The organism is Accumulibacter sp., assembly GCF_016789985.1.
In the GTDB taxonomy this organism is placed as follows: domain Bacteria; phylum Pseudomonadota; class Gammaproteobacteria; order Burkholderiales; family Rhodocyclaceae; genus Accumulibacter.
Map to the genome: position 1 here is coordinate 1 of NZ_JAEUOL010000054.1, position 55,406 is coordinate 55,406.

At 62.0% G+C, this 55,406-nt stretch carries 54 protein-coding genes and 1 other RNA gene; 26 read left to right on the forward strand and 29 right to left on the reverse strand.

The window, feature by feature from the left end:
- Positions 1 to 180: 180 nt before the first annotated feature.
- From JNK99_RS03060 to JNK99_RS03075, 4 genes are all read left to right on the forward strand, one after another.
- Positions 181 to 1,515, forward strand: a complete 1,335-nt coding sequence (locus JNK99_RS03060; RefSeq protein ID WP_291848443.1) for an MATE family efflux transporter — start codon at positions 181 to 183, stop codon at positions 1,513 to 1,515.
- 164 nt (positions 1,516 to 1,679) lie between these two features.
- Complete coding sequence (locus JNK99_RS03065) at positions 1,680 to 2,231, forward strand: EAL domain-containing protein (RefSeq protein WP_291848446.1); 552 nt, start codon at positions 1,680 to 1,682, stop codon at positions 2,229 to 2,231.
- Positions 2,228 to 3,313 carry a GGDEF domain-containing protein gene (locus JNK99_RS03070; RefSeq protein ID WP_291848449.1) on the forward strand — a complete coding sequence of 362 codons (1,086 nt, stop codon included), beginning with the start codon at positions 2,228 to 2,230 and terminating at the stop codon, positions 3,311 to 3,313. Before JNK99_RS03065 ends, JNK99_RS03070 begins: the two co-directional genes overlap by 4 nt.
- Positions 3,303 to 4,748: a diguanylate cyclase gene (locus JNK99_RS03075; RefSeq protein ID WP_291848452.1), complete on the forward strand. Its 1,446-nt coding sequence runs from the start codon at positions 3,303 to 3,305 to the stop codon at positions 4,746 to 4,748. The genes JNK99_RS03070 and JNK99_RS03075 overlap by 11 nt, the downstream gene beginning before the upstream one ends.
- Before the next feature lie 86 nt (positions 4,749 to 4,834).
- Here JNK99_RS03075 and JNK99_RS03080 read toward each other — a convergent pair whose 3' ends face one another.
- A complete protein-coding gene (locus tag JNK99_RS03080; RefSeq protein WP_291848455.1) occupies positions 4,835 to 5,152 on the reverse strand; it encodes a hypothetical protein in 318 nt (105 codons plus the stop codon).
- A gap of 268 nt (positions 5,153 to 5,420) precedes the next feature.
- Between JNK99_RS03080 and JNK99_RS03085 the strand changes: the two genes are divergently transcribed.
- A complete protein-coding gene (locus JNK99_RS03085) occupies positions 5,421 to 6,341 on the forward strand; it encodes a fructosamine kinase family protein (RefSeq protein WP_291848457.1) in 921 nt (306 codons plus the stop codon).
- Positions 6,342 to 6,391: 50 nt separating this feature from the next.
- Positions 6,392 to 8,053, forward strand: coding sequence for a CorA family divalent cation transporter (locus tag JNK99_RS03090; protein WP_291848460.1), 1,662 nt, complete (start codon positions 6,392 to 6,394; stop codon positions 8,051 to 8,053).
- 56 nt (positions 8,054 to 8,109) lie between these two features.
- On the opposite strand, the gene JNK99_RS03095 is transcribed toward JNK99_RS03090, so the two are convergent.
- On the reverse strand, positions 8,110 to 9,753 hold the full coding sequence (locus tag JNK99_RS03095) for an NAD-binding protein (RefSeq protein ID WP_291848463.1): 1,644 nt from the start codon (positions 9,751 to 9,753) through the stop codon (positions 8,110 to 8,112).
- A gap of 263 nt (positions 9,754 to 10,016) precedes the next feature.
- Between JNK99_RS03095 and JNK99_RS03100 the strand changes: the two genes are divergently transcribed.
- The 4 genes from JNK99_RS03100 to JNK99_RS03115 all read left to right on the forward strand — a co-directional run bounded on the left by JNK99_RS03100 (position 10,017) and on the right by JNK99_RS03115 (position 16,242).
- Complete coding sequence (locus JNK99_RS03100) at positions 10,017 to 12,698, forward strand: cation-transporting P-type ATPase (RefSeq protein WP_291848466.1); 2,682 nt, start codon at positions 10,017 to 10,019, stop codon at positions 12,696 to 12,698.
- Between the two features lie 4 nt (positions 12,699 to 12,702).
- Positions 12,703 to 14,208 (forward strand): bifunctional aminoglycoside phosphotransferase/ATP-binding protein, encoded by a 1,506-nt coding sequence (locus JNK99_RS03105; protein ID WP_291848469.1) that lies wholly within the window; start codon positions 12,703 to 12,705, stop codon positions 14,206 to 14,208.
- A 544-nt stretch (positions 14,209 to 14,752) separates the two neighbouring features.
- On the forward strand, positions 14,753 to 15,118 hold the full coding sequence (locus tag JNK99_RS03110; protein WP_291848472.1) for a hypothetical protein: 366 nt from the start codon (positions 14,753 to 14,755) through the stop codon (positions 15,116 to 15,118).
- 140 nt (positions 15,119 to 15,258) lie between these two features.
- Positions 15,259 to 16,242: a YafY family protein gene (locus tag JNK99_RS03115; protein ID WP_291848475.1), complete on the forward strand. Its 984-nt coding sequence runs from the start codon at positions 15,259 to 15,261 to the stop codon at positions 16,240 to 16,242.
- Between the two features lie 55 nt (positions 16,243 to 16,297).
- On the opposite strand, the gene ssrA is transcribed toward JNK99_RS03115, so the two are convergent.
- The 4 genes from ssrA to JNK99_RS03135 all read right to left on the reverse strand — a co-directional run bounded on the left by ssrA (position 16,298) and on the right by JNK99_RS03135 (position 19,576).
- Positions 16,298 to 16,602: a transfer-messenger RNA gene (ssrA, locus tag JNK99_RS03120) on the reverse strand.
- A gap of 10 nt (positions 16,603 to 16,612) precedes the next feature.
- Complete coding sequence (gene fliE, locus JNK99_RS03125) at positions 16,613 to 16,939, reverse strand: flagellar hook-basal body complex protein FliE (protein ID WP_291848477.1); 327 nt, start codon at positions 16,937 to 16,939, stop codon at positions 16,613 to 16,615.
- Positions 16,940 to 17,010: 71 nt separating this feature from the next.
- On the reverse strand, positions 17,011 to 18,381 hold the full coding sequence (locus JNK99_RS03130; protein WP_291848480.1) for a sigma-54 dependent transcriptional regulator: 1,371 nt from the start codon (positions 18,379 to 18,381) through the stop codon (positions 17,011 to 17,013).
- A 13-nt stretch (positions 18,382 to 18,394) separates the two neighbouring features.
- Positions 18,395 to 19,576 (reverse strand): ATP-binding protein, encoded by a 1,182-nt coding sequence (locus tag JNK99_RS03135; protein ID WP_291848483.1) that lies wholly within the window; start codon positions 19,574 to 19,576, stop codon positions 18,395 to 18,397.
- 105 nt (positions 19,577 to 19,681) lie between these two features.
- On the opposite strand from JNK99_RS03135, the gene fliF reads away from it, so the two are divergent.
- The 13 genes from fliF to fliR all read left to right on the forward strand — a co-directional run bounded on the left by fliF (position 19,682) and on the right by fliR (position 30,585).
- Positions 19,682 to 21,421, forward strand: a complete 1,740-nt coding sequence (gene fliF / locus JNK99_RS03140; RefSeq protein ID WP_291848486.1) for a flagellar basal-body MS-ring/collar protein FliF — start codon at positions 19,682 to 19,684, stop codon at positions 21,419 to 21,421.
- Positions 21,411 to 22,409, forward strand: a complete 999-nt coding sequence (fliG, locus tag JNK99_RS03145) for a flagellar motor switch protein FliG (RefSeq protein ID WP_291848489.1) — start codon at positions 21,411 to 21,413, stop codon at positions 22,407 to 22,409. The genes fliF and fliG overlap by 11 nt, the downstream gene beginning before the upstream one ends.
- Positions 22,410 to 22,423: 14 nt before the next feature.
- Positions 22,424 to 23,140 carry a flagellar assembly protein FliH gene (locus tag JNK99_RS03150; RefSeq protein ID WP_291848491.1) on the forward strand — a complete coding sequence of 239 codons (717 nt, stop codon included), beginning with the start codon at positions 22,424 to 22,426 and terminating at the stop codon, positions 23,138 to 23,140.
- A 13-nt stretch (positions 23,141 to 23,153) separates the two neighbouring features.
- Complete coding sequence (gene fliI / locus JNK99_RS03155) at positions 23,154 to 24,572, forward strand: flagellar protein export ATPase FliI (RefSeq protein WP_291848494.1); 1,419 nt, start codon at positions 23,154 to 23,156, stop codon at positions 24,570 to 24,572.
- Between the two features lie 56 nt (positions 24,573 to 24,628).
- The gene (fliJ, locus tag JNK99_RS03160; protein ID WP_291848497.1) at positions 24,629 to 25,075 is read left to right on the forward strand and encodes a flagellar export protein FliJ; all 447 of its coding nucleotides are present in this window, start codon (positions 24,629 to 24,631) and stop codon (positions 25,073 to 25,075) included.
- 62 nt (positions 25,076 to 25,137) lie between these two features.
- A complete protein-coding gene (locus tag JNK99_RS03165; RefSeq protein ID WP_291848500.1) occupies positions 25,138 to 26,163 on the forward strand; it encodes a flagellar hook-length control protein FliK in 1,026 nt (341 codons plus the stop codon).
- A gap of 79 nt (positions 26,164 to 26,242) precedes the next feature.
- Complete coding sequence (locus tag JNK99_RS03170; protein WP_291848503.1) at positions 26,243 to 26,794, forward strand: flagellar basal body-associated FliL family protein; 552 nt, start codon at positions 26,243 to 26,245, stop codon at positions 26,792 to 26,794.
- Positions 26,795 to 26,799: 5 nt separating this feature from the next.
- Positions 26,800 to 27,804, forward strand: a complete 1,005-nt coding sequence (gene fliM / locus JNK99_RS03175; protein WP_291848506.1) for a flagellar motor switch protein FliM — start codon at positions 26,800 to 26,802, stop codon at positions 27,802 to 27,804.
- The gene (gene fliN, locus JNK99_RS03180) at positions 27,797 to 28,234 is read left to right on the forward strand and encodes a flagellar motor switch protein FliN (RefSeq protein WP_291848509.1); all 438 of its coding nucleotides are present in this window, start codon (positions 27,797 to 27,799) and stop codon (positions 28,232 to 28,234) included. The genes fliM and fliN overlap by 8 nt, the downstream gene beginning before the upstream one ends.
- 70 nt (positions 28,235 to 28,304) lie before the next feature.
- Positions 28,305 to 28,787, forward strand: coding sequence for a flagellar biosynthetic protein FliO (gene fliO, locus JNK99_RS03185; protein WP_291848512.1), 483 nt, complete (start codon positions 28,305 to 28,307; stop codon positions 28,785 to 28,787).
- On the forward strand, positions 28,774 to 29,526 hold the full coding sequence (gene fliP, locus JNK99_RS03190) for a flagellar type III secretion system pore protein FliP (protein WP_291848515.1): 753 nt from the start codon (positions 28,774 to 28,776) through the stop codon (positions 29,524 to 29,526). The genes fliO and fliP overlap by 14 nt, the downstream gene beginning before the upstream one ends.
- Positions 29,523 to 29,792, forward strand: coding sequence for a flagellar biosynthesis protein FliQ (gene fliQ, locus JNK99_RS03195; RefSeq protein ID WP_291848518.1), 270 nt, complete (start codon positions 29,523 to 29,525; stop codon positions 29,790 to 29,792). Before fliP ends, fliQ begins: the two co-directional genes overlap by 4 nt.
- A gap of 7 nt (positions 29,793 to 29,799) precedes the next feature.
- Positions 29,800 to 30,585 (forward strand): flagellar biosynthetic protein FliR, encoded by a 786-nt coding sequence (gene fliR, locus JNK99_RS03200; protein ID WP_291848521.1) that lies wholly within the window; start codon positions 29,800 to 29,802, stop codon positions 30,583 to 30,585.
- Here the strand turns inward: fliR and JNK99_RS03205 are convergent.
- From JNK99_RS03205 to flgB, 12 genes are all read right to left on the reverse strand, one after another.
- Positions 30,582 to 31,115, reverse strand: a complete 534-nt coding sequence (locus JNK99_RS03205; protein WP_291848524.1) for a hypothetical protein — start codon at positions 31,113 to 31,115, stop codon at positions 30,582 to 30,584. The two genes, fliR and JNK99_RS03205, sit on opposite strands and share 4 nt — an antisense overlap.
- Before the next feature lie 16 nt (positions 31,116 to 31,131).
- A complete protein-coding gene (gene flgL, locus JNK99_RS03210) occupies positions 31,132 to 32,481 on the reverse strand; it encodes a flagellar hook-associated protein FlgL (protein ID WP_291848527.1) in 1,350 nt (449 codons plus the stop codon).
- A 10-nt stretch (positions 32,482 to 32,491) separates the two neighbouring features.
- Entirely contained in the window at positions 32,492 to 34,537 is a 2,046-nt protein-coding gene (gene flgK / locus JNK99_RS03215) for a flagellar hook-associated protein FlgK (protein ID WP_291848530.1), read from the reverse strand.
- An 82-nt stretch (positions 34,538 to 34,619) separates the two neighbouring features.
- The gene (gene flgJ, locus JNK99_RS03220) at positions 34,620 to 35,576 is read right to left on the reverse strand and encodes a flagellar assembly peptidoglycan hydrolase FlgJ (RefSeq protein ID WP_291848533.1); all 957 of its coding nucleotides are present in this window, start codon (positions 35,574 to 35,576) and stop codon (positions 34,620 to 34,622) included.
- 33 nt (positions 35,577 to 35,609) lie between these two features.
- Complete coding sequence (locus tag JNK99_RS03225; protein ID WP_291848536.1) at positions 35,610 to 36,746, reverse strand: flagellar basal body P-ring protein FlgI; 1,137 nt, start codon at positions 36,744 to 36,746, stop codon at positions 35,610 to 35,612.
- 11 nt (positions 36,747 to 36,757) lie between these two features.
- Positions 36,758 to 37,432 carry a flagellar basal body L-ring protein FlgH gene (locus JNK99_RS03230; protein WP_291848539.1) on the reverse strand — a complete coding sequence of 225 codons (675 nt, stop codon included), beginning with the start codon at positions 37,430 to 37,432 and terminating at the stop codon, positions 36,758 to 36,760.
- Between the two features lie 10 nt (positions 37,433 to 37,442).
- Positions 37,443 to 38,225: a flagellar basal-body rod protein FlgG gene (flgG, locus tag JNK99_RS03235; protein ID WP_291848542.1), complete on the reverse strand. Its 783-nt coding sequence runs from the start codon at positions 38,223 to 38,225 to the stop codon at positions 37,443 to 37,445.
- 10 nt (positions 38,226 to 38,235) lie between these two features.
- Complete coding sequence (locus JNK99_RS03240) at positions 38,236 to 38,985, reverse strand: flagellar basal body rod protein FlgF (protein ID WP_291848545.1); 750 nt, start codon at positions 38,983 to 38,985, stop codon at positions 38,236 to 38,238.
- Between the two features lie 29 nt (positions 38,986 to 39,014).
- Entirely contained in the window at positions 39,015 to 40,265 is a 1,251-nt protein-coding gene (flgE, locus tag JNK99_RS03245; RefSeq protein WP_291848548.1) for a flagellar hook protein FlgE, read from the reverse strand.
- A gap of 17 nt (positions 40,266 to 40,282) precedes the next feature.
- Positions 40,283 to 40,966, reverse strand: a complete 684-nt coding sequence (locus tag JNK99_RS03250; protein WP_291848551.1) for a flagellar hook assembly protein FlgD — start codon at positions 40,964 to 40,966, stop codon at positions 40,283 to 40,285.
- Between the two features lie 43 nt (positions 40,967 to 41,009).
- The gene (gene flgC / locus JNK99_RS03255; RefSeq protein ID WP_291848554.1) at positions 41,010 to 41,414 is read right to left on the reverse strand and encodes a flagellar basal body rod protein FlgC; all 405 of its coding nucleotides are present in this window, start codon (positions 41,412 to 41,414) and stop codon (positions 41,010 to 41,012) included.
- 2 nt (positions 41,415 to 41,416) lie between these two features.
- On the reverse strand, positions 41,417 to 41,821 hold the full coding sequence (gene flgB / locus JNK99_RS03260) for a flagellar basal body rod protein FlgB (protein WP_291848557.1): 405 nt from the start codon (positions 41,819 to 41,821) through the stop codon (positions 41,417 to 41,419).
- Positions 41,822 to 42,034: 213 nt separating this feature from the next.
- Between flgB and flgA the strand changes: the two genes are divergently transcribed.
- Genes flgA through JNK99_RS03275 form a run of 3 tightly spaced genes read left to right on the forward strand, consistent with a single transcriptional unit; the run spans position 42,035 to position 43,618 of the window.
- Positions 42,035 to 42,751 (forward strand): flagellar basal body P-ring formation chaperone FlgA, encoded by a 717-nt coding sequence (flgA, locus tag JNK99_RS03265; RefSeq protein WP_291848560.1) that lies wholly within the window; start codon positions 42,035 to 42,037, stop codon positions 42,749 to 42,751.
- Positions 42,752 to 42,794: 43 nt separating this feature from the next.
- On the forward strand, positions 42,795 to 43,127 hold the full coding sequence (flgM, locus tag JNK99_RS03270; protein ID WP_291848562.1) for a flagellar biosynthesis anti-sigma factor FlgM: 333 nt from the start codon (positions 42,795 to 42,797) through the stop codon (positions 43,125 to 43,127).
- A gap of 26 nt (positions 43,128 to 43,153) precedes the next feature.
- Positions 43,154 to 43,618: a flagella synthesis protein FlgN gene (locus tag JNK99_RS03275; RefSeq protein WP_291848565.1), complete on the forward strand. Its 465-nt coding sequence runs from the start codon at positions 43,154 to 43,156 to the stop codon at positions 43,616 to 43,618.
- A 15-nt stretch (positions 43,619 to 43,633) separates the two neighbouring features.
- Here JNK99_RS03275 and motD read toward each other — a convergent pair whose 3' ends face one another.
- The 11 genes from motD to JNK99_RS03330 form a co-directional block, all read right to left on the reverse strand.
- Positions 43,634 to 44,440, reverse strand: a complete 807-nt coding sequence (gene motD / locus JNK99_RS03280; protein WP_291848567.1) for a flagellar motor protein MotD — start codon at positions 44,438 to 44,440, stop codon at positions 43,634 to 43,636.
- A gap of 4 nt (positions 44,441 to 44,444) precedes the next feature.
- A complete protein-coding gene (locus tag JNK99_RS03285) occupies positions 44,445 to 45,185 on the reverse strand; it encodes a flagellar motor protein (RefSeq protein ID WP_291848570.1) in 741 nt (246 codons plus the stop codon).
- The gene (locus JNK99_RS03290; protein WP_291848573.1) at positions 45,178 to 45,924 is read right to left on the reverse strand and encodes an RNA polymerase sigma factor FliA; all 747 of its coding nucleotides are present in this window, start codon (positions 45,922 to 45,924) and stop codon (positions 45,178 to 45,180) included. The genes JNK99_RS03285 and JNK99_RS03290 overlap by 8 nt, the downstream gene beginning before the upstream one ends.
- Positions 45,925 to 45,941: 17 nt before the next feature.
- Complete coding sequence (locus JNK99_RS03295) at positions 45,942 to 46,826, reverse strand: AAA family ATPase (protein WP_291848576.1); 885 nt, start codon at positions 46,824 to 46,826, stop codon at positions 45,942 to 45,944.
- On the reverse strand, positions 46,819 to 48,171 hold the full coding sequence (gene flhF / locus JNK99_RS03300; protein ID WP_291848579.1) for a flagellar biosynthesis protein FlhF: 1,353 nt from the start codon (positions 48,169 to 48,171) through the stop codon (positions 46,819 to 46,821). Before flhF ends, JNK99_RS03295 begins: the two co-directional genes overlap by 8 nt.
- Positions 48,168 to 50,252, reverse strand: a complete 2,085-nt coding sequence (flhA, locus tag JNK99_RS03305) for a flagellar biosynthesis protein FlhA (RefSeq protein ID WP_291848581.1) — start codon at positions 50,250 to 50,252, stop codon at positions 48,168 to 48,170. Before flhA ends, flhF begins: the two co-directional genes overlap by 4 nt.
- Complete coding sequence (gene flhB, locus JNK99_RS03310; protein WP_291848584.1) at positions 50,245 to 51,384, reverse strand: flagellar biosynthesis protein FlhB; 1,140 nt, start codon at positions 51,382 to 51,384, stop codon at positions 50,245 to 50,247. The genes flhA and flhB overlap by 8 nt, the downstream gene beginning before the upstream one ends.
- A gap of 177 nt (positions 51,385 to 51,561) precedes the next feature.
- The gene (locus JNK99_RS03315) at positions 51,562 to 53,487 is read right to left on the reverse strand and encodes a chemotaxis protein CheA (RefSeq protein ID WP_291848587.1); all 1,926 of its coding nucleotides are present in this window, start codon (positions 53,485 to 53,487) and stop codon (positions 51,562 to 51,564) included.
- A gap of 10 nt (positions 53,488 to 53,497) precedes the next feature.
- Positions 53,498 to 54,385, reverse strand: coding sequence for a protein phosphatase CheZ (cheZ, locus tag JNK99_RS03320; RefSeq protein ID WP_291848590.1), 888 nt, complete (start codon positions 54,383 to 54,385; stop codon positions 53,498 to 53,500).
- A 1-nt stretch (position 54,386) separates the two neighbouring features.
- Positions 54,387 to 54,776 (reverse strand): chemotaxis response regulator CheY, encoded by a 390-nt coding sequence (gene cheY, locus JNK99_RS03325; protein WP_291848593.1) that lies wholly within the window; start codon positions 54,774 to 54,776, stop codon positions 54,387 to 54,389.
- Between the two features lie 19 nt (positions 54,777 to 54,795).
- A partial coding sequence (locus JNK99_RS03330; RefSeq protein ID WP_291848595.1) for a chemotaxis protein CheV occupies positions 54,796 to 55,406 on the reverse strand: 611 nt, incomplete at its 5' end.

Sequence of the window (55,406 nt, forward strand, 5' to 3'; positions counted from 1 at the left end):
CCCAGCCACAACCCACCAGCGGCCAGCGCCGCACACTGATTCGCCGCTGAACACCTGGGGTCGGGCCCAGCGGCTGTTCAAACAATGCTGCTTGTCGGCAGGCATGGTCACGTCACTTCAGCGATGGGCTTTCACGGTAAATCGGGTAGGCTGAGCGGTCTTTCCGGATACCCCTACACGATGCTCGCTCAACAGTCCCGCCTGATTCTCGCGCACGCAACGCCGATGCTGCTCGCCCAACTGAGCTCGATGGGCATGATGGTCATCGACACCGCCCTGCTCGGCCACTACGGAACCGACGACCTGGCGGCGGTGGCGATCGGCGGCGGCATCTACATCTCGGTGGTCTTTGCCCTGGCCGGCATTCTGCAGGCGGTTGCGCCGACCGTCGCCCACCTGCGCGGCGCCGGCCGCGACCGGGAAATCGCCGCGGTCTTGCAACAGGCACTATGGCTGGCTCTGCTGCTCGCCGGACCGGGCATGCTCCTGCTCCTCCACCCCGCGCCTCTGCTCGCCCTGTCGCGCATCGATCCGCTGGTCGAGAGCAAGACCCGCGCCTATCTCGCGCTGCTGGCGCTGGGCATGCCGACGATTCTGCTCTACCGGACCTTCCATGCCTTCTGCAACGCACTCGGACAACCGCGCCCGCTGCTGCTGATCAGCCTCGGCAACACCCTGCTGCACGGCCTGCTGGCCTCTCTGCTGGTAACCGGCGCCTGGGGTGGTGAAGCACTCGGCGTGCTCGGCTGCGGGATATCGAACGTGACAGTCAGTTGCTTCTCGCTGCTCGCCGCGACAGCCCACCTGCGCCGCTCGCCGGTGCTGCGACCCTACCGTCTGTTCGCCGCCTGGCAACTGCCGCGGTGCAAGCCGCTGGGCCAGTTGTTGCGCCTCGGCCTGCCGATGGGTTTCTCGCATTTCGTCGAGATTTCCTCGTTCACGCTGATGGCGCTCTTCGTCGCCCAACTCGGTGCGACGACGGTTGCCGGCCACCGCATCGTCGCCAATCTGGCTGCCATCTGCTACATGCTGCCGCTGGCGCTGGGCATCGCCACCCTCTCTCAGGTCGGTCAAGCCGCCGGCGCACGCGACTGGCCGCGTGCCGAACATTCGATCAGCGCCGGACTGCTCCTGGCCGGCGGCCTGTCGGCACTGCTCGGCCTGTTGTTGTGGCTGAGCGCGGCGCCGCTCACCGCCGCTTACACCGACGATCCGGCAGTGCAGGTGGTGGCCCTCGGCCTGCTCGGCTACGTTGCCTTTTATCAACTGTTCGATGCCGTACAGACGATTGCCGCACACGCCTTGCGCGGCTACCGCATCACCCTCGCGCCGATGCTGGTACACATCGCCTGTTTCTGGGGAGTGGGACTGCTCGGAGGCTGGTGGCTAGCCTTCAAGGCTGCGCAGCCGATGGGCGCTTCCGGCTTCTGGCTGGCCTCGCTGCTCAGCCTGGTACTGGCAGCGGTGCTGCTCGCCGCGCTGCTCAAGCGTGCCATGCGGGCAGTGCGGCAGTAGCCGAACGTTCCGTGGCGGGCGCTGCGCTCGCTCGGTACCCGGTGAGCCAGCGGGCCGCCCGGGAGGCAAAGACACCGCAAGCATTGGTGGTCGATGATGACCGGGTGATGCACCTGCTGGAATAGGAAACTCTGAGCCGGTTCAACTTCACCGTGCGCACAGCAATGGGTGGCGAAGAAGCGTTCGAATTGCTCGCCGGGTTCGTCCCCGGACCGGTGTTGCTCGATGTCGGCGCGACGATCATCGATCAGACCGGAATTCGAGCCCACCAGCTCGAGCTGGAGCTGGAGCTGGAGCTGACTACAGGCATCCTGATGGAGCAAGATGCGGGTATATCGGAAACTGTCGCGCTCCTACGTCGAATGCTTCCCGATCACCTGCTGAAGCTCGACCAGAGACTGGCCCGAGGCCTGCCCGGCAGCGCCGCTGATGGCGCCATCACAGCCGCGATCATTACGATGGACCGTAGCTTCAATCTTGAAGTGATTGCCGAAGGAGCGGAAAATCCGGCGCAAGCCGATTACCTGCGACGGGCCAAGTGTGACAAACTGCAGGGGTATCTGTTCAGTCGTCCGCTGCCCGCCGAAAACATCGGGCCCCTGCTGCGCCAGGATCACATCGTCCTGCCGGCACGAGCACCCGTCAACCAGATACTGCCGTATGGGAATGTGCTGCAGCGAAGAACCAACACGAAGCAGGAGGAACAACGCCAATGAGGTATCGCCACAGTGTCGCGCAGAGCGCCGAATATCTGCGCCTTGCCGTGAAGCGCATGACCCAGCAGGAAGCCGGCCTGCACCCGGCAAGCTATGCGCTGTGGTACGAATACGTGGCGGGGCTCAACCCGAATCTGCAGAGCGAGATCGATGCCCTGCTCAGCACCAATGCGCGACTCGACGATGAAACCACTTACGCGCTTTACTCCCGGTACGTCTCCGAATTCGACTCCAACACCGCCTTGCGCATCGGCGACAGCGTCGGCCATCTGGTCGAACAGGTGGCCGAGTCGGCAGCACTGGCGGGCGACCAGGCATCGCGTTTCGGCAGTTCGCTTGAAAACTGGGCAGCGGCAGTACTGCGCCCCGCTGCGACCAGCGAACCCCCGGCCAACAACGGTGTGGCGGACATTCTGCGCGGCACCCGGCAGATGCAGGAAGCGATCAGTACCTTGCAGGCGCGCCTCGAGGACAGCGCTCGTGAAACACAGCAACTGCGGCTCGAAGTGGCGCGCGCCCGCGAGGAAGCACTGATCGACGCACTGACCGGACTGAGCAACCGCAAGGGCTTCGATCTGGCACTGGCGGCCTGTCTGGCGCACGTCAGACCCGAAACGCCCGGGCCTTGCCTGCTGATGATCGACCTGGACCATTTCAAGCGGCTCAACGACTCGCTGGGACACGTTTTCGGCGACCGGGTGCTGGCCAACCTCGGCCAAGTGCTGCGCGCCAATGTCAAGGGCAAGGACACCGCTGCACGCTACGGCGGCGAAGAGTTCGCGGTGATCCTGCCGGAAACGCCGCGGGGCGGGGCGGTTGGCCTGGCCGAAGCGCTGCGGGCAAGGGTTGCCGCCAGCCGCATCAAACGCAGCGGTGACAAGGAAGCACTGATCGGCAACATCACGGTTTCGATCGGAGTCGCCGACTACATCGCCGAGGAGTCGGCCACCGATCTGGTCAGCCGCGCCGACCGTGCGCTCTATGCCGCCAAGATGCAGGGGCGCAATCGAGTCGTCCTGGCCCAGCGTCCAACGGCCGAGTCCCGCGTGAGAGACCAGACGGACCTGCAACGTGGCGTCTGAAACCGAGCAGAGCGACCGGACGGTCGGATGCTTCATGATCCCGATGTCGGGATTGATGTCGCTGCTGATGCCACCCGATGCGAAGCTCGGATTCGCCATCAAGGGACTGGATGGACGGTATCGACTGGCCAATCGGGTCATGGAAGAGCTGCTCTGCCAGGACGGCGAACATCTGGCCGGGAAATCCGAGCAGGAAATCCTTCCACCACCCGCCTGTCGATTGCTCGAACAATGCGATCAGCGCATCGTTGCCGGAGAGCCCTCGGCGGCAGTCGAAATGGAGCTCACGGTCGCTGGCCAGCTCAGCCACTGCCTGTGGCTGAGGCTGCCTATCCTCGGCCCCAAGCGGGAACTGCAGGCGATTGCCTCCCTGCTCCAGGAAGCGGCTTCCCCGCAGCAGGGTTTCGTGGCAGCGCAGGAGGAACTCGCAAGTTTGCAGGAAGCCAACCGACAACTGCAACAGACGGTGGCCGAACTGGAACAGGTGGCCAGCACCGACAAGCTCACCGGCGTCTGGAACCGGCGGCACATGGAAGAGAGTCTCCACCAGGAGATGGAGCGTCAGAGGAGGTACCGGCACCCGCTGAGCCTGCTCATCCTGGACATCGACTTCTTCAAGCAGATCAACGATCAACACGGTCACGCAGTAGGTGATTGCGTCCTTCGCCGGCTCGCGGAAGTGCTTCAGGGACAGTTGCGCAGCGTCGATTCGCTGTGCCGCTGGGGAGGCGAAGAGTTCATCGTGCTGTGCCCGAGCAGCGGACGTTCAACCGCCGCACAGCTTGCCGAACGCTTGCGCCGGAAAGTTGCCGAGACGAATTTCCCCTCCGTGGGACGCGTCACGACCAGCATCGGGGTCGCCGAATGCCAACTAGGAGAAAGCTGGGAGGAATGGTTTGCGCGCACCGACATGGCACTCTACCAGGCCAAGTCCGGCGGCCGGAATGCGGTTCAGGTGGCTCCGGAAACACGGCGTCCTGACGGTGCCGACGATGACCCTTCCAGCAGCCTCGTACACCTCGTCTGGCATCCGGCCTACGAGTCCGGCAATGACCTGATTGATCGCGGTCACCAGCAACTTTTCGCCGACGCCAACGAACTACTCTCGGCAATGCTCGCGGAGCGTCCCATGGAGCAGGTCAACGTAATCGTTGATCGCCTGTTCACCGACATATTGCAACATTTTCGCGACGAGGAAGCGGCCATCGAAGCTGCCGGCTTCCCGGCCGCCACGCAACACGCCAGCCTGCATCGAAATCTGGTCGGCCAGGCCGGAAAACTGGTAGAAGAGTACCGCAACGGCAGGCAGGGAGTCGGCGACGTCTTCCAGTTCCTCGCTTATGACGTGGTAACCAAACACATGCTGGGAGCAGACAGGCTGTTTTTCGACCACCTGGCAGCGCAACCCGTACCGTTTGGCCCGGTGGACGAATAGCCTTCGCACGCCACCCGCCGGGCTCCGTGGAAAACAGTCGGATAGCCTCCGGCGGTCGGCAGTGATTCGACGGCCGGCGGTGACGGCTACTTGCCGACTGCCGCCTTGGCCTTGTCGGCGGCCTCTTTGGTGGCATCGGCGGCCTCTTTGGTGGCATCGGCTGCCTCCTTGGTGGCATCAGCAGCCTTGACGACCATCTCCTTGCCGACCTCCTTGGTGGCATCAACCGCTGCACCGGCCGCAGTTTCGGCTTTCTTGGCAGCTTCTTCGGCTTTCTGCGCCGCTTCCTTGGCGACTTTGGCGGCCTCGGCCTTGGCTGCCTCGGCTTTCTTGGCGGCATCGTCGCCGCAGGCGGAAACGGTCAAGGCAAGCAAGGCAGAAATGGCGAGCAGACGGATTTTCATGACTCTTTGACTCCTGTGGTTGATGGTACGTGCTCTGACGAGGACGAGATTCCACCAAGCTCAGCGCTGCACCCGATCCCTTGTCACACACGCAGGGCGACGGCGTTCTTCCTGGTGGATTGGTGCTATCACAACACAATCGTCAACGCGAGTAAACTTGCTCGCTGGCACTGACGCACGCAGATACGCGATCCATCCGCCAGGCCACGCCGCAAGCCCGCTGACACGGATGACGGCGACAGCCTTCGACAAGACCGAAAGGGTCACCATGAATCCTGCCCAGCATGGCCTGGATGTTATGCTCTGTGAGGTGCTGGGCGCGACGATCAGCGGCGGCACGGCTTCTTCGCCAATCGGCATCGACGCGATCAGCGACATCGGCGGCGGCTCGATCTCGCGCACCCTGCTGGTCGAGAGCGCCCGGCGGCGCTTTTTCGTCAAACTCAATGACGCCAGGCTGGCCGGAATGTTCGCGGCTGAAGCCGACGGCCTGAGTGCCTTGGCCAGATGTCCCGCCGTGCGCGTACCACGCGTCGTCGGATACGGCACCAGTGGCCGGCAAGCCTATCTGGTGCTTGAATACCTGCCGCTGCAAGCCTTGCGTGCGCCCGGCCAGGGGGCTACAGCGGGGCAGGCGCTGGCCGCGCTGCACCGCATCCAGGGATCCGAATTCGGTTGGCCACGCGACAACTTCATCGGCAGCACGGCGCAGTCCAACATCCCGCATCGGACCTGGCCTTTCTTCTTCGCACGCCGCCGCCTGTTACCACAACTTGAACTGGCAAAAAGAGCCAGCCAGCACAGTCAGTTGATCAGCAGCGGCGAGCGCCTGGCCGAAAAACTCGCCGCGCTGTTCGTAGACCATCAGCCGGCGCCCAGCCTGCTGCATGGCGACCTCTGGTACGGCAACGCCGCGGTCGACGAGTCCGGACAGCTCGCACTGTTCGATCCGGCAGTTTACTTTGGCGATCGCGAGGCCGATCTGGCAATGACCGAGCTGTTCGGAGGTTTTCCCGACAGCTTCTATGCAGCCTATCGTGCAGCCTGGCCGCTGGCCGATGGTTTCGAACAGCGCAAGACGCTATACAATCTCTACCATGTGCTCAATCATCTCAACCTGTTCGGCAACGCTTACCTGAACCAGGCCGAGCGGATGATCAACAGGCTGCTTGCCGAAATCGGCCGCTGAAACGTCGGCGGAATGTCCGCCCAGCCGGCAAACTCTTCCGGGAGGAGAAGATGAACGTCACCACCAAGGAGCGCGAACAGCGGGTGTGCCACTTCCGGCAGATCCTTCTCTGGCCTCTGCAATTGATGCCACTGCCGGAGGACTGCACGCTCCAGCATCACTACCAGTTGCTGGTCCAGGAGACTGCCGACAACCCGTGGCGCGAACTGGCCGACGAATTCAGCGGCGACCCCGAGCAATTCCACGAGCGTCATTACAGCGAGTTCGTCACTTTCCTGCCCTACGTGCAACGCTTCCTGTACGGCGAGGGCGGCAGCGAGGAAGGCAACCCGCACTACGGTGAATCACCGATCCGCATCTTCCGCCGTCAGGATGTCGCCAAGGTGCGCATGACCTTCAAGGAAAGCAAGACTCCCCTGCTCTTCGACATCGTCCACCTCGATCTGTATTTCTTCTACGACATCGACGTAGTCATCCTTGCCGTCGAGATCGCCGCCGACAACCTGGAGCTGAAGCAGGTCCAGGACACGCTCTACCGTTTCGGCCGTGCTTATCCGCCGTACTGGGACGAGGATGGCAGCGGCGGCCACTGCCTGAAGCTGGCCGAATGGCTTGCCCCGGACGGCAGGGTACTGGCGGCATCGGATTACGAGAAACGCAGCAAATATCTCTCCTTCGTCAGCCGCTTTCGCGCGCCCTGCATTGCCTCGCACTGGGAATTTCTGCTGCGGCCCCTGGTACTGCACCACTCGGATGCAGATGGTCTGGTCCGTTACCGGCAGATCGAGTATCACCGCATGCCGCTGCTCGCCTACCTGGCCATGGATGATCCGCGCACGCTGAGCCGTGGCGATTTCGCCCGCCTGGTGCTGGTCAGCGGGCCGGGGAAAAGCGGCTCGCTGCCCTATTCCGATCAGCACCTCGAAGGCTTTGAAGCGCACTTCTGCTACGACCGTTACTGGCACCCGGAAACGGAACAGCCGGGCACCCGGCTGCTCTCCTGCGGCCACGCCTTCGTCATGGTCGGCAGCGCCCGCGAGCCCTACTTCACCGGACTGGAGAATGGTCTGCTCGGGCAGTTTCGCCATCAGTTCTTCCTTCTCTCGCTCATCCCGCACTTCCACAAGGCGGCACTGCTGATGCTCTCCGATTGCCTGGTGACGGCGCTCAACCGGCTCGAGATCGGCAACGCCGAATCGGTCAAACGGTTCAAGCGAGCCATTCGCGAGATCCTCGAAGTCTTCCTGCGCTTCACCCATCGCTACTGGTTCTACGAGATCTCGGACCAGGCACAGGCGAGGGCACTGTTCTCCATGACCCGCGAGCATCTTGGCACCGAGCGGGTGTACAACGAGCTGCGCGAGGAGATCCAGGACATGAGCCAATACCTCGACAGCGACAGCCTGCGCCGGCAGGCCAACACGGTGGTGCGGCTGACCGTGGTGACGACAGCCGGCCTGATTGCGACCATCAGCACCGGCTTTCTCGGCATGAACCTGATCGATGCCGCACAGGACCCGCTGTCCGACCGGCTCATCTTCTTCGCACTGGTCTTCGTGCTCTCGGCCCTGCTCACCGGCTTCGCCATCGTCAGATCGAAGCGTTTGTCGGACTTCCTCGAAGCGCTGTCCGACGAGCGCCTGTCGCAGCGCGAAAAGCTCGCCACCCTGGTCGCCGTCTGGCGGAAGAAGCTCCCGACGGGCTTGCGTTGACGGCGGGGACTGTCCGGCGTGGCCGGGCCACCGACGCAGTTGAGGCGAGCGGACCGTCAGCCAGCCAGCATCGTCTCGAATTCGCGCAGGTAACTTTCCAGACTGCCGGGCGTTCCACAAACGAACAAGGTGTCTTCCGGCTGCACCACAAATGAGTTGTCGAACTCGACGATGACGCGCTCGCCGCGCTCGACCGCGACCACCGCCGCGCCGGTCCGCTCGCGCACCCGATCACGCCACGGATGTCCCCACGCCAGCCCGCCGGCGGCCACGCGGATGAACTTGAGGCGATGCTCGACGGCCACTGCTTGTTCGCCGCGCAGATGATAGGCCAGGATCTGCCCGGCCACCTGACCCACCGAGAGGGCAAAATCGGCCCCGGCCTGGTACAGACGAGGAATGTTCTGGGCCCGATTGGCACGCACGATCAGCGGCACCTCGGGCGCATGATCACGCACCACGGCGGTGGCGAACACGCCTTCGCTGTCGTTGCTCAGGGCCAGAACCACGGCGCTCGCCGAACGTACGCTGGCACGCTCCATGGTCTCATGCTCGAGCACGTTGCCAACGATGTCCACCTCGGGGAGGTCTTGCTGATCGATGACGATGGTCCTCTCGCCGCTATCCCTCAGCATCTCGACGAACTTCCTGCCAACCGCACCGTAGCCGGCGAGAATGATCGGTCCGCTGCGGCGGATCGGGATGGCCAAACGCTCCACCTTCGCCAGATTGGCGTGCGCTCCGGCAACGACCAGAATGCCGCCGGCTTCGATTCGTGTATCCGGCCCGCCGGCGGTGGTGAAACGACCGCAAACCCATTGTCCGATCACCGTGACGCCATGCCGAACCCGCAGACGCAGGTCACCGAGTCGCCGTCCGGCGAGTGGACTGCTGGCCCGGACCCGGAACTCGGCCAGTCCAACCAGACCGCCGAGCAGGTGCATGCCCTCGGCCGGCGGGCTGATCCGCTTGCTGGCACGCGCGGCGAGCGCCGCTGCCAGAACATGCGAGGGCGTAAACACTTCAGATGCGCCAACCTGCAGCATCGGAGGCCGGTACAGCGGATCATCCGCCAGCGCGAAGATCGGACCATTGAAGCCCTGTTCCCGGGCGATCAGGATACAGATCGCATTGGCGTGATCGTCGGCATTGGCAACCACGGCACGCGCTGCGTGGATGCCCGACAGTACGCCGGGCTCTTCGTCGAGCTTGCCGAACACCACATCGTAATCACGGTTGCGCAGATTGCGGGCCAGTTCCATGTCCTCCTCGAAAACGACGAAGGCCGTCTGGGTCCGCTGAAACTCGTCGAGCAGCGACTCGATCGCCGGACCGTAGCGATAGAAGAACACGCGTCCATTCATCGGAGGCAACAGGTGCGGCAGGCGCACCTCGAAGCGCTCCTCGATGTAGGGCATGACATAGAAAGGGAAGACGAGCACCAGAAAGAACATCCCGACGAACTGGGTCAGGATGACGAAGACAATCATCACTGGATGGCTCCACGGTGCGTAGGCGCCGTAGCCGGTGGTGGTCAGCGTTTCGGAAGCCCATTCCAGACTGGCCCAGAAACCGATCGGCTTGTCCTCGAAGTATTCTGAGGCCAGCATGAAAACCATGCCGAAGAGAACAACCGCCGCCGGCATGCTGACCAGAAGGCCAAGCAGGCGCCAGGTGGATCGCCGCAGACTTTGGGTCACTCTTCGCATCGCCGGAAACTCGCTAGCCGGATGGATCATTGGCACATGGCCAAGTATCCTCGTCCGCGAAAGGGACGTCAAATCGAGAATGCCAGCTCGCCAATCCGGGGCGAAACACGCCTCGCGAGTGATTTGTCGCCGCCAAGGGTGTAGATTGTCATCTTGGACGACCCCGTGCCAAACCGCCCACGCGCCCCGCCCTTGTTGTTCGACAGACGAGGAATGTACTGCGCTGGACCGTCCCGAACCAGGAAGCTCACCCTTTGCGCATTCATTCTCTGACTGTCGAGCAGGCGCTGGCCAGCCTGAACAGCACGGCGAAGGGCCTCAGTGGGGCCGAAGCGGAACGCCGGCTCGGCGAGTTCGGTCCCAACCTGCTGGAGGAGGTCGAACAGCAGCACCTGCTGCTGCGCTTTGCACGGGAATTCACCCACTTCTTCGCGATCATCCTGTGGATCGGCGCCGCTCTGTCTTTTGTCGCCGAGCACTTCGACCCGGGCCAGGGAATGGCGCGCCTGGGCATGGCCATCATCGGCGTGATCGTCATCAACGGGGTCTTCTCATTCTGGCAGGAGTACAAGGCAGAACGGGCGGTGGCGGCACTGCGCCAGTTGTTGCCGCAAAAGGTCAGGGCCTGGCGTTCCGGCGAGATCGTCGGCATTCTCGTCAGTGAACTGGTCCCGGGCGACATCATCCTGCTCGAAGAAGGAGATTTTGTGCCGGCCGACTGCCGGCTGACCGAAGTCTTCGGCCTGCGCGTCAATCTGTCCACGGTCACCGGTGAATCGCTGGCCAAGGCACGCACCATCGAGCCGAGCAGCGAAGAATCGGTGCTGCAGGCAAGAAACATCGTCCTCGCCGGCACCTCGGTCGTTTCCGGCCAGGCGCGCGCCGTGGTCTACGCGACCGGCATGCGCACCGAGTTCGGCCGCATCGCCCACCTGACGCAAACCGCCGGCGAAACCAGCTCACCGCTGCAGCGCGAAATCGCCCGCCTGTCACGCATCGTCGCCTGCCTGGCAACCGGCATGGGACTGCTGCTCTTCTTCGTCGGTCAGGCGATGGGCCTGCCGACCTGGGAGAATCTGCTGTTCGCCATCGGCATCATCGTCGCCAATGTCCCGGAAGGACTGCTGCCGACGGTCACCCTGTCGCTCGCCATGGCAACCCAGCGCATGGCCAGGCGCAACGCGCTGGTACGCCACCTGCCGGCGGTCGAGGCACTCGGCTCGACGACGGTGATCTGCAGCGACAAGACCGGCACACTGACCCTCAACCGCATGTCGGTACAGCAACTATGGGTCGGCGGCGCGTTCATGCCGCACGCCGAACTGGCTCGACGGCCACAAGTCATCAACGATCACCGTGCACTGTTCGTCAACACCGCGCTCTGCCACAACCTGAAGAAGGTCGATGAACAGGGTCGGCAGGCGCTGCATGGCGATCCGATGGAGATCGCGCTGGCCGAGACCGGCCACCAATTTGCCGGCGATCTCGCAGGCTTCCGGCGGATAGACGAAATTGCGTTCGACACCGATCGCAAACGCATGTCGGTGATCTGCGAAACGCCGGAGGGCCGCATGCTCTACTGCAAAGGAGCGCTCGAGACGGTGCTCGCCGGCTGCCGTTTCATCCAGTTCGACGCCGGCCTGGCACCACTCGACCCGGCCACCCGTACCCGCCTGCTGGCGGCACAGGACGAAATGGCAGGCGCCGGACTGCGTGTCCTTGCCTTTGCCCACCGCGCCATGGACCAGCAGCAGACCAGCCCGGCCGAGGAACAGGAGATGGTCCTGGCCGGACTGATCGGACTCGAGGATCCACCACGCCACGAAGTGCCGGAAGCCATCGCACGCTGTGCCGCCGCCGGTATCCGGATCATCATGGTCACCGGAGACCACCCGCGCACCGGAGTGGCGATCGGCCGCCAGATCGGCTTGCTCGGGAGCAACCATCCGCTAGTGATCAGTGGCGATCAACTGCGCCTGATGTCACCGACGCAGCTGCAACTGGCGCTGGACGCTCCGGAGATTCTGTTCGCCCGCGTCGCCGCCGAGCAGAAGATGCGCATCGTCGAAGCCCTCCGGAACAAGGGGGAAATCGTCGCGGTCACCGGCGACGGGGTCAATGACGCACCGGCCCTGAAGGCCGCCGACATCGGCATCGCCATGGGAATCGGCGGGACCGACGTGGCGAAGGCAGCAGCCGACCTGATCCTGCTCGACGACAACTTCGCCAGCATCGTGGCGGCGATCGAGGAAGGGCGCGCGGTATTCGAAAACATCCGGAAGTTCCTGACCTACATCCTCAGCTCGAACATTCCGGAACTGGTGCCCTATCTGGCCTTCGTCCTGTTCCGCATTCCGCTGCCACTGACCATCATCCAGATCCTCGCCGTCGACCTCGGCACCGACATGCTGCCGGCACTCGCACTGGGTGCCGAGAAACCCGATCCGGCGGTCATGCAACGGCCACCACGCGCGCGCGGCGAGCGGCTCTTGTCGTGGGGCCTGCTGGCGCGAGCCTACCTGTTTCTTGGTGTGCTCGAAGCTGCGGCAGCAATGACCGCCTTCTTCTTCGTCCTCCATGCCGCCGCCTGGCACTATGGTCAGTTGCTCGACCGGATGGACCCCCTGTACCTCCAGGCAACCTCGGCCTGCCTGACAACCATCGTCGTGATGCAGGTGATCAACGTCTATCTCTGCCGCCACCCACGAAGGTCGTCGCTGGAATACGGCCTCGGCGGCAATCCCTACCTGCAACTCGGCATCCTCGCCGAACTGGCGGTCATCCTGTTCATTCTGCACACGACGGCCGGCAACTGGCTATTCGGAACTTCGCCGATCAGCGGCGCCACCTGGTTGCTGGCTTTCGGCTGTGCCCTGCTCATGTGGGCCCTCGAAGAGTTGCGCAAGGCAGCGCTGCGTCGTTTCCACACGGACTGAGGCGATGAACCTCGCCCTTCCCTCCCTGATCCAGACTCTGCTTGACCCGGCACGCTATCCCGACCGAGCGACCCGCGTTGAACTGGTCGAAACGCACGCCTCGTGGCTGCTGCTGGCCGGCGACTTCGTGTACAAGATCAAGAAGCCGATCGTCATGCCATTCCTCGACTACGGCACGCTCGAACAACGGCGCCAGTGCTGCGAGGCGGAACTGCAGCTCAACCGGCGCTTTGCACCGCAACTCTATCTGGCGGTCGTACCCATCACCGGCCCGCCGGACGATCCACAGATCGCCGGCAGCGGCCACCCTGTCGAGTACGCCGTCAAGATGCATCGCTTTGCCGAGAGCGGCAGGCTGGACCGCCTGTTGGCGCGCGGCCAATTGCCACGGCAGGTAGTCTCGGACCTTGCCGCAACGATCGCAGGCTTTCACCAAGAAGCGGCGACGGCACCCTCGGGAAGCATTTTCGGTAAGCCCGCGCAAGTTCTGGCGCCGGCTCTGGAGAACTTCGACGAACTGCCGGCCCTGCTGAACGACGAAGAACTGCACCTGCGTCTTGCCCGACTGGCCGAGTGGACGCGCGCCGAATTCGACCGCCTGACGCCGTGTTTCGCCGCCCGTAAGGCCGGCGGACGCGTACGCGAGTGTCACGGCGATCTGCACCTCGGCAACCTGGTCCTGATCGATGGTCAGGTAACCCTGTTCGATTGCATCGAGTTCAGCGACGAACTGCGCTGGATCGACGTGGCCAGCGAGATCGCCTTTACCTACATCGACCTGCTCGATCAGCAGCAGCCCGGCCTGGCCGCCTGGTTGCTCAACGAATGGCTGAGCTGCAGCGGTGACTATGCGGCGATGCAGGTATTGCGTTTCTACGCGGTCTATCGCGCGCTGGTGCGCGCCAAGATTGCTGCCATCAGGGCCAGGCAGGCCGCCGCCGAACCCGGTCAGGCGCTCGACTACCTGGCCCTCGCCGAGCGCCTGGCGGCGCCACCGGCCATCCGCCTGATCATCACCCACGGCGTCGCCGGCTGCGGCAAGACTCGAGCCGCACGCCGTCTGTTGCTGGCCGATCAGACGGCGACGACCCTGCTCTTGCGCTCGGATGTCGAGCGCAAGCGACTGTTTGGGCTCGCTGCCACCGCCAGCAGTGGCTCACCGGTGGATGGTGGCATCTACTCCAGGCAAGCCAGCGAACGCACCTACCAGCGGCTGCAAGACTTGGCGCGGGAATTGCTTTCTGCCGGCTGGTCGGTGGCGGTCGACGCCGCCTTTCTCGAGCACGGCCGGCGCCAGACCTTCCGGCGCCTGGCCGCGCAGGCCGGCGCCGAGTTCTCCATCGTTGCACCGCAGGCCACACCGGAGCAACTCCGCGCCCGTATCCGAGGTCGCCTGGCCAAAGGCCATGGCGCGTCCGAGGCAACTCTCGATGTCCTAGCGCAGCAACTTGCCCGCAGAGAGACCCTGACGGCGGACGAGCGCCAATACCTGCTGCGGAGCTTGCCCTAGCGGCATTAAGCCGGACCGCTTTGATCGCCGCTAGCGCGGGTCTGGTGAACATCTGGCGCCCCCCAAAGCGACTCACGGGCGGCTGTTTGTCCTGTCGGAAAATCTTACACCGAGTCTGACCAAACCCCGAAATCAAATTCATAACAAACTAATTTAATTTAAAAAATTTTTCACAGAAAACATGGCAAAGTTCTTGCTTGAGGTACCTTGAGGGCCGTAACCGCCACAAGAGGCGGTTCTCGGCAGATATTCAGCAACACGGCAGTCGCCTCCGGCGACGTTTCGTTTTGCCCACAACCTGCTTGCTCCGGTAGTTCCCGGGATGGGCGGTCGATGCACGGAGAAAAACCCGGACTGTGTCATTCGAACGATTATTGCAGGGGCTTGAGAGAACAAACAAGATGACTCCTTTTTCGGTTGGTCGTAAGAACGGACGACGCGGGTGCCCTGCTTCAGCGTACGGCAGGCGCCACAAGTTCGGCTTGTGGCGTATAATGGGTACCTGCTTCGGCACTTCGCGTCTCGCACACAGTGGGGCAGCGCCATGAATATCCTGAACAACTGGAAGATGCTCGACCTCGTCACCCGTGACGGAGAAGCCTTGGTGTGCATCGAAGGGCGGGTTTATGGCAGCAATCCGCGCTTTCCATCCTCATCGCACATCCGGACATCGCCAATTACCGGTTACAGCCTCGACGCCAACTCAATGGTAGTAACGACCAAGCGGGGTTCAGAGTACCTGCTGGGCAAACCCGACCCGTCACAAACCTTCGCCCAGCAACGCCTGATGAGGCGTCTGTCACGCCTCAGTCCAAACGCAGCATCGGGGTTCGACGAACTTGAGTCACAGCTGACCGGTTTCGACGAGAGCGCGCACGACCAGGAACCAGCAGCAGTCAAGTTGGGCTGAGAAGGTAGGCAATAGTCGTTTTGCCCGCCTGCCCATGACCGAGGCCTAGCAGACGAGTGGCCGGTGCCGATTGCACCGGAGCAGTAGCGCATGGGCCGCACGTCGGCTGCGCGCAGACGCTTGGTACACCTGGAGTCTACATGAGCGCTCTGGAGCGGCTATATCAGATTGACCAGATGCTTGCTGGTCGCGCTTTTGTCCCTCGCAGGGAACTCCAGGAACGACTGGGCGTCTCGTGGGCAACGCTCAAAAGGGATCTCAGCTACCTCAGGAACCGCCTCAACGCGCCAATCATCTGCGACCGGAAGCTCGGCGGCTATCGCTTCGCGAGCGCACCCGTGCAGACCGGACCGGCATACGAGCTGCCCGGTCTCTGGTTCTCTGCCGCAGAGATTCATGCCCTGCTGACCATGCAACATCTGCTGTCGGGGCTTGTTGGTACCAGCGGCCTGCTTGGCCCGCACATCGACGCCCTGCAGGCACGCCTGAGCGGCCTTCTGGGCAGTGCAGACAACGCCGCTGACCAGATCGTGCGACGCATCCGGATCGCGACAGTGGGCGCCAGGAAACCAGATCCCGAGCACTTCGAGGTGGTCGGTTCGGCATTGCTCCGGCGCAAGCGATTGCTGATCGGTTACCGCGCGCGGGCAACCGGGGAAACGAGCAAGCGCCAAATATCTCCGCAACGGCTGGTTCATTACCGCGACAACTGGTACCTGGATGCCTGGTGCCACTGGCGCAATGGCCTGCGCTCCTTCTCGGTCGACGCGATAGAGAACGCCGAGATTCTCGACCAGCAGGCCACCGACCTCCCGGACGAGGAACTCGACAAATCGCTCGGCACCGGTTACGGAATCTTCTCCGGCGTGCAGTTACGCTGGGCGAGACTGCGCTTTACGCCGCAACGTGCGCGCTGGATAGCCGCAGAGCGCTGGCATCCCGCCCAGAAAGGATACTTCACCGACGACGGATCCTACGAACTCAGCCTGCCCTACGCCGACGATCGGGAACTGCTGATGGACATAATGCGATACGGCGCCGACTGCCTGGTGCTCGATCCCGACGACCTGCGTGAGCGGGTGCTCGCCGAATTCGACAAGGCAAGGCTGCGCTACCAGCCGTAAGCGAGCCGCCGGAACCGTGGCAAACCGCTTGTTGCGCACCCGCTGCAGGCGGAAATGACGGCGGGGGCCGAGGCCCCCGCCGATAGCCATTCTGTTTATTGGACGGCTACGTCCTCAGCAGGCCTCAAGCGGCCAGTGCGAAACGCTCATCGTTGGCGTTTATGGATTTGCTCGGATTACGTCCGTCGCCTTTCGGGTCGCCTGCGCGCCATCTGTCACCCTGTCGAAACCAGTGCACCCCCGTAGTGGTGGAGGTGGCGGGAATCGAACCCGCGTCCAGAACGCTTCCGGTCTGCCGGAATTACGACCATGTTGCGGATTATGAGTCCGCCGGGCCGCGAATTCAAGCCCTGGGTAACGCAAAGTGGACTCAAACCTGCATGTTCATCACATCGTGGTAAGCGGAAACCAGTTTGTTGCGTACCTGAACCATTTCCTGAAACGAAACATTGGCCTTCTGCAGTTCGATCATCACCTCGTGCAGATTATCGTTGCTGTTGCCGGCGGCAAAATTTGCCGCCATGGTTTCCGCCTGTTGCTGCGTCTGGCTGACCTGGGCGATCGAATTCTCCAATATCTGGGCGAAATCCACTCCCGCAGCAGGACGACCGCCGGGCAACGCGGCGACATGACCGGCAGCCGCGGCCGCACCGGCACGCAAGATGCTCAAAACATGATCAATTCCCTTGCTGTCCATGGCTTTCTCCATCCGTTTGCCGATAACTTCCAGCAAAAAACATGCCTAATCTCGAACGACTGACAAGAGCCTCAGGTTTTCAGGAAGCCTTCCAAACGATACTGTCGCAGTTTGTGGCGCAAGGTCCGCTCCGGCATGCCCAAGCGTTGTCCTGCCAGTTTACGTGACCCGCCGGCGGCGGCCAGGGTTTCCAGGATATGTTCCCGTTCGACCTCCCGCATCTCGTCAGTTTGACGAGGACGGACCAATGTCGTGCCGCCGCCTGCCGGAACAGCACCCGACAAGCCCGGCCCGGCGCAGAGGTCAGGCGGACGTTCCGGCCCCAGGAGCAGGGCATCAACTGCGACGACCATCCCGGGGGCAAGAATCACCGCTCGCTGGATGACGTTATCGAGTTCGCGAACGTTCCCCGGCCAGGAGTGGTTCAGCAAAGCCGCCTCGGCCGCTGCCGACAGGCACAAGCCGGGACGTCCAGACCGGCCGCCATGTGTAGCCAGAAAATGTCGTGCCAGTGGCACGATGTCCAGGCGGCGTTGCCGCAAGGCCGGAATCAACAGCGGAAAAACGTTGAGCCGGTAGAACAGGTCCTCGCGAAACAGCCCTCTCGCCACTGCATCCGCAATATCCCGGTTCGACGTGGCAATGACACGAATATCGAGCAGAACCGATTTTTTCCCTCCCACCCGCTCCACTTCACGTTCCTGCAGAACACGCAACAGCTTGGCCTGCAACGCCAGCGGCATCTCGGTGATCTCGTCGAGCAACAGGGTACCCCCCTGAGCTTGTTCGAACTTTCCGACTTGCGCATTCTGCGCACCGCTGAAGGCGCCCTTTTCATGACCAAAGAGCGTCGCCTCGAGCAGGCTGTCGGGAATGGCGGCACAGTTGATCGCCACGAACGGCCCCGCGCGACGCGCCGAGTACTGATGAATATGGCGCGCCACCACTTCCTTGCCGACCCCGCTCTCGCCGGTCAGCAAAACCGTGGTGTCGGTCTGGGCCACCCGCCTGGCGAGGGCAAAGAGATTCCCGGTCACCGGATCGCAAGCGATCAGCCGCTGCTCGTCGATCGTTTCCGGCAGGCGATAGCGCATCACATGTTCGAGCAAGACCTGTGGTTCGAAGGGTTTCAGCAGAAAGTCGCAGGCGCCTGCCCGCATCGCTTCGACGGCGCGATCGACGTCGGCAAAAGCGGTCATCAGGACAACCGGTAGTTGTGGCAGACGATGGCGAATCTCCTTAAGCAAGGTGATGCCATCGATCGGGAGCATGCGCACGTCGCTGACCACCAGCGACACCGCCTGCCTGGCAAGCACTTGCAGCGCCTCATCACCGCCACTGGCCAACAACACCGACTGCCCGGCCAGTTCGAGCGTGTCACAAACCGCCTCGCGCAGGGCACCATCGTCTTCCACAACGAGAATCGGCAAGCCGCCGGCCATTGTTTGCACCCTCCTAGTCATCTCGCTCCGCCGTTTCTCCGGTGGGCAGCCGCATGATGAATTCAGACCCCTGACCAAGGACCGTGATCACGTCTATGCTCCCGCCGTGGGCGCGAGCGACGCCGAGCGCAATGGCCAGACCAAGCCCGGTACCCTGACCACGCGTCGTAAAGAATGGTTCGAAGACACGCGCCTGCACCTCCGGAGCGATCCCCGGACCCGTATCGCGCACGCTGATCAGCATCTGTCCGGTGGCAACCTCCGCACTGAGCCTTACCTCACCGCCTGCGGTGCAGGCCTGCAGTGCGTTCTCGAGCAGGTTCACCAAAGCGCCGGCCAGGGCTTTACGGCTTCCGATGAGTGGTTCATCACCAACCTCGCAGACAACCCGGAAGGCGACCTTGCGCTCAATGAACAGCGGCTGCACGATCCGTGCAGCATCGGCCAGCAGTTGCCCGGCCGACACGGTATCACGGCCGATGCTCTGGCCACGGGCAAACAGCAGCACTTCCTGGATCAGCCGCTCCAAGCGCTTGAGCTGATCCATCGCCTTGCCGGCAAAACGTACGCGTGCTGCAACCGACAGATCAGACTGGCACAGGTTGGCACTGTAAAGCAATGCAGTCGCCAGAGGAGTCCGCAACTGATGCGCCAGCGAAGCCGCCATCTCACCCATCGCCACCATGCGCTGATTGCGCTCCAGCTCTCCCTTGAGGCGGTGTGCTGTGGTGACATCGTGAATCAGCAGGATTCGCCCGCCGGCCGAATCGAGCGGACTCTCCCCGACCGCCAGACGGCAGGAACCCAGCTGCCACTCGCTCGGCGCATCAGTTGCCGCAAGTCTGGCGCGCACCAGTTCGGGCCAGTTTTCGCCGATGATCGTCTGGCCGAACAGTTGGCAGGCCGCCGGATTGGCCACGCTGACGCAGGCTTCGCCATCGAGCACGATGACCCCGGCTGGCAAGGCATTGAGGAGCAACGTGAGTCGCTCGGACAGCGCCTCCTTCGCCTCGTACTGCCGGCGCAACTCGCCATTGGCGATCGCCAGCTCGGCGGTCAGCGACTCGACACGAACCTGCAGTCCTTCATAGGCGAGGGTCAGTGCCTGCGAAACCTGATTGAAGGCGTCGAAAGCCCGATGCAGTTCCTGCGCCCTGAGGTCAGGGCCGGGCAATGGCGCGCCTTCAATCATCATCGAATGGAAAGTCCCGGGCAAGAAACAGCTACAATAGCAACGCGATTATCAGCCTTTTTTCGCTTTTTGCCTGCCTGATCACAGGCTTTTCACCGTATCGGAAGCATGGCGGCAGCCGGAACCGAGACCACTGACAGCGTGGGTGTTGCGGGCACCCCCCTTGATCGCGTGCGCGAGGCGTTGGCGCGCCTGAGCAACAAGCAGAAGGTGGTGTTGATGGTCGCCATTGCGGCGCTCATCGCCCTGGTCGTCGCGGCAGCGACCCTCCTCCGGCAAAGCGAGTTCCGGATCCTTTTTTCCAACATCGGCGAACGCGACGGCGGCGCGATCATCGCAGTGCTCGAACAGATGAACGTACCGTTCAGGTTCAACGATTCGGGCAGTGCCATCCTCGTTCCCGCCGCCAGGGTCCACGATGTGCGCTTGCGCCTGGCGTCACAGGGATTGCCCAGAGGCGGGGCGGTCGGCTTCGAACTGATGGAGAACCAGAAGTTCGGGATCAGCCAGTTTGCCGAACAGCTCAACTATCAGCGTGGCCTGGAGGGCGAACTGGCGCGCACCATCCAGTCGATTGCTGCGGTCCAGGCGGCGCGCGTACACCTGGCGATACCGAAACCAAGCGTCTTCATGCGCGAAGAGCTGAAGCCTTCCGCCTCGGTCCTGCTCAATCTCTACCCTGGACGCTCGCTCGACCCTGCCCAGATCGCCGGCATTCAGAACCTGGTGGCGGCCAGCGTACCGCAGCTTGCGGCATCAAGCGTCACCCTGCTCGACCAGAGCGGCGCACTGCTATCGCAGATGAAGAGCAAGCTGCTCGATGCTGGCCTGGATCCGACGCAGGTCAAGTACGTGCAGGAGATCGAGGCGAGCATAATCAAACGGGTTGAAGACATCCTGGCACCCATCGTGGGACCCGGCAATGCACGCGTCCAGATTGCCGCCGACATCGACTTCTCACAGAGCGAACAAACTGCCGAAACCCATCGGCCCAATGCGATGCCACCGGAAATCAGCATTCGCAGCCAGCAGACCAACGAAACGGCAAGCACCAGTCCTTCCGCGCAGGGTGTTCCCGGCGCCTTGAGCAACCAGCCACCGCTCCCGGCGACCGCGCCGCTGACCCAACCCGCGGTTCCGGCGAGCACCGGTAACCCAGCGGGCGCACCGCTGCCCGGACAGATCAACGCAGCCGGAGTACAGGCGCCGATTGCCACTGTCGGGCAGCCACTCAATACCAGCAAGAGTTCAACGATCAACTACGAGATCGACAAGACCATCCGACACGTCCGGCAGTCGGTCGGCACGGTCAAGCGCCTGTCGGCGGCGGTGGTGGTCAACCAGCGCAGAGAAATTGCCAAGGACGGCAAAACAGTCAGCAAACCCTTGCCGGATGCCGAATTGAAGCAGATCAGCGATCTGGTGAAGGAGGCGATGGGTTTCAACAAGGAGCGGGGGGACAGCATCTCGGTCGCCAACGCGCCATTCACGGCGCTCGAAAAGGATGAGGGCATCCCACCCTGGCGCGACCCCGAGACGCTCTCGCTCGCCAAGGAGCTGATCAAGTACGGGGCGATCGCCGCAATCATCGCCTACCTGCTGCTCGGCGTCGTGCGGCCACTGCTCAGGACAATGCTCCCGCCACCACCACCGAGCAGCGAAAAAACGATCGGCAGCAAGATCGACCTGCTGGCCGAGGAGGAGAGTGAGGCAGCGGGCGCCGAGCATGTGCCAACGGCCTCGGAGCTACTTGACAGAAAGATCGCCGAGGTGCGCGCCGTCGCGCAGCAGGACCCGCAAGCCGTAGCCAACATCATCAAACAATGGACGGGTGCCAATGCCGGCTGAAGACGGGGTCGAGAAGAGCGCCATTCTGCTGATTGCCCTCGGCGAGGACTACGCCGCCGAAGTGCTCAAACATCTCGGCCCGAAGGAGGTGCAAAAACTGGGTCATGCCATGGCGACGCTGAAATCCGTTCCGCGAGCACGCGTCGACGAGGTCCTGAGCGAGTTCCAGAAAACTGCCGAAGAATCAGCCGCCGTACATGTCGATACCGATGCCTATGTCCGTTCCGTGCTCACCAAGGCCCTCGGTGACGACAAGGCGTCGAACCTCATTGCGCGCATCCTGCAACCCGGCGACACGAATGGGATCGAGGGGCTCAAATGGATGGATGCAGCGACGGTCGCCGACCTGATCAAGAATGAACATCCGCAGATCATCGCCACGATTCTGGTCCACCTGGCGCATGATCATGCGAGCGAGATCCTCAACCAGCTTTCGGAGCGTTTGCGTAACGACGTCGTCTTGCGCGTTGCCACGCTCGAAGGTATCCAGCCGGAAGCCTTGCGGGAACTGAACGACGTCATGCTGCGCCTGCTCTCCGGCTCCGCCAACATGAAAAAGGCGGCGAAGGGTGGCGTGCGGACGGTAGCCGAAATGCTCAATTTCATGGGGAGTGCCAACGAAACGGCGGTCCTCGACTCGATCCGGGAATACGATCCCGACCTCGCACAGAAAATTCTCGACGAAATGTTCGTCTTCGAGAATCTGCTTGACCTTGAAGACCGGGCCATCCAGCTGCTGCTGCGTGAGATTCAGTCCGAGTCGCTCATCCTCGCCATGAAGGGCGCCACCGAACCGCTGCGCGAGAAGATCTTCAGAAACATGTCGCAGCGAGCGTCGGAAATGCTGCGCGAGGATCTTGATTCCCGTGGCCCGGTGCGACTCTCGGAAGTGGAGGCGGAGCAGAAGGAGATCCTCAAGATAGTGCGCCGCCTCGCCGACGAGGGCCAGATCGTGCTCGGCGGTTCCGGTGGCGAGGAAATGGTCTGAGACTGCCAAGAGCGATGAACAACTGGATTCCCCACGAGAAACAGAACACCTACCAGCGCTGGCAGCTCGCCACCTTCGATGGCAAGCAGTCGGACGGAACGACGGCGCCCGCCCCGGTCGGTCCACCGGTGACTGAAGCAAACCCGCAACAACCGCCCCCCGGACCCCTGCTTGCCACGCAGACGCCGGCGGTCGCCCTGCCAAGCTCCGAGGACGTCGAGCGCGTGTACCGCGAGGCGCAGGAGGCAGGCCATGCGGCGGGCTATGCCGCAGGCCATGGCGAAGGCATTGCTGCCGCGCAAGCCGCGGCACAGGCGATGGCCAAGCTGATGGACAACCTGACACAGGCGATGGCGAGCATCGAACAGGGTGTTGCCGATCAGTTGCTCGGCTTGGCCATCGAAATCGCCAATCAGGTATTGCGGCAGAGCCTGCGCCTGCAACCGGAGCTCATCCTGCCGGTGATCAGGGAAGCGGTAAACGCCCTTCATCCACATCACGGTCAGCCACAGCTCTTCGTGCACCCGGACGACGCAGAACTGGTACGCAACCAGCTTGGCGAGCAACTCGCGCATGGTAACTGGCGAATCATCGACGACGGCACACTGACCCCAGGTGGCTGCCGGATTGAACTCGGCGCCAGCCAGGTGGACGCGACACTGGAAACGCGCTGGCGACGCGTCATCGAAGCGATTGGCGTCAGCCAGGAATGGCTCCAGGCACAGCCATGAAATCGATGGCTCGATGACCGACCAAACCGGCAACCCGCAGCTCGCCGCCTGGCGCGCTTTCCTGGACGGCTGCCGCCAAGCGGCGAGCCAGGCCAGCTCGCTGCTGCCGAGCGGCCACCTGACGCGCATCAACGGACTGGTCATGGAAGCTTCGGGACTCAAATTGCCGCTCGGCAGCTCTTGCCGGATCATGCCGCTGGGCGGCTCACCGATCGAGGCCGAGGTGGTCGGTTTCCATGGCGAGCGTCTCTTCCTGATGCCCACCGAAGACGTCTATGGCCTTTCGCCAGGCGCCCGGGTGGTCGCTCTCGAAACACCCAACCAGCCACCGCGTATCGGTCAGCCACCACCCGCCCGGCGCCGTTCCATCGACCGCGCCAAGCTGGTCCCGGTTGGTGACACGCTGCTTGGTCGGGTGCTTGACGGGGCCGGCCGGCCGCTCGACCGATTCGGTCCGGTGCATGCCCGGTCGCTGCGTCCGCTGCACAGCCGGCCGGTCAACCCGATGTCCAGGGCACCGATCGAGCAAGTGCTGGATGTCGGCGTGCGCGCCATCAATGCCCTCCTCTGTGTCGGGCGCGGCCAGCGAATGGGGCTGTTTGCCGGCTCCGGTGTCGGCAAGAGCGTACTGCTCGGCATGATGGCCCGCCACACCGGGGCGGACGTCATTGTCGTCGGCTTGATCGGCGAGCGAGGCCGTGAGGTCAAGGAGTTCATCGACCAGATTCTCGGTGAAGAAGGACTGCGGCGGGCGGTCGTCGTTGCCGCACCGGCCGATGTCAGCCCGCTGATGCGCCTGCAGGGAGCCGCCTACGCCACCTGCATCGCCGAATATTTCCGTGATCGCGGCCGGCACGTCCTCCTGATCATGGACTCGCTCACCCGTTATGCCATGGCGCAACGCGAGATCGCGCTGGCCATCGGCGAACCACCGGTCACCCGCGGCTACCCACCCTCGGTTTTCGCCCGTCTGCCACAACTCGTCGAACGTGCAGGCAACGGCCGCGACGGTGGAGGGTCGATCACCGGCTTCTACACCGTGCTGGCCGAGGGTGACGACCAGCAGGACCCGATTGCCGATGCTGCCCGGGCAATCCTCGACGGCCACATCGTTCTGTCGCGCACACTTGCCGACGCCGGCCATTACCCCGCGATCGATATCGAACAGTCGATCTCACGCGCCATGGTCAACCTCGTCAGCCCGCCCCATCTGGAGCACATTCGACGATTCAAAAGCCTCTTCTCACGCTATCAGCGCTCGCGTGATCTGATCAGCGTCGGCGCCTATGCAGTCGGCTCCGACCCGCAACTGGACCAGGCGATCGCCGCCTATCCGCGGTTCGAAGGTCTCTTGCAGCAGAGCTTGGCACAGCATGCCGACTTCGCCGACAGCCTGGCACACCTGCAGGGCCTGTTCGGCGCCGCAGCCTGACCGGGGTAGCAAACTGGAATGCCGTCACCTTTACGGAACCGGTCGGCTGAGGCATCGTGACCAGGCCCTTCCCACTGCAGACAGTGCTCGAACTGATGCGCAGTCGCAACGATCAGGCGACACAACGCCTCGCCACCCTGATCGCCACGGAACAGAGCGCGCAGAGGAAGCTCGCCATGCTGCTGCAGTATCGGGATGAGTACTCGGCGCGCTTTCGGCTGGCACTGCAAGAAGGCCTGGGACAACCCGAATGGCGCAACTACCAGGACTTCCTCGGCCGACTGGATGAAGCCATCCGGCAGCAGCAACAGACCGTCGCGTTACAGGCCGCGCATACCGCCGCCGGCCAAGCCGAGTGGCAGCAGCAACGGTCCCGCCGGAAAGCCTTCGACACGCTTTCCGAGCGGCACCGCGCGCGGGAAACCCGCCACGACCTGAAACAGGAGCAAAAGCTGCAGGACGAGTTTGCGGCACGCATCAAGGACGACGAACAGACGCCCTGAAATCTGGTGGCACGCGGCTTGCTTCTATGTTGATTGACAGGAACTCGCACAAAGGACCAGCCATGACCATCGCCATTGTTACGGCGTTCATCGCGCCACCCAGCCGGGCAACGGTTGCCGACGAAACGATCAATGGCATTGCCAACCAGGCGAATAGCGATACCGACTTTGCCAGCATCCTGCTCGGCCTGCCGGTCGGCATGGCCAATCCCGTGCCAGTTGATAGAACAACAGACAAGAGCGAGACGGAATCGGGCGAGACCAGCCTGACCACCGGCGAACTGGAGCTCATGGCGACCCGCCAGGCACCCTCCCTGACTGCGTTCGTCGCGCCATCGCCCACCACTGAGCAGAGCATTGGAACACCCGGCGGAGAGATCCCCAAGACGTCTACCGCTGCCGGCAGCACGCTGGCTGCCGGGCTGATCAGCCCGGCGCCCGACCAGATACGCACACTGCCACCACCAACGGCAGCAACTGCCGGGGTCAAACCGGCAAATCTTGCCGTTGCCGAACCGCCACCCACACTGCTGGAACAGACACCGACGAACGAGGTCGAGCTGCCTCTGCCGACGAGCCAGCTGAACCCCTTGCCCGCCACGCCGACAAACATCGCCCACGATGCAGGGCTGAGCAGGGAAGCCGCGCATCAGCTACAAACTCCGCTGCGCGAACCCGCCTGGGCTGGCGAACTGGGTCATAAGCTGCTCTGGTTCGCCAGCAACGGCAAACAAGTTGCACAAATGACGCTCAATCCAGCCCAGCTTGGAACACTCGAGATCACTCTGCATCTCGACCAGGATGGCGCCAAGGCACATTTTGTCTCGGCAAACGTCGAGGTCCGCAGCGCCATCGAAATGGCCGCCCCGCGCCTGCGCGAAATGTTCGCTGGCTCCGGCATTCAGATGGGACAGGTGAGCGTCGGCAGTGAATCGCTCGGGCAGCAGGCTCAAGGTCAGCGCGATCCCTCGGCCGCCCCCCGCTGGATGACCGATAACGCTATACTTGGCACCGATCCGGCAGGAGGGCTGTCAGGGCAGCCGGTCAGCATGCAAAATGGCCGCGCAATGATTGATGTCTTCGCCTAGGCGCCGACCCTGCTCGTCGCCCGCACGGCGCTGCTGCCTGCGCGCCACGCATCGATATCACCAGGGAGAGAAACGCTGAATGGCCAAGGATGCAAAGACAGCAACGGATGGCGCCGACACCGCACCCGCCAGGGACAGCAAGAAGCTTCTGATCATCATTGCGGTCCTGGTCGTGGTTCTTGGCTTGGGCGGCCTCGGTGCCTTCCTGCTGCTGAAGAGCAATGCCGAGCATGACGACGATGCTGACGAGGCCGTGGTCGAAAAAGTCAAGCCGGCGAAGAAGAAGAAGGCGGATCTGCACGCCCCCCCGGTCTACGTTCCCATGGACGCATTCACGGTCAATCTGGTGCCGGAAAACGGCGACCAGTTTCTGCAACTGGTGGTTTCGGTCGAGGTCGACGAGGCACAGATCGGCGACCAGATCAAGCTTTACACGCCCAAGTTGCGCAACGATATCACCCTGCTCCTGTCGAGCAAGAAGGCTTCGCAATTGATCACCAAGGAAGGCAAGGAAACCCTGGCCCAGGAGATCAAGGAGCAAATGAATGGCGTGCTCGACCCGGCCAGCAAAGGGAAAAAGCGTGACTGGCCAATCAAGGACGTGTTGTTCACTTCATTCATCATTCAGTAGTCGGGATGAGTGCCGATTTCCTCTCTCAGGATGAGGTAGATGCCCTGCTCAAGGGCGTCACCGGCGAAGCAGACGCGGTCGAGCCGGTTGAAGAGGCCACGGACGGCCCCCACCCCTACAACCTGGGAACTCAAGAACGTATCGTCCGCGGCCGGATGCCGACGCTCGAGCTGGTCAACGAGCGTTTTGCCCGCTATCTGCGCATCGGCCTGTTCAATTACATGCACCGCAGCGCCGAGATTTCGGTCGGCTCGATACGGGTACAGAAATACAGCGAGTTCACGCGCAACCTGGTGGTGCCGACCAACCTCAATCTGGTTGCCGCCAAGCCGTTGCGCGGTACGGCCCTGTTCGTCTTCGACCCGAGCCTGGTCTTTCTGGTCGTCGATAACATGTTTGGCGGCGACGGCCGTTTTCACACGCGCGTCGAAGGCCGGGATTTCACGGCAACCGAACAGCGGATCATCCAGGGACTGCTCGGGATCGTGTTTACCGAGTACACCCGATCGTGGAAACCGGTGTACGACCTGAGCTTCGAATACATCCGCTCCGAAATGAACTCGCAGTTCGCGAACATCGCCACGCCCTCGGAAATCGTCATCTCAACCACCTTCTCCCTGGAGTTCGGCGGATCGAGTGCGGACATGCACATCTGCTTCCCTTATTCGATGATCGAACCGATTCGCGACCTGCTCTACAGCGCGATGCAGAGCGATCAGCTGTCAACCGATCACCGCTGGATCATCATGTTGCGCAAACAGCTCAAGAACGCCGAAGTGGAGCTCATGGCGCGCCTGGCGACGACAACCGTGAGTCTGCGTCAGATCCTGACCATGAAGGTGGGCGACATCATCCCGCTCGACATCCCTGACAAAGTCGTTGCTCTGGTCGATGAGGTGCCCCTGATGGAATGCGCCTATGGCCAACAGGGTGGGCAATACGCGCTGAAGATCGAACGCTTCCTGGCGACAGAGAACATCGAGAGTGTTGCGGGAGAAATCAATGGCTAGCGAAAACGACGATTTCGGTGATTCGGCAGCAGCGGAGGCCGGACTTGACGACGACTGGGCCGCTGCGATGGCCGAACAGGCGATGGCTGAAGGGGCTTCGGCGGCCAATGCCCGGGCTGCCAACATCTTCCCCAACTTCGAGGAGCCGGGCAACAAGGCTTCGCTGATGAACGAACTCGACATGATCCTGGACATTCCCGTCCAGATCGCAGTCGAGCTCGGACGTACCAAGATCACCATCAGGAACCTGCTGCTGCTGGCGCATGGCTCGGTTGTCGAACTCGATGCGCTGGCGGGCGAGCCACTCAACGTCTTCGTCAATGGCACGCTGATCGCACAAGGTGAAGTGGTCGTAGTCAACGACAAGTTCGGTATCCGCCTGACCGATATCGTCACGCCCTCCGAGCGGGCACGCCGAATCGGCCATTGACGGCGCCGCGTGGCAGCCGAACAGGGTCGGCCGAGCGGCGCAAGGTTTTGACCTGAGCTGCGCTTGCTTTATGATGAAAACTGGAATCAACTTCTGGCCGACCTCCTTGAATCGACACGCCACAGCGATCAATTGCCCGCGCCATGCCGCCGCCCTGCTGCCTGCGTCATTGTCGAGCACCGCCTGGGCGCAGGTGGCGGGCAGCGAAGTGCCAGCGATCAGCATGGCCACTCTGCTGCAGACCGTGCTTGGCCTGGTACTGGTCATCGCCGTTTTCCTGCTCGCTGCCTATCTCCTGCGCCGGCTCAACGGAGGTCGTGGGTTCGGCAGCAATGGTCCACTGCGCATCGTGGGTGGTCTGATGATTGGCCCGCGGGAGCGTATCGTGCTGGTTGAAATCTCCGACAGCTGGATCGTCGTCGGCTTGGTGCCGGGCCAGATTCGCACCCTGCATACGCTGCCGAAAGGCGAACTGGGGACCGGTAGCGATGGCCAGCGGCATTTTGCCCAGTGGCTGAAGCAGATCTCCGAGCGCAAGAATGAAGACGGCTAAACTCACCCGCTGGGTGACACTACTCGCACTGCTCACGCCGCTTGCCGCTTGGGCTCAGTCCGGAGGACTGCCGGTCGTGACCAGCACCGCCGGCGCCGGCGGCAGCCAGACCTACACCCTGTCGGTCCAGACCCTGCTCACCCTGACCGCACTCTCGTTCCTGCCTGCGGCGCTGCTGATGATGACCAGTTTCACGCGCATCATCATTGTTCTCTCACTGTTGCGCCATGCGCTGGGAACACAAACCTCGCCGCCCAATCAGGTGCTGGTCGGGCTGGCGCTGTTCCTGACTTTCTTCGTCATGGCCCCGGTACTCGACAAGATCCATACCAATGCCTATCTTCCCCTTGCCGAGGACCGGATCGGTTATATCCAGGCAGTCGAGAACGCAGCCGTACCACTGCGCCAGTTCATGCTCAAACAGACTCGCGAAACCGATATTGCGCTCTTCGTACGCCTGAGCAAGACCCCCAAGCTCGAGTCCGCCGACGACATACCGCTGCGCCTGCTGATTCCTGCCTTCGTCACCAGCGAACTGAAAACCGCGTTTCAGATCGGTTTCGTCATCTTCATACCCTTTCTGATCGTCGACATGGTGGTCGCCAGTGTGTTGATGTCAATGGGCATGATGATGATGTCACCGGTGATGGTGGCCCTGCCATTCAAGCTGATGCTGTTTGTCCTGGTCGATGGCTGGCACCTGCTGCTGGGCTCACTGGTCGCGAGCTTCGCGACATGACCCCGGGGGTCGTCATGGAGATCGGCCGGCAGGCAGTCGAAATGACCCTGCTGCTCTCCGCACCGCTGCTCCTGGCGGCACTGGTGATCGGCCTGATCATCAGCATCTTTCAGGCGGCGACCCAGATCAACGAACAGACCCTGTCCTTCATTCCCAAGCTGGTCGGTGTTTTCCTGACCCTGCTCCTGGCCGGCCCGTGGATGTTGCAGATCATGGTCGATTACGTGCGCAGCCTGTTCGAAAGCATTCCCCAGATCATCGGTTGAGCCACCGATGATCAGCCTGACGAGCAGCGAGATCAACGCTTGGGTGGTGGCGTTTTTTTTCCCCTTGGCGCGCGTCCTGGCGCTAATCGCCGCCGCCCCGCCATTCAACAACCCGGCCCTGCCGGTACGCATCCGTCTGGTATTCGGCCTGGTCATCACGCTCGGCATCGCTCCCGTGCTGCCGCCGATGCCTGCCGTCGAGCCCGGCTCAGGAGCGGGCCTGTTGTTACTCGCTCAACAGGTCCTGATCGGCTTCGCGATGGGGTTCGCCATGCGCCTGGTCTTCAGCGCCGTGGACATGGCCGGCAACCTGATCAGTTTGCAGATGGGCCTCAGCTTTGCCAGCTCCTATGACCCGCAAAGCGCCGGGCAGACTGCGGTCATTTCGGAGTTCCTGGGTCTGCTGGCCCTGCTTGTCTTCATGGCCATCAACGGCCATCTGATGGTGATCGCCACTCTGACGCAGAGTTTCAGCATCATCCCGGTGCGCGCCGGCAACTTCGCAGCAAATACCTGGTGGACGCTGGCTGAGTCGGGTGCCATCATCTTTTCGTCCGGTCTGCTGCTCGCCCTGCCAATTGTCGTTGCGTTGATGATCACCAACCTTGCCTTGGCCGTCCTCAGTCGTGCCGCACCGCAACTCAATCTGATGGCGATCGGCTTTCCGCTGACCATCGCACTCGGTTTCATGACACTGGTGCTTGGTTTGTCGCATCTCGCCCCCCCCCTGCTCGATTTGTTCGAACAGGGTTTGCAGGCGATGCTCGGGCTTCTCGGCGTCGCGCCGCGTTAGGGCATCCTGCCGGAGTTGGTGGCCACCAGCTGAATCACGCCCTCAGCATAGCGATGGGTAAACGGGGTACTCGATTCGACCCCTTCGGAGTAATCGAGAATCCGGTAGGCGGCAAAACCCCGTTGGTGCTGCAACTGCAATGCACGCCGCTTGAGAATCAATCCCGACTCGCCATCGCCGCCCGTACGAAAACTCTTGGCTCGCATCGAAAGGCGATAGATGTTCGCGTCGAGGGGCGTTTCTTCGATCGTCCAGTTGGGCGCCAGCGGGTCATGGATCACGTAGGCGGCGATCGCCACGGCGGCGCCAAACCAAAGGTACTGCGCCGGACCACCGTACTCACTGACCATATAGCCAACGGAACCGGCGAGCGCGACCGCCTTTACTGGATCGAGGCTCACCGTCGGACTCGGCGACTGCGTGAACACATGTGCATGGCCTTCGCCCTCTGCACGCGGCGGCGCCCGCCAGTCGACGGTGCCGCAAGCGCTGAGCAAGGCCAGGAGCAACACGCCGGCACGCGTGCGCATGGGAAATTCCTTTCTCTCAGATGTACTTGAAAAGGCTCAGCCCGCTGATCGTGGCAAAGGATTTCTGTGCTGCCTCCAGCGTCACCTGCTCCCGGGTGAAGTCCGAAATCGCTTTCACGTAGTCGAGATCGACAAGATCCGACAAGCTCTGCTGATACTGGATATCGAACGCGGCAGAATTATTGCTCAGGTTTTCCAGCGTCTGCAGACGCGTTCCGACACTGGCCTGCACTTCAGCAACATTGACCAGCGCCTGATCGACGTTGCCCAGGTGCGCCTGCAGCTGACCCGAGTAAGCCATCCTCGCCACACTCGAAGAGAGAGGTGTGCGCAGCAGATCGATCATCTCCTGCATGGTCTGAAAGACACTCTTGTTCACGCTGGGTGTGACGGCGAAGCTGTCGCCCGCAGCCGGTGATCCGTTGATCACCACCTGTGCTCCAAAGTCGGTACTCACGGGAGGCGCAGGCGGCTGACTGGTGGTGATCAGCGGAATGGCCTGACCCGGGGTAAACGGCAGGACCGGGCTGACGGCCAGCGGCGATACGGTGGCCGCCGGAGGCGGCGGGGTCGAAACATCGAAGAGCTGATAACTGCTCACCCCTGCCACCGACGAAAACCTGATCTGCAACTCGCGATTGCTGCTTCCCTGCCAGGGGAATCCGCCGTCCAAGGCAGTGACCCACTTCTCCCGATCGAGTACTGAACCCGCCTCGATCAGCCCGGTTCCCTGATTCGCGAGACCGCCGTTACCGCTTGCTGCCGTCGCGAAACTCCCGTTGCCTGCCCGAATGTCCATGAAAAGCTCGCTGCCGGTTACGTTGGTCGCCAACTGCCGGGAAGCACCCACCTGCAGCAGGCGCTCGCCGTCATCACCCGAATAGCCGACCAATCCCGTCGTTGCGGGCGGCAGCGCGGCGCTACGCGCGAACGGCTGGCTGGCTCCCTGGTAACCGGAAAAAAGATACTCGCCTTCCGCACTCCGGCTGTTGGCAATACCCAGCATCTCGTCGAAACGCGCCGCCAGCTCGCTGGCAATCGCCTGCCGATCACTGTCCGACAATACCGTGTTTCCCGCCTGAACCACCCGGCTGCGGACACTCTGCAGCAGATCGGTCAAGGCAGTCAACTGGCTGTCGACCAGCCGCAACCGGTCGGTCGCGTCAGCCTGATTGCGTGCGTACTGGCCCTCGATCTCTTTTGCCTGCGTCAGCCCCAGGGTGCGTGCCGCAGCCACCGGATCGTCGGCCGGCGTCAGCAGCCGACGACCAGTGGAAAGCTGGTTCTGCAACTTGAGAAGCTGATCCTGCTTACGCTCGATTCCGGCGGTACCGGAGGAGTAAAGCTGACTGGTGCTGATGCGCATCGGTACCTCCCTATCCAGCAGCGATCTGCAGAATCGTGTCGAACAGACTGGCGCCGATCTGCAGCGCCTTGGCCGAGGCCTGATACGCTTGCTGATAACGGATCAGATTCGCCGCCTCCTCGTCGAGATTGACTCCGGAAAGCGCGTCGCGGCTCGCCTGCGCCTGTACCAGCAGGGCCTGCTGTGCCTCGCTGATCACCTGTAACTGGCGAGTCTTGTTACCGCTTTCACTCACCAACTGCGTATAGGCTTCCTGGAACGATGCGGTCTTGCCCGACATCGTGTCCAGCGTCTGCAGTTCTCCAAGCGCCAGGGCGTTGCGGCCATCGGCGGTCGCCCCGCTGTTACGCACCAGCTGGAAGGTGTCGCCGTTGTTCGGCCGACCGCTGATCGTCAAGCTGAAACTGCTGGGCGGTGTGGTATTGGCCGGGCCCAGCAGGATAATGCTTGCCCCGCTGGTATAGGCGACGCCATCCGTCGCCGCGCCAATGAGCTGCGCCGGCCCGCCATCGATCGACACCCGCGCCCCTACCGGAAAGTTGCGTAGCTGACCACTGTCATAAACCAGATTGATCGGCAATGCACCCACCGCGGCTGGAAAGCCCGGCCCGACAGCACCTGCGGAAATCTGTCCGGAACCGCTGTTGCCCGTTCCGGCCGACGTGCGAACCGGCCCGCCCGCCGGAATCAAGCGCGGATCAGCCACCAGCGCGGGATTGACCGTGATCTTTCGCGCCGCATCCCGCGTCGGCTGAATGAGGTAGCTGGCACCAGCCGGCAGTGAACCCGACGCGCTGAGTGTGAACCCTTGCGGATCGCTGGCCAGCAGCGTGTTGATTGCCCCGACATCGCCACCCGCCCACTGTTTGTTGTCCGACAAGCGGGTCAACACGACACCGCTCGCATCACCGCTGAGTCGATAATCACTGACGCCGAGATCGGTGTAGAAGTTGCCACCGAATGGTATCGGGGTGACAAAAGCGGCGCTCACCGTCGGGCTCGACGCCGGATTCTTCGCATTGGCAAGCACGACCGGCTCGGTCACCGAAAACATGGCCGGCGAAAAACCCGAGGGCGGCGGCGAAAGCAGCGATTGACCAAGCAGATCCTGCCCGAGGGCGCTCTGGGCATTGAAGGTCAGTGCCAGCGAGACGGCGTTGCGTCCGAGGTCGCTGCTCACCCGATCCAGCGATTCCCTGCGAAAGGTGACCAGGCCGCCAAGTGCACCGCCATTGATCAATGTCTCGGGCATTTCCTGTACCCCGGCACCGCTCTTCAGACCAACCACCAGACGCGACGGATCGCTGGCCGACACCGTGGTCGCCAGGCCTATCGACTGCGAACCGACAACCAGCTGCTGACCGCTGCCAACGAACACATTGATGCTGCCGTCGCTGTTGCTGCTGGTTCTTGCCTTGATCAGCTTGTTCAGCTCGGCAACCAGGTGGTCCCGACTGTCGAGCAGATCATTGGCAGGCTGACCGGTCGACGCCTGCGCTATGCCGATTCGATCGTTGAGTCCGGCAATCTGTTCGGCATAGGAATTGATCGTCGTGACGCTCTGTTTGATCTCGCCATTGATGCTCTCGTACATCTGGGCAAGTTGCGTACCCAATGACTGGTAACGTGCAGTCAAACCCTGCGCCGTCGAGATCATCGCCTGACGGCTGGGCAGATGAGAGGGATTGGCTGCCACCTGCTGCACACTGTCGAAGAAATCCTGCAGCGCCGGTGACAGACCGGCGCTCGCGTCGGCCAGCAGATTGTCGATCTGCTTGATCTGCGCCGAGTAGCTGTCGAGTTCGCTCGCGCTGCTCTGCGCGCGATCGACCTGTTCGGCGAGAAAGCGGTTGTACTGACGTTCGATCGTCACCACCTGCGTGCCTTGGCCGAGAAACCCGGCACCCGTCACCACCCCGGGATTGCTCCCCTGGATCGCCCGCTGGCGGCTGAAGCCCGGGGTATTGGCGTTGGCGATATTGTGCTCGGTCGTCTGCAACCCGAGCTGGGCGGCATACAAACCGCTGACACCTGTACCGAGAATTCCTGAGCCCATGCGTTGACTTCCTGGTTGATAGGTCGCTGTGTCGGTAAACGGTAACCCGGCGGAAAAATTTAGCAGCGCCGCAACAAATCGCTCAAGCAGCTGACAACGCCTGCCGCAGGGTCGTTCCACCGATGATGCGCGCCAGCTTGTCGGCGTACATGGGATCGGTGGCATAGCCGGCCTGTTGCAGGGAACGCGCAAACTGCACACCATCCTGCTGTCCGATGGCGCCTGAAAAGCGAGGATTGCTGGTCAGGAGTTGTGCATAGTCGTGAAACGCCTCGGCATACGAGCCATAGGCACGGAACTTTGCACGTACCGCTTGCGCCACGCCATTGACAAACTCCGTGGTCTGCACTTCGACGGTCGGTCCCGACCAGTTGCGCCCGGCCTTGATGCCAAATACATTGTGGCTTGGCGAACCTTCGGCAGTACGCAGTTCGCGCCTGCCCCAACCACTCTCGAGGGCTGACTGGGCAATCAGGAAATGCGCCGGTACTCCCGTACGGGCCGATGCTTCGACAGCATGCGGCCAGACACGGTCGACAAACTCGCGCCCACGCGGCACCCCAGCGCTGTCTTTGCCGCCCTCGACGGTGGACAGACTGGTCGGCCGCTGCACACCGGGAAAACGCCGGTCAACCGCAGGAAACCGGTTCGCGTACTGCGCCAGCAGCGACTGCTGCAGCGTATCGAGCGGGGCATCCGACGTGGTCGCGGTCGTCGTCGCCGCTGCCGCCGGCATCTGGCGCGCCAACTGCTTTTCGACCAGCCCGGCGAAGCCCAAGGGAAGCTTGGCCGCCAGGTCCTGCGCCATTTGCTGGTCGCCGATGGCGGTGAAAAAACGGCTCTGCTCGCTATCCAGCAGACCACCGGCAGACGTCGCATCACGCATGCTCTTGAGCATCAGATGCAGGAGCATGCCCTCGAACTGTTGCGCAGCCTGCTTCGCTCCGGCCTGCGGGTCTTGACGCAGTCTGACACGCAGGTCCGCCCCGACTGCCGGGTCGAGAATCAGGCGCTGGGCAGCAAGGTCGGTGGCTTTCATCACGTGAACGTATCGATTCGGCTGGAAAACGGCTCAGATGATCTCGAGTTCGGCACGCAACGCACCGGCGGCCTTCATCGACTGCAGGATGGACAGCAGGTCCTGCGGTCCGGCACCGAGGGCATTGATCGCTTTCACCACCTCTGCAAGATTGACGCCCGGCTTGAGTTGGATCAGCGAACCGCCCCCCTGCTTGATGTCGACCTCGCTCTGCGTCGTGGTGACCGTCTGGCCGGCTGCCAGCGGGTTGGGCTGACTGACCTTCTGCTCGGTGTTGATGATCACCGACAGGTTGCCATGCGCCACCGCACATGAGTCCAGGGTGACCGTCTGGTTCATGACCACCGACCCCGTGCGCGGATTGATGATCACTTTGGCCACGGTCTTGCTCGGCCGAACGTCGAGGTTCTCGACTCGTCCGAGAAATGCGACCCGGCTATTTGCTTCCTCGGGCGCGAATACACGAATCACCCGCCCGTCGACCGCCTGCGCCGTGCCCGGACCGATCTCGCGATTGATCGCCTCGACCACCCGCTGTGTCGTGCCGAAATCGGTGATCCCCAGTTCGTAGTGAACAAACGGCCCCTGCCCGAGGGCTGTCGGCACCTCGCGCTCGACCGTCGCACCACCGACCACACGACCGGCGAGCAGATGGTTGACCACCAGCTTGCTGCCGCCCGACGCAGCGCCCGCACCGCCCACCAGCAGATTCCCCTGTGCCTGCGCGTAGATCTGGCCATCGGCGCCCTTCAGTGGTGTCATCACCAGCGTCCCGCCACGCAGACTCTTGGCGTTACCCATCGACGATACGGTAATGTCGATCTGTTGCCCGATTCTCGCAAATGGTGGCAGATTGGCGGTGACCATCACCGCGGCAACGTTCTTGAGCTGCAGCGATTGAGCCGTCGTCACCGTGGTCCCGAGTTGCGCCAGCATGTTGATGATGCTTTGCGAGGTAAAGGGCGTCTGCGTTGTCTGGTCTCCGCTGCCGTCCAGTCCGACGACCAGACCATAGCCGACCAGTTGATTGTTGCGCACCCCCTGCAACGACGCCAGATCCTTGATGCGCTCGGCGGACGCCGGCTCGCTGACGAGCAGGAGTGCCACGCCGGCAAGAATTGCCGCCTGACGCAACCAACGGGTGGCTTGCCGGTCGATACTGCGGATCATCACCTGTCTCCTCAGAATGGCAGGACGGTCAGGAAGAAGCGCGCCAGCCAGCCCATGACCTCGGCTTCACTGATTGCACCACTTTCCTTGTACTCGATGCGGGCATCCGCCACCTGTGACGAGGCAATGGTGTTGGATGCGTTGACGAAATAGGGATTGACGATGCCCGAAAGACGGATGTACTCCTGCCCATGACCGATCGCCACCTGCTTCTCTCCGGAGACCAGCAGGTTGCCATTGGGCAGCACCTCGATGACCGTCACCGTGATGGTACCGGTAAACACGTTGTTGGCAGCCGCATCGCCCTTGCCGCTGGCAACATTGCTGCTGTTTGCCTTCAGCTCGGTCAGCGTCTTGCCGGGCAGGTTGAGATTCGGCCCAACCGACGCATTGATGCTGCCGGTCTTGGACACGTTGTTGTTCGACTTGGTGGCTGCCGAGGTATTCTCGGTAATCGTGACGGTGATCGTGTCGCCGACGTAACGCGCGCGCCGATCCTCGAAGAGGGTTCGCGAAGCCCCCGCCTGGTAGATGCTCCCGGTCGACGCCAGACTGGCTGCCAGCAATTCGGGACGCGGTTGAGGGCGCGCGGTCATTGGTTGGTGGACGTTGGTTGGCGGAACCGTGGTACACCCACCAACCAGCAGCGAGACCACAATGAACCGGAGGCTCTGTTGCCTAAGCATCTACCACCTCTTATAACTGCGTCAGCCGCGCCAGCATCTGGTCCGAGGTCGACACCACCTTGGAGTTGAGTTCGTAGGCGCGCTGTGTCTGGATCATCAGCACCAGTTCCTGCGCCACATTGACGTTCGATGCCTCGACGTAGTTCTGCACCACCACCCCTGAGCCATTGGTGCCGGGGGTATTGGGAGTCGGGGTGCCACTCGAGGCGGTCTCCAGGTAGAGGTTCTCACCGACGCTCTGCAGACCGCCGTTGTTGATGAAAGTGGCCACCTGGATGGTGCCGATCTGCACCGTGGCCGGCGAATTCGGTTGCGTGATGCTGACCACACCATCGGTGCCAACCGTAATCGTCAGGGCATTCTGAGGAATGGTGATCGCTGGCTGCAAAGGATAGCCATTGGCAGTGACGATCTGTCCCTGGTTATCCTTCTGGAACGACCCGTCGCGCGTGTACGCGGTCGTCCCATCAGGCAGCAACACCTGAAAAAAGCCGGCCCCGTCGATTGCCATGTCCAGGCTGTTGCCGGTCTGCTGCAGTGAGCCTTGGGTAAAGATACGCCCGGTGGACACCGGCGTCGTTCCAAGACCGATCTGCAGACCATCCGGTATCTGGGTGGTCTGCGACGACTGTGCCCCCGGTTGGCGCAGGGTCTGATAGAGCAGATCGGCAAAAATGCCGCGCGCCTGTTTGAAGCCGTTGGTACTGACGTTGGCCAGATTGTTGGCAATGATGTCGATCTGCACCTGTTGCGCAGTAAGGCCGGTGCTGGCGGTCCATAGGGAACGGATCATCGGTGTCCTATCAACGGTTGATGGCGAGCAACTGGTCTGCAGACCTTGCGTTGGCATCGGCCGTCTGCAGCATCTTGATTTGCATCTCGAACTGGCGCGCCAGGCTGATCATCCGGACCATGGCATCAACCGGATTGACGTTACTTCCCTCGAGAGCCTCCGGTACCAGCTTGACGTTTTCGTCGGAAATCCCCGGAATGCCGCTGGTAACGCGGAACAACCCGTCGTCACCCCGTACCAGATCGTTTTCTGGCGGATTGACCAGCTTGATGCGCCCCACCACGTTGGCACTGTTGAGCGCTCCGGCGCCGGGACGGGGAACGCTCGAAACCGTTCCGTCCGGAGCAATCGTGATGTTGCTATCTGGCGGCAGAGAGATGGGCCCGCCTTCGCCCAGGACATTGAAGCCCGAAGTGGTCTGCAATATCCCGTTGGCGTCAGTCTTCAGGTTGCCGGCACGTGTATACGCCTCTGTCCCATCCGCTGTCTGGACGGCAATCCACCCGGCACCCTGAAGGGCAACGTCGAGCGGGCGGCCGGTCGCGATGACCGCACCTTGTTCGAAGATATTGGCCACCGACGCGTCGACCGTGAAGGCGCGCGTCGGTTGCCCGACACCCACTACCGGCACGGCACGCAACCTGTGCTCCATGGCACGATAACCGGTGGTGGTGGCGTTGGCGAGATTCTGCGCCACGCCGGCCTGCTGCAGAAAAATCTGCTTGGCACCGCTCATGGCAGTGTAGATCAGACGATCCATGCAACCTCCACTGGTCCGGGCCCGACCAATCAGCGCAGATTGATCAGGGTCTGCATGATCTGATCTTGCGTCTTGATCGTCTGCGCGTTCGCCTGATAGTTGCGCTGCGCAGTAATCATGGAAACCAGTTCATTCGTCAGGTCGACGTTGGAGTCCTCAACTGCAGCCGACTGGATCACGCCACGACTGCCCGAGGCGGGCGCACCGATCAGTTCCGGGCCAGAGATCGAAGTCGCACTCCACTGGTTGTTGCCGAGGTTGAGCAGTCCATTGGGGTCGGCAAAGGTGGCCAGTACCAATTGCCCCATGGCTCGTGTCTGACCATTGCTGTAGCGTCCCTGCATGATGCCGTCGCTCAGCACGCCAACGCCGACCAGACTGCCAGTGGCATAGCCGCCCTGGGTCAGGCGATCGACACTCGAAGCACTGCCATACTGCGTCGTACCCGTGTAGTCGATGAGCCCGGGGGACCAGGGAGTCGCAGCGCCGCTGCTCAGAGGCCACGACGGCAGCGTGTGTGTCGGCGCCGAGCTCAAGGCTCCCGACGTATCAAAGACCAGATTGCCACCGGGAACGAGTTGCGGCGCCGCGCCATCGAGGGTGGCCCAGACCGTCCACTCGCCGCCGACCGGGGGGGTCGGTGCATTCAGCACGTAATAGGTCGTGAGATTGTGCGAAACACCCAGAGTGTCAAAAACCGTCAGCGCGGTCGAAAAATTATAAGTCGACGGGTTCGCATAGTCGAAAGGCTGCAATGCGGGAACAGTGTCCCGCGAGTCGAGATTGAGCACCGCACTGATGTCCCCAGACAGCGGATCGCTTGTCGCGCGTGGTGGAATCTGGCTCGCCGAGAGCTGCAGTTCGATCGGATTCGCCGGGGTGATCGTCCCGGTCACGCTCACCGGGTAACCCGTCAGGCGCAGCCTTTGATCGTTGATGACGTAACCCTGGTTGTCGATATGGAACTGGCCGTTGCGCGTGTAGCTGATCGCTCCATCGTCGCTCATGCGAAAGAAGCCGCCGCCATTCACCGCCAGATCGAGGGCATTGTCGGTGGTCGTCAGATTGCCCTGGGTAAACTGTTGCTGAATCCCCGAAACAGCCACCCCGATGCCGATCTGTGATGCACCGACGATACCCAGCGACGCGGCGAAGACATCCGAGAAATTTGTGTTGGCGCGCTTGAAGCCGACCGTGCTGGCATTGGCCACATTATTGCCGATCACATCAAGCGACGCGGCCGCAGCATCCAGACCACTCAAGCCTTGTTGGAAACTCATTCTTGCTCCTGATCGTTCTAGAGAATCTGTTCAACCTGCGCGAAGTCGACCCGTCCGATACCGGCCAGCTCGAGTGCAAAGCCTCCCTCGCGTCTTACCAGAGCAGACACCGTGCCAAGCTGTAGCACCTCGCTTAACACCTTGTCACTGCCACGTACCGCATTCACCGTAAAACGGTAGTTGCCCGGCGGCATGACCTGTCCGGCATCGTTCCTGCCATCCCAGACGAAGCTGAAGCTGCCCGCATCGCGTGCACCGAGATCCTGGCTCTGAACGATGCTGCCGGTAGCGTCGAGAACCTTCACCGTCACCCGGTCTGCCGGTCCGGCAAGACTCACCCCACCAGCAGCGCTGCCATTCGCCAGCGCCAGGCGCGAACCCGGCACGAGCACATTCTTGCCGATCAGACCAGTGGCCTGCATCGCTTGCGTCTCGTTGTAGGTGCCAAGCAGAGACTCGAGTGTCGTGTTGAGCTTCTCGATGCCGGTTACCGTGCTGATCTGTGAAACCTGTGTGGTTACTGCCGCATTGTCGAGAGGGTTGAGCGGGTCCTGGTTCTTCAACTGGGTGACCAGCAGCTTGAGAAAGCGATTCTGGACTTCCTCACTGGTCGACGCAGAAGCACTGGATGCGCCCTTGGCCTGCGCATTGAGCGCAGCGAAGGCCTCGCTGGCGGAATTGCCGGATTGCACACTTGCCATGACTTGCTCCTTGGATATCGGGTTGTGCCTGACCGATCCTATTCTATTGGCCGATGGTCAGCGTCTTGAGCAGCAACTGCTTGGCGGTGTTCATCACCTCGGCGTTGGTCTGGTAAGAGCGTGCCGCCGAGATCATGTTGGTCATTTCCTCAGCAACATCCACGTTCGGCATCGCGACGTAGCCTCGCTCGTCGGCCACAGGATTACGTGGGTCATACACCATGCGCCCGGGAGCACGATCCTCGACCACCTGCGTCACCCGCACACCTTGAGCAGCCGCACTCCCCATCGGTGTCGCCGCAAACACCACCTGTTTGGCGCGATACGGCTTACCGTCAGGACCGATGATGCTATCTGCATTGGCCAGATTGCTGGCGACCGCGTTGAGGCGCAGCGACTGCGCGGTCAGCGCACTGCCGGCAATGTGAAAAGTATTGAACAGACTCACGCCTATTGGCCCTGCAGCGCCGTGATCATGGTCCTGATCTTGCTGTTGATGAAGGTCAGACCAGCCTCATACTGGAATGCATTCTCGGCGAACCGGGAACGTTCGACATCCATGTCAACCGTATTGCCATCAGCACTTGGCTGGATTGGCTGGCGGTAGAGCAGACGGACCTGGCTGGAGCCCGCAGCTCCCCCCAGATGTCGGGGAGAGGTGATGGCCAGCAACAGGCTTCCCTCGCGTCGACCACTCAGGACATTTTCCAGCGCAGCGGCAAACTCGAAATCACGCGCCTTGTAGTTCGGGGTGTCGGCATTGGCAATGTTTCCTGCCAGCACCTGCTGCCGATTCGCCCGTAGGGTAAGCGCCTGTTGTTGAAGCAGGAAGTTGCTGTCAAGCTTGCTCGGCACCGGGATCTCCGCCAACGATTGGTTACCCTGAGCAGAAGCAAGCATCATGCCATGGCATGAGCACTCGCCCAATTGAACCAGCGGCACCCCCGACCGGCCACCAACCACCGGCAGTTGCCGTATTGCCGGCAAATATTGCCGCTAGCGGGGAACAGGCGCGAAGCAGCCGGCCATCCCTTACGCGGCGTCGACGGATTGAGGCAAAATGAGGGCATGAACACAAACACCGTCACCCAGCCCTGGCGCCCGCGAGCGAAACCTCCCGCCATGCTGTTTGTCTTGCTGCTGTCCCTGACGAGCGGTGCAGCACGCGCACAGACATCCTTGTCGGAAGCCATTGACGACTATCTGCGCCAGCAGACACAGGGTTTGCCGGGCAAGGTGAGTTACACCATTGGTCAACTCGATCAATACGCCAGGCTGACCCCCTGCAACAACTTCGCGCCCTTTCTCCCGGCCGGAAGCCGGCTCTGGGGAAACACGACGCTCGGCATACGTTGCCTCGGTCCGACCAGATGGTCGGTCTATGTGCCGGTCCAGATCAAGGTCATGGGAAACTACCTGGTCACTGCCCGGTCGCTTGCAGCGGGCCAGGTCGTGACTCCAACCGACGTATCTACGCAGCACGGCGATCTCGGCTCACTACCGGCCAGCGCTCTCACCGACCTGTCCCAGGCACTCGGCAGAACGGTGCGCAACGGTATCGCGTCGGGCCAGCCGCTACGCGGTGAGCAGTTGACTGCAGCCTGGGTGGTACAGCAAGGGCAAAGTGTCAAACTGTTATCGGCCGGAGCAGGTTTCATTGTAAGCAACGAAGGAAAGGCGCTCAACAACGCCGCACAGGGTCAGGTCGTGCAGGTCAGGACAGCCTCCGGGCAAGTGGTCAGTGGTCTGGCCCGCACGGGTGGGGTGGTCGAAGTCTCGTATTGAGCGAACAGCCCCTCTGGATTCTTGAAAAAGTGCTAAAGTTTGAATGCTGTTCGCCGATACCAGGATTGAGTACAACCGTTCAAAGGGCACGACCGTGAAGATCGAGAGCACAAGCAGCACCGCAGGCACTGTCGGTGCAACCCGTAATCGCTCTGCCGGCGCCCAGCCCGTGGCAAGCGCTGCGGCAGAAGTTCATCTGAGTCCGCTCGCAACACAATTGCAGGCACCTGATGATACCGGGGCTTTCGATGCCGGACGCGTTTCGGAGATCAAGCAGGCCATCGCGGAAGGCCGCTTCACGATCAATGCCGGAGCCATTGCCGACCACCTGATCGCTTCGGCGAACGAGCTCGTCGCGTTACGCAACAAGAGCTGACTCACCCACGCCGGACACTGCTGTTCATGACACAGCTCCTGCCACTGATCGAAGCCGAGATCGCCACCGTGCGATCCTTTGTCGAGCTGCTCGAACAGGAACAGCAGATGCTGATTGACGGCAGCGTCGATCAAATGATGGAATTGCTGCCCAGGAAGAACCTCCTTGGCACACGCCTGACCGAGTTCGCCGACCAGCGTAGTCAGGTGCTTGCAGCGGCAGGCTTGAGCGCCGATCGGGTTGGTCTCGACGCCTGGTTTGCATCGCACACCGAGGAAACCGGGACCCGCACTGCCTGGTCCGTCCTGCTTTCCCTTGCCAGGCAGGCCCGCGAACTCAATCGGGTCAACGGCGAAGTGATCGAGCTTCGCATGCAGCACAACTCGCAGGCACTCGACGTCTTGCTCGGCACCACCGGAGCGCTCGGTCTTTACGGTCCCGACGGACAGGGCATCCCGGCCAGCGGTCGCCGCATCAGCGACCGCGCCTAGCCTGGCCGGTTTCGCCTAACGCGTGCTTCCCCGCGGAGCACCCCCCGGAACCACCGTTTGCGCCTGCAATTCAAGCTCGGTCCCTTTTTCCGGAATCTCCGAATCGATCAGAATGGTCACCCGACGATTGCGCGCCCGGCCATCGGCCAGCACATTGGGTTCGACCGGGCGAGTATCGGCATAGCCAATGGCGGTCAAGCGTTCGGCGGCAATGCCGGCGTCGGCAAACAAACGCAGGACCGTCGTCGCACGGACCGCGGAGAGCTCCCAGTTGGAAGGGAACTGAGCGGTACTGATCGGCACGTTGTCGGTGTGTCCCTCGATCGTGATCGGAAAATCCGAGGCCACCAGTACCTCGGCGACCGATTGCATGGCTTTGGCCAACGGCGGCTGCAGCAAGGCCTGACCCGGTGAAAAGAGGATGCTGTCGTTGATCTCGATGCTTACGCCACGGCTCGTTTCGAGCACCCGCACCTTGCCCTGCTCGATCAGCGGCGCCATCACCTCGAGAATGTTCTTGGCGACATTCCGCATCTTGTCACGCTCCTTCTGGCGTACCGGTTCGGATGATTTGCTCGACAGGTTCGTTTTCGCGGCTGCGGGAGTCGGGATCACCGTCGGCGTCTGCCCCACGCTATTGACCGTCACGTTGCGAAAAGCGCTGATCATCGAGTTGCTCAAAATGCGGTATTTGCCCTCATTCACCGAAGAAAGCGCATACATCACGACAAAGAAAGCGAACAGGAGGGTGATGAAATCAGCATAAGACACGAGCCAGCGTTCGTGATTGTCGCGCTCCTCTTCGTGTTTGCGTCGTGCCATCGGGCTAGAAGATGTAACCGCGCAGACGGCTCTCGATAATCCTGGGGTTATCACCGTTGGCGATACCCACCAAGCCATCGACGATCATTTCCCGCTGCACGATCAAGCGATTGATGTGTGTCTTGAGTTTGCTGGCAACCGGCAGGTAGACCAGATTGGCCAGGCCAACGCCATAGATCGTTGCCACGAAGGCGACGGCAATGCCGGCACCGAGCTTCGAAGGGTCGGACAAATTCTCCATCACATGAATCAGTCCCAACACGGCGCCAAGGATCCCGATCGTCGGTGAGTAACCACCGGCTGCCTCCCAGATGCGTGCGGCCAGCTTCATTTCCTGTTCAAAGGTGTTGATCTCGACCTCCATCACTTCGCGCAGCCTTTCCGGCTCAGCACCGTCGACCAGCAGTTGCAGGCCCTTGCGAATGAACTCGTCCTTCAATTGACTGACGATCGCATCCAGTGCCAGCAAACCCTCGCGCCGCGAAACCTGGCTCCAGCTCGATACCTGCTGAATCAACTGGGGATGATTGACCACTGGGGGATACCAGATCCACTTCACCATGCGCATGCCGCGCAGAAAGGTGGCGTAGGGGCTCTGCAACATGACCGCACCCAGCGTGCCACCAACAACGATCAGCAGGGCGGTTGGCTGTGCCAGTGATCCGAGATGCCCGCCTTCGAGGATTTGACCGCCGACGATCGCCAGGAGACCGACCAGCAACCCGATGATGCTCGTTCTATCCATGCCGCCCGATCTTCGGCACCTGCCTGTCGGTGCATTCGAACAAGCGGGCACGCAGTCTCATCACTGCCTGACTGTGCAACTGGCAGACACGCGATTCGGAGACACCGATGACCTCGCCGATTTCACGCAAATTCAGGTCCTGCTCGTAATAAAGTGCCATCATCAGCCGTTCGCGCTCCGGCAACGACTCGATGGCCTGTACCAGTCTTTGCCGCAGATTCTCGTCCTCAAACAGCCTGGCAGGGTCTGCTGCTTCATCCACCAGATGACGTTCGAGAAAATCTTCGCCGCGCTCGGTGACCATGTCCTCGAGATAGACGAGTTGATGCCCGCGAACCTCCTGCAACATCTCCTGGTAGTCGGCAAGAACCATGCCCAAAGAATCGGCAAGCTCGGTTTCCGTTGGTGCGCGACCACATTCCTGCTCCAGTTGCGCGATGGCAGCTTCGATACGCCGACAGTTCCGTCGCACGCTGCGCGGTAACCAGTCGTTGTCGCGCAGCCCGTCAAGCATTGCCCCGCGCACGCGCTGCGCCGCATAGACCTCAAATTGAGCACCAATCCCCGCCTCAAAACGGCCGATTGCGTCCAGCAGGCCAAGCATGCCGTTCTGTACCAGATCGTCGACCTGCACGCTCGCCGGCAGACGAGCGACCAAGTGACAGGCGATGCGCTTGACCAGCGGAGCGAAGCGCTGGATCAGCTGATCTTTGTTGAGCTGACCAGCAGCGTTATACATGCGTCGTGGAGGAGCTATCAGGCGTAGATAGCCGTCGGATTCATTCGTTGGCTCAAGTTTAGCAGCAGTTGGACAAAATGTTGGAGGCCTCCAGAATCAGTGTGGTCCACCGGCCAGTTCAACAAGTCGTCAGCGACCTGCTGATAGGCTCTGGCAGCCGGTGACTCGGGAAACAACGCGGTGACCGGTTGGCACAGCCGTGCCGCCTGACGCAGATATTCATCGAACGGAACATGCCCCGCGTAATCGAGACGCGCCAGCCCGCGGTTATCACTCACGCGCGCCATGTTGTCATGGATGGCCCGTGCCTCGCCGCCACCGTGCGCCTTGTTCACGAGGATGCGGAACTGCTTGCGCGCGTACCCCAGACTCACTTTCTTGATCAGGATGTAGGCCTCGGTAATCGCCTGCACATCCGGCGAGACGACGATTACCGTTTCCTGCGCCGCGAGGCCCAGCGGGGAAAAACCCAGTGGATGGTCGAGCGAGGCATCGACCAGTACAACGTCAGGCTGGGGGACAATCTCCGCTAGGCAGGTGAGCAGAACGCGTTGCTCGGCAGCGCTCAACCGGGCCAGATGTCTGACCACCGTGGCCGCCGGCAGAATCCGGATACGCGGCGCGACCGCCACCAGCACCTCGGAAATCGGCTTCTCCCGGGTAATTGCCTGCTGCAGATCATGTGCGGCAAAGGCTCCGTGGTAGGCGGCGATGCCATCCTCAGCATGTTCGTCGACCACCAGCACTTCCCTGTCGACGCGAGCCAGCGCCGCAGCGAGATTGGCCACCGACGCACTCTTGCCGACACCGATGCTGCCTGCGGCAAAGGTGATGATCCGCAACTGTGGGCGCCCCAGCAGGCGGCGCAATCCGGCCGCCTGATCGCCACGAAAATCAGCCACGTTGGCCTCCTGCGGCGAGCACGCCGGCAGCGGCGCTGGCCATCATCAAACCGGGCTCAACACCCGCCAGACGATGTGGCGAGAGTTCAGGCAGGTCCCTGAAGGCGCGATGCAACAGGTAGGCGCGATTCGGCAAATGAAGATCTTCGGGCACCCGCTGCCCATTCGAAACATAGTACAGGCGCAATCCATGCCGAATGATCACGTCAAGCGAAGAAGCCAGACTCGCTGCCTCATCGACCTTGGTCAGCACGCAGCCAGCGACCTCCAGACCACCATAGGCACGCACGACATCGTCCAGGTTATCGCCGCGACCGGTCGCTGACAGCAGCAGCAGGGACTTGACATGGCTGTCGCCAAACATTGCCACCTGCTCACTGACCAAGCGATCTCGCTGGCTCATCCCCATGGTGTCGATCAACACCATGTGCGTATGCTGCAGGTCGCGCAGCGTCGCCCGCAGGTCCCTCGCATCACGCGCCAGGTGCACCGGCACACCCAGGATGCGGCCATAGATCCGCAACTGTTCGTGCGCCCCGATGCGGTAACCATCGGTCGTCACCAGGGCCAGCTTTCTCGCTCCATGCCGGAGGACGCAGCGGGCCGCCAGCTTGGCCGTGGTGGTCGTCTTGCCGACGCCGGTCGGCCCCACCAGAGCATAGATACCACCCTGATCGACGATGTCGGTCTCGCTGTCGATGGTCATCATGTCGCGCTCGGCGCGGCTCCTGACCCACGTCAATGCCTGTCCGACGTCCAGATGGCGCGGCAGGTCGGCGAGCAGTTCACGCGCAAACTGCGGCGAAAAGCCGGCATCGAGCATTTGGCGCAGCATCTCCGTCTTCACCGGCTCGGCCCGCGCCGATTCACCCCAGGCGAAACCCGCGAGCTGCTGCTCGACGATCCTGCGCAGGCAGCGAATCTCCTCCATCACCACGGCAGGAACCACTTCCGCCTCGCCTTTCGCCGTGTTCCCGTCCGGCCGTCGGGAAACTTCACATTGCGGCATCGAACGTGCCGCAAGCGGCGGTAGCGGACGAGTCGGGCGGACATCGGGCTGCCCACTGTCGGGTCCTGCCGGCCGTCCCCCTGCGCTCTCGGCACCCGCGACCGACTCTGGCGACGGACCAACAGCCGATGCGCCGACGTGTTCCAAGCCGTACGTCCGGCTCGCTTCGCGCGGTGGCGGCACGATCATCTCCATGTCCCGAGCGGCGACCGCCATGATCTCGACGCCTCCGGGAATTCCGCGATTGGATAGAATGATCGCGTCCGGTCCGAGCGTCTCCCTGACCTTGCGCAAAGCGTCGCGCGCTGTCGCCGCAATGAATTTCCTGACATTCATGCTCTCTGCCCGATAATGGAAGTCACTTTGATGATGCGGTTCTCGGGCACCTCGGCGTGTGCCAGAACCTTCAACTGCGGAACGCTGCGGCGCAGAAAGCGCGACAGCAAGGTGCGCAGGGCGCCCGAAACCAGCAAGACCACCGGCAAACCTGCCTCTTCCTGCCGCTGTGCCGCGGCAACCGTCTCCCGCACCAGGGTGTCCGCCAGACCCGGTTCGATCCCGACGCTGTCGCCGCCACCGCCAACCGCCTGTTGCAGCAGACGCTCAAGCTGGGGATCGAGCGAGATTACCGGCATTTCGACGCCCCCGGGGAAGAGCTCCTGGACGATCGACCGGCCGAGTGCGATGCGCACCTGCGCCGACAACACCTCCGCATCCTGCGAGCGTGGCGCGCCGTCCGCCAGAGTTTCGATGATGGTTCGCTTGTCGCGCAACGATACGCCCTCTTCCAGCAGATTGCGCAAGACCTTCTGCACCGTTCCGAGCGACAGTGCCTTGGGCACCACATCCTCAACCAGTTTCGGGATTTCCTTCGCCAGGTGATCGAGCAGGGCCTGCACCTCCTGCCGGCCAAGCAGTTCGGCCGCATGCGAGAGGATCAGATGATTGAGGTGGGTCGCAACCACGGTGCTCGGGTCAACCACCGTGTAGCCAAACGCTTGCGCCTGCTCGCGTGCGGCCGCATTGATCCACACCGCAGGGAGGCCGAACGCCGGATCCTTCGTTGCGGTGCCCGACACCTGCCCTGCCACCCGTCCCGGATTGATCGCCAACAGGCTACCCGGAAAGGCTTCTCCCTCGCCGATCTCGACGCCTTTGAGGAGAATCTTATAGGCGTTGGGTTTCAGCTCAAGGTTGTCGCGTATGTGCACCGGCGAGACGAGAAATCCCACATCCTGCGCGAATTTCTTGCGAATACCGCGGATGCGGCGCAATAATTCGCCGTCCTGCGCCTTATCGACCAAGGGAATCAAGCGATAACCGACCTCCAGACCAAGCACGTCGAGTGGCGTCACATCGGCCCAGCTAGCCTCCTGCACATCGCGCGTCACCGCCGGCGCAACGGCGACAGGCTGCGGCCGCGCCGTCGTCTGATGCTTGTCCAGCCGCCAAGCAGCAACCGCCAGGCCACCAGCCAGTAACAGGAAAACGAAATTCGGCATTCCCGGAATCAGCCCGAGCAAGCCGATGATCCCCGCCGTCAGCCAGAGCAACTTCGGGTTGCTGAAAAGTTGTGCAGCGAACTGCTGCGAAACATCCTGCTCGTCGCCGACTCGCGTCACCACCATACCAGCGGCGATCGATACGATCAGTGCCGGAATCTGGGCCACCAGACCATCACCAATCGTCAGTAGAGTGTAGGTTCGCGCAGCCGTTCCGATGTCGAGGCCGTGCTGGAAGACGCCGACGAAAAGACCACCGACAACGTTGATCAGCATGATCAGGATGCCGGCCACCGCATCGCCGCGAACAAACTTCGAAGCACCGTCCATCGAGCCGAAGAAGTCCGCCTCCTGAGCGATTGTCGAGCGCCGCTTGCGCGCCTCGTCCTCACCGATCAGGCCTGCGTTGAGATCGGCGTCGATTGCCATCTGCTTGCCGGGCATGGCATCAAGTGTAAACCGCGCGGCCACCTCGGCAACCCGTCCGGCACCCTTGGTAATGACCACGAAATTGATGATCACCAGGATCGTGAAAACCACCAGTCCGACTCCGTAGTTACCGCCGACCAGAAAGTGCCCGAAGGCTTCGATGACCTGCCCGGCAGCGGCCGGACCGGTATGCCCTTCGAGCAGGACTACCCGTGTCGAGGCAACGTTCAGGGACAGTCGGAGCAGGGTCGTAACCAACAGCACCGTCGGGAACACCGAGAAATCAAGTGGCTTCATCACGCTCATGGCGACCAGCATGACGATCACCGAGATGGCGATATTAAAAGTAAAGAACAGGTCGAGCAGGAAAGGCGGTAGCGGCAACACCATCATTGCCAGGATCAGCAGAATCAGCAACGGCCCGGCCAGTTGCCGCTGGCCAAAGCGCACGAAGAGGTCCTGCAGCGCGATGCTGGGATCAGCCATGCAGTGCCTCCGGGACAAGCGCCGACGGCACCGCGATCTCACGTGGCGGCAGCGGATACTCGCCACCACTCTTGCGCCAGGTGTTCAACTGATAGATGTAGGCCAGCACCTCGGCGACGGCCGCGTAAAGCGTCGAAGGGATTTCCTGATCGAGATTGACATGGCGATAGAGCGCGCGCGCCAGAGGCGCCGCCTCGACCATGGGAATCGCGCCGGCAGCGCCCAACTCGCGTATCTTCAGAGCGATCTCGCCAACGCCCTTGGCCAGAACCTTCGGTGCCGCCATGCCTTTGGTATAGGCCAGGGCCACTGCGTAATGCGTCGGGTTGGTGATTATCACGTCAGCCGTGGGCACCGCGGCCATCATTCGCTTGCGCGCTGCGTCACGTTGTAGTTGGCGGATACGACCCTTGATTTCTGGATTGCCCTCAAGCTCCTTGCCTTCCTGCTTCACTTCCTGACGACTCATCTTCAGCTTGTCGTGGTACTGCCAGAGCTGGAAAGGCACATCGACCGCCACGATCACCAGCATCGCCGAAACGATCACGAAAAAGCTGAAATTGAGCAGATGACCGGCACTCGATAGACCACCGGGCACCGATTGGGCAAACATGGCGAGCAGTTCACCGCGCTCGTTCCACAGGACCCATGCAGCAATGCCGCCAAGCAAGAAGGCCTTGGCCACCGCCTTGAGCAGTTCGACCAGCCCGGCCCAGGAAACCAGACGGGCGATTCCGGCGAGAGGATCGAGACGACTCGGATCAGGCTGCAGAGCCTTGGTCGAGAAATTCCAGCTGCCCAGAAAGAAGGGCGAGAGCAGGGCGGCAAGGACCAGTGCGCCAAACAGCGGGGCGAAAATCAACATGGCGTCGGCTGAAATGTCGGCCAGACGAAGCAGGATCAGCGACGGATCGCGTGTCAGTTCGGGCTCGACCACCAATCCACGCCGAAACAACGCCGACACCCGATCTACCATCCAGGGTCCCAGCAGCATGAACGCGACAGCGGCAACGATCATGACCAGGAACGCGCCGACCTCCCGCGAGCGCGGCACCTGCCCCTCCTCGCGTGCCTGTTCCAGGCGTCGCGCTGACGCAGGCTCGGTTCGTTCGAGGTCAGTTTCCTCTGCCATTTCGAGTTTCCAGGTTACTCAAGCCTATTATAAAAAAATAGTTGTTAGAATAAAGAGCTATGTCCGTTTATTTAGATTGATTCTCGAATAGTTGCACAGGAACAACAATTGTCGTAGCGCTACAAATAAAAAGGGGGCCATAGCCCCCCTGTACAACGGCCCTGCTTGTGCGGACGCCTAAACCATGAATTCGAGCGCCCGTGCCGGCGGACTGCGCAGATCGCGCTCGGCATGCGCCGCGAGATCGGTCAGCAATTCCTTCATGTCCAGAATCAAGACGATCTGACCGTTGGACAAGGTCGTTACGCCAGCCACTCCCCGCGGACGAAAGTCGTCGAGCGCCTTGATCACTGCGTCATCGCGTCCGGCAAAGTCATCAACCGCGAGGATGAAGCTCCGCTCGGCGGTCTGCATCAGGACACCGAACTCGGGCTGCCGAAGCTGCGGCCAGCCGAGCAGACGCGAGAGCGCGATCACGGGCAGAATCTCGCCGCGCACGACCAATGTCTCCTTGCCCCCCACCTCCTGCATCCTGGCGTGGTCGATCGGCAGGATCTCGCGCACCAGCGACAGCGGCAAGGCAAAGGGTTGTTCGCCCAGCCGCACCAGCAGAACGGGGAGAATGGCCAGCGTCAGGGGTAGCGAGATGACGAACACCGATCCCTTGCCCGGTTCCGAACGGATCTCGATCGAACCATTGAGCTTCTGGATGTTGGTCTTCACGACATCCATTCCGACACCGCGGCCGGACACCGCCGAAGCCCGGGACATCGTCGAAAATCCCGGAAGAAAGATCAGATTCAGGCTCTGCCGGTCATCCAGCGTATTCGCTTCTTCTTCGCTGATGATGTGTTTCTCTATCGCCTTGGCACGGATACGTTCGGGACTCATCCCCCGCCCGTCGTCGGCAATCATCAATACGATGTGATCACCCTCCTGACGCGCTTCGAGGCGAACCACGCTTTTCGCCGGCTTGCCGGCCGCCAGACGCTCCTGCGCCGGCTCGACACCATGGTCTACGGCATTCCTGATCAGATGAATCAGTGGATCGGCCAGGTCCTCGATCATCGTCTTGTCGACCTCGGTTTCCTCGCCAACCAGCGCCAATTCGACATCCTTCCCGAGCTGCCTGGCCAGATCACGGGCGATACGCGGGTACTTCTGGAACAAGCGGCCAATCGGCTGCATGCGCGTCTTCATCACCGAATTCTGCAGATCGGAAACCAGCAGGTCGAGCTGGCTGACCGCCTGGTCGAGTGCCTGCAGGGTCTCCGAATCAGTTCGACCGCCAAGAATGTCGGCCCGCAGACTGGTCAACCGGTTCTTGGTCAGCCCGATCTCGCCAGACAGGTTGAGCACCTGATCGAGCCGTGCGGTGTCCACCCGGATCGTCGTTTCGCGGGTGGCAGCTCGTTCCTCGCCACGTCGTCCAGACGGCACACCACTGACCGCCGCGCCCGGTTTGTCGGTGATGCGACGCCCTTCCGGCGGGAAATGCGGTTGCAGCGCGGCGAGGTCGACCTCGCCAACCGTGGTGTTCTTGCTCGGCGTTCCGGTCGGTGCGGCGACCGCCAGCGAACCGGCACTCTGACCAGTCACGGCGGCGTGCAGCGCCTGCCAATCCGGACCGGCCGCGGGTAACGTCGCAGAGTCTTTGGCCAGCGTGGCCTGGCCACCGGCCGCACATGTTGCCCCCGGCTTGGCGCCGTCGCCACCGACCAGTGCGGTTTGCAGATCGGCAATGATCTCGGCAGCTGCCGGGCCTGGTTGGAGACCTTGCCCGATCTCGCCAAACATGTGACGAACTCCCTGGGTGGCAGCCATGATGGTATCCATCAGGTCGGGACTCAGTTTTCTTTCACCGTTTCTCAGCTTGTCGAAAAGATTTTCAGTCAGATGGCAAAGCTTGACCAGCTCCCCGGCGTTGAGAAAGCCTGCCCCACCCTTGATTGTGTGAAAGCCACGGAAGATGTCGTTGAGCAGGCGCCGATCGTCGGGACTCCGCTCAAGATCAACGAGCTTGTTGTCGACATCCGACAGGAGATCGCCAGCCTCCTGCAGAAAATCCTGCAGCAGGTCTTCCATCCCGGAAAAATCGCTCATCCTGAACCTCCTAGAATCCCAGACTGCCCAGCAACTCGTCGACCTGCTGCTGCGAGGCAACGACATCGTTGCGCCCGGCAGCATTGATTACCGGCCCGTTGAGCAGGCTCATCACCGAATCGGTTCGCCGTTCGCCAGGCAGGGTTTCGATAAGCACGCCCATCAACTGGGACTCCAGGTCCTGCGCCACCTGGATGATCCGCTTGATCACCTGACCGGTGAGATCCTGGAAATCCTGCGCCATCATGATCTCGAGCAGTTGCGCCTTGGTCGCCCCGGTATTCTCTGGCACAGCCTGCTTGAGGAAGGAACGCGTCTCCTCGGCCAAGTTCTTGAACTCGTCCACTCCCATCCGATTGGCGAAAAGCGCATCCCACTTCGCCGCCAGCGCTGCCGAACCAGCCTCGAGTTGCTCCTGCAGGGGATTGGCAATATCCGTCGCATTGAGCACCCGACAGGCAGCCTGCTCGGTCAGGGTAGCCACGTAGTTGAGCCGATCCTTGGCATCCGGGATCGCGCTGACGGTACTTTCGAGCAGTTCGTGGTAACCCAGCTGACCGAGCGTGTCGTGCAACTGCCTGGTCATCTGGCCAACGCGGTGGAACACCCGATCCTGAACCTGCCACGCTTCACCACCCGCCACAGGATCGGCAACAGGCCGCCCGTTACTGGCTTGGGCAGCAATGACGGAGTCGAACAGGGCCTGCAACTCGGCGCTATCATCGGCACCGTCGCCTTCACGCAATTGTTGCAGGAGCGACGGCTTGGCCGTTTGTCCTGCAACTGGCACTTCTGCCGCTGCCACCACCGGTGGACGAGAGGATGAGATTCCCGAGGCAATGCTGTCGAACAGTGCTTCAAGTTCCTTCGAGTCACCAGACCTATCCGCATCGCTCATCTCAGCCACCCATCTTGTCGAAAATCTTCTGCAGCTTCTCGGCCAGCGTCGCTGCCGTGAAAGGTTTGACGATATAGCCACTGGCCCCGGCCTGCGCCGCGGCAATGATGTTCTCCTTCTTGGCCTCGGCCGTGATCATCATCACCGGCAGGTGTTTGAGTGTCGGCGAACTGCGAATCGCCTGCAGCAACTGCAGGCCATCCATGTTCGGCATGTTCCAATCGGTGACGACGAACTCGAACGCTCCGTTCTGCAGTTTCTGCAAGGCAACCGCCCCATCCTCGGCTTCATCGACGTTGGCGAACCCCAGTTCCTTGAGCAGATTTCTGACGATGCGGCGCATCGTCGAGAAATCGTCCACCACCAAAATCCTCATCTTTGGATCAGCCATGTCTTGCTCCTGTTTTCTCTCAGCGCTCAAGCAGCGGACGCAGGGTGTCGGCCAGCACCTCGGCGTCAAACTTGGCGACGTAGGCATCCACCCCGACTGTCTTGCCCATGGCATGATTCGCCTGCGATGAAAGCGATGAGTGCATGACCACCGGTATACCGGCGAAGCGAGCATCGCTCTTGATGCTTCGGGTCAGGACGTAGCCATCCATTTCCGGCATTTCCGCATCAACCAGAATCAGTCGGATCTCCTCGCGCAGCGGCATGCCGGTCTGACCGGCACGCGTCGCAATCGCCTGCAAGCGGCTCCAGGCCTCTGCGCCATTGGTGGCGTGCTTGTGCTTGACGCCCAGCTTGTCCAGGACCTCGGTGATCTTGCGTCGGGCGACAACCGAGTCATCGGCAAAGAAGATGCTCAAATCATGGTCAATGTTGGCTGGGGGAATATCGACGATCACCGCCTCGCCAAAGGCGTTGGCCAGAATCTGTTCGACGTCGAGAATGGACACCAGCTTGCCGTCTTCGAGTTCGGTAACCGCCGTGATCAGACCCTGATTGGTGGACAGCACACTTTCCGGCGCCTTCACCTTCTCCCAGTCGACCCGGATGATCCGGTCAACCTCGTGCACCA

What these genes read in the sequence shown, in the direction of transcription:
- JNK99_RS03105 (WP_291848469.1), top strand. Translation starts at nt 12,703, where the DNA reads ATGAACCTCGCCCTTCCCTCCCTGATCCAGACTCTGCTTGACCCGGCA.
- JNK99_RS03165 (WP_291848500.1), top strand. Translation starts at nt 25,138, where the DNA reads ATGACCATCGCCATTGTTACGGCGTTCATCGCGCCACCCAGCCGGGCA.
- fliM (WP_291848506.1), top strand. Translation starts at nt 26,800, where the DNA reads ATGAGTGCCGATTTCCTCTCTCAGGATGAGGTAGATGCCCTGCTCAAG.
- motD (WP_291848567.1), bottom strand. Translation starts at nt 44,440, where the DNA reads ATGGCACGACGCAAACACGAAGAGGAGCGCGACAATCACGAACGCTGG.
- fliI (WP_291848494.1), top strand. Translation starts at nt 23,154, where the DNA reads ATGACCGACCAAACCGGCAACCCGCAGCTCGCCGCCTGGCGCGCTTTC.
- JNK99_RS03250 (WP_291848551.1), bottom strand. Translation starts at nt 40,966, where the DNA reads ATGGCAAGTGTGCAATCCGGCAATTCCGCCAGCGAGGCCTTCGCTGCG.
- JNK99_RS03135 (WP_291848483.1), bottom strand. Translation starts at nt 19,576, where the DNA reads ATGATGATTGAAGGCGCGCCATTGCCCGGCCCTGACCTCAGGGCGCAG.
- JNK99_RS03110 (WP_291848472.1), top strand. Translation starts at nt 14,753, where the DNA reads ATGAATATCCTGAACAACTGGAAGATGCTCGACCTCGTCACCCGTGAC.
- JNK99_RS03290 (WP_291848573.1), bottom strand. Translation starts at nt 45,924, where the DNA reads ATGTATAACGCTGCTGGTCAGCTCAACAAAGATCAGCTGATCCAGCGC.
- JNK99_RS03065 (WP_291848446.1), top strand. Translation starts at nt 1,680, where the DNA reads ATGGGTGGCGAAGAAGCGTTCGAATTGCTCGCCGGGTTCGTCCCCGGA.
- JNK99_RS03085 (WP_291848457.1), top strand. Translation starts at nt 5,421, where the DNA reads ATGAATCCTGCCCAGCATGGCCTGGATGTTATGCTCTGTGAGGTGCTG.
- JNK99_RS03170 (WP_291848503.1), top strand. Translation starts at nt 26,243, where the DNA reads ATGGCCAAGGATGCAAAGACAGCAACGGATGGCGCCGACACCGCACCC.
- fliQ (WP_291848518.1), top strand. Translation starts at nt 29,523, where the DNA reads ATGACCCCGGGGGTCGTCATGGAGATCGGCCGGCAGGCAGTCGAAATG.
- JNK99_RS03205 (WP_291848524.1), bottom strand. Translation starts at nt 31,115, where the DNA reads ATGCGCACGCGTGCCGGCGTGTTGCTCCTGGCCTTGCTCAGCGCTTGC.
- JNK99_RS03230 (WP_291848539.1), bottom strand. Translation starts at nt 37,432, where the DNA reads ATGCTTAGGCAACAGAGCCTCCGGTTCATTGTGGTCTCGCTGCTGGTT.
- flgE (WP_291848548.1), bottom strand. Translation starts at nt 40,265, where the DNA reads ATGAGTTTCCAACAAGGCTTGAGTGGTCTGGATGCTGCGGCCGCGTCG.
- JNK99_RS03080 (WP_291848455.1), bottom strand. Translation starts at nt 5,152, where the DNA reads ATGAAAATCCGTCTGCTCGCCATTTCTGCCTTGCTTGCCTTGACCGTT.
- flgK (WP_291848530.1), bottom strand. Translation starts at nt 34,537, where the DNA reads ATGGGCTCAGGAATTCTCGGTACAGGTGTCAGCGGTTTGTATGCCGCC.
- JNK99_RS03115 (WP_291848475.1), top strand. Translation starts at nt 15,259, where the DNA reads ATGAGCGCTCTGGAGCGGCTATATCAGATTGACCAGATGCTTGCTGGT.
- JNK99_RS03150 (WP_291848491.1), top strand. Translation starts at nt 22,424, where the DNA reads ATGAACAACTGGATTCCCCACGAGAAACAGAACACCTACCAGCGCTGG.
- JNK99_RS03285 (WP_291848570.1), bottom strand. Translation starts at nt 45,185, where the DNA reads ATGGATAGAACGAGCATCATCGGGTTGCTGGTCGGTCTCCTGGCGATC.
- JNK99_RS03225 (WP_291848536.1), bottom strand. Translation starts at nt 36,746, where the DNA reads ATGATCCGCAGTATCGACCGGCAAGCCACCCGTTGGTTGCGTCAGGCG.
- flgG (WP_291848542.1), bottom strand. Translation starts at nt 38,225, where the DNA reads ATGATCCGTTCCCTATGGACCGCCAGCACCGGCCTTACTGCGCAACAG.
- flhA (WP_291848581.1), bottom strand. Translation starts at nt 50,252, where the DNA reads ATGGCTGATCCCAGCATCGCGCTGCAGGACCTCTTCGTGCGCTTTGGC.
- flgJ (WP_291848533.1), bottom strand. Translation starts at nt 35,576, where the DNA reads ATGAAAGCCACCGACCTTGCTGCCCAGCGCCTGATTCTCGACCCGGCA.
- fliN (WP_291848509.1), top strand. Translation starts at nt 27,797, where the DNA reads ATGGCTAGCGAAAACGACGATTTCGGTGATTCGGCAGCAGCGGAGGCC.
- flhB (WP_291848584.1), bottom strand. Translation starts at nt 51,384, where the DNA reads ATGGCAGAGGAAACTGACCTCGAACGAACCGAGCCTGCGTCAGCGCGA.
- fliP (WP_291848515.1), top strand. Translation starts at nt 28,774, where the DNA reads ATGAAGACGGCTAAACTCACCCGCTGGGTGACACTACTCGCACTGCTC.
- flgM (WP_291848562.1), top strand. Translation starts at nt 42,795, where the DNA reads ATGCTGTTCGCCGATACCAGGATTGAGTACAACCGTTCAAAGGGCACG.
- fliO (WP_291848512.1), top strand. Translation starts at nt 28,305, where the DNA reads ATGATGAAAACTGGAATCAACTTCTGGCCGACCTCCTTGAATCGACAC.
- fliF (WP_291848486.1), top strand. Translation starts at nt 19,682, where the DNA reads ATGGCGGCAGCCGGAACCGAGACCACTGACAGCGTGGGTGTTGCGGGC.
- flgA (WP_291848560.1), top strand. Translation starts at nt 42,035, where the DNA reads ATGAACACAAACACCGTCACCCAGCCCTGGCGCCCGCGAGCGAAACCT.
- fliG (WP_291848489.1), top strand. Translation starts at nt 21,411, where the DNA reads ATGCCGGCTGAAGACGGGGTCGAGAAGAGCGCCATTCTGCTGATTGCC.
- JNK99_RS03240 (WP_291848545.1), bottom strand. Translation starts at nt 38,985, where the DNA reads ATGGATCGTCTGATCTACACTGCCATGAGCGGTGCCAAGCAGATTTTT.
- JNK99_RS03070 (WP_291848449.1), top strand. Translation starts at nt 2,228, where the DNA reads ATGAGGTATCGCCACAGTGTCGCGCAGAGCGCCGAATATCTGCGCCTT.
- flhF (WP_291848579.1), bottom strand. Translation starts at nt 48,171, where the DNA reads ATGAATGTCAGGAAATTCATTGCGGCGACAGCGCGCGACGCTTTGCGC.
- JNK99_RS03315 (WP_291848587.1), bottom strand. Translation starts at nt 53,487, where the DNA reads ATGAGCGATTTTTCCGGGATGGAAGACCTGCTGCAGGATTTTCTGCAG.
- JNK99_RS03130 (WP_291848480.1), bottom strand. Translation starts at nt 18,381, where the DNA reads ATGGCCGGCGGCTTGCCGATTCTCGTTGTGGAAGACGATGGTGCCCTG.
- JNK99_RS03060 (WP_291848443.1), top strand. Translation starts at nt 181, where the DNA reads ATGCTCGCTCAACAGTCCCGCCTGATTCTCGCGCACGCAACGCCGATG.
- cheY (WP_291848593.1), bottom strand. Translation starts at nt 54,776, where the DNA reads ATGGCTGATCCAAAGATGAGGATTTTGGTGGTGGACGATTTCTCGACG.
- cheZ (WP_291848590.1), bottom strand. Translation starts at nt 54,385, where the DNA reads ATGAGCGATGCGGATAGGTCTGGTGACTCGAAGGAACTTGAAGCACTG.
- fliR (WP_291848521.1), top strand. Translation starts at nt 29,800, where the DNA reads ATGATCAGCCTGACGAGCAGCGAGATCAACGCTTGGGTGGTGGCGTTT.
- JNK99_RS03090 (WP_291848460.1), top strand. Translation starts at nt 6,392, where the DNA reads ATGAACGTCACCACCAAGGAGCGCGAACAGCGGGTGTGCCACTTCCGG.
- flgL (WP_291848527.1), bottom strand. Translation starts at nt 32,481, where the DNA reads ATGCGCATCAGCACCAGTCAGCTTTACTCCTCCGGTACCGCCGGAATC.
- fliE (WP_291848477.1), bottom strand. Translation starts at nt 16,939, where the DNA reads ATGGACAGCAAGGGAATTGATCATGTTTTGAGCATCTTGCGTGCCGGT.
- JNK99_RS03275 (WP_291848565.1), top strand. Translation starts at nt 43,154, where the DNA reads ATGACACAGCTCCTGCCACTGATCGAAGCCGAGATCGCCACCGTGCGA.